General features: G+C 66.1%; 42 protein-coding genes, 1 tRNA gene and 1 other RNA gene. 17 read left to right on the top strand and 27 right to left on the bottom strand.

Going from position 1 to position 53,545, the window contains the following annotated elements; translation table 11 throughout:
• Positions 1-181: 181 nt before the first annotated feature.
• From FM111_RS01505 to FM111_RS01475, 7 genes are all read right to left on the bottom strand, one after another.
• Entirely contained in the window at positions 182-1,381 is a 1,200-nt protein-coding gene (locus tag FM111_RS01505; RefSeq protein WP_256968045.1) for a DNA-packaging protein, read from the bottom strand.
• Positions 1,326-1,778, bottom strand: coding sequence for a hypothetical protein (locus FM111_RS01500; RefSeq protein WP_087138969.1), 453 nt, complete (start codon positions 1,776-1,778; stop codon positions 1,326-1,328). The genes FM111_RS01505 and FM111_RS01500 overlap by 56 nt, the downstream gene beginning before the upstream one ends.
• Before the next feature lie 121 nt (positions 1,779-1,899).
• Positions 1,900-4,311 (bottom strand): PAS domain-containing protein, encoded by a 2,412-nt coding sequence (locus FM111_RS01495; protein WP_143276021.1) that lies wholly within the window; start codon positions 4,309-4,311, stop codon positions 1,900-1,902.
• Positions 4,312-4,343: 32 nt separating this feature from the next.
• The gene (locus FM111_RS01490; protein ID WP_087138967.1) at positions 4,344-4,823 is read right to left on the bottom strand and encodes a YcgN family cysteine cluster protein; all 480 of its coding nucleotides are present in this window, start codon (positions 4,821-4,823) and stop codon (positions 4,344-4,346) included.
• Positions 4,824-4,864: 41 nt separating this feature from the next.
• Complete coding sequence (locus tag FM111_RS01485; protein WP_179204983.1) at positions 4,865-5,197, bottom strand: DMT family transporter; 333 nt, start codon at positions 5,195-5,197, stop codon at positions 4,865-4,867.
• 2 nt (positions 5,198-5,199) lie between these two features.
• A complete protein-coding gene (locus FM111_RS01480) occupies positions 5,200-5,790 on the bottom strand; it encodes a TetR/AcrR family transcriptional regulator (RefSeq protein WP_087138965.1) in 591 nt (196 codons plus the stop codon).
• Between the two features lie 47 nt (positions 5,791-5,837).
• Entirely contained in the window at positions 5,838-6,431 is a 594-nt protein-coding gene (locus FM111_RS01475) for a hypothetical protein (protein ID WP_143276020.1), read from the bottom strand.
• 96 nt (positions 6,432-6,527) lie between these two features.
• On the opposite strand from FM111_RS01475, the gene FM111_RS01470 reads away from it, so the two are divergent.
• From FM111_RS01470 to FM111_RS01450, 6 genes are all read left to right on the top strand, one after another.
• Positions 6,528-8,345, top strand: coding sequence for an ABC-F family ATP-binding cassette domain-containing protein (locus tag FM111_RS01470; RefSeq protein WP_087138963.1), 1,818 nt, complete (start codon positions 6,528-6,530; stop codon positions 8,343-8,345).
• Between the two features lie 187 nt (positions 8,346-8,532).
• Positions 8,533-10,077, top strand: a complete 1,545-nt coding sequence (locus FM111_RS01465) for a S10 family peptidase (RefSeq protein ID WP_087138962.1) — start codon at positions 8,533-8,535, stop codon at positions 10,075-10,077.
• 669 nt (positions 10,078-10,746) lie between these two features.
• Positions 10,747-11,775 (top strand): ABC transporter substrate-binding protein, encoded by a 1,029-nt coding sequence (locus tag FM111_RS01460; RefSeq protein ID WP_256968044.1) that lies wholly within the window; start codon positions 10,747-10,749, stop codon positions 11,773-11,775.
• A 65-nt stretch (positions 11,776-11,840) separates the two neighbouring features.
• A complete protein-coding gene (locus tag FM111_RS01455; RefSeq protein ID WP_087138961.1) occupies positions 11,841-13,091 on the top strand; it encodes a hypothetical protein in 1,251 nt (416 codons plus the stop codon).
• Positions 13,076-13,207 (top strand): hypothetical protein, encoded by a 132-nt coding sequence (locus FM111_RS16480; protein WP_256968043.1) that lies wholly within the window; start codon positions 13,076-13,078, stop codon positions 13,205-13,207. The genes FM111_RS01455 and FM111_RS16480 overlap by 16 nt, the downstream gene beginning before the upstream one ends.
• A complete protein-coding gene (locus FM111_RS01450; protein ID WP_087138960.1) occupies positions 13,204-14,331 on the top strand; it encodes a DUF2336 domain-containing protein in 1,128 nt (375 codons plus the stop codon). The genes FM111_RS16480 and FM111_RS01450 overlap by 4 nt, the downstream gene beginning before the upstream one ends.
• A 1-nt stretch (position 14,332) precedes the next feature.
• Here FM111_RS01450 and FM111_RS01445 read toward each other — a convergent pair whose 3' ends face one another.
• From FM111_RS01445 to FM111_RS01370, 16 genes are all read right to left on the bottom strand, one after another.
• A complete protein-coding gene (locus FM111_RS01445; RefSeq protein ID WP_087138959.1) occupies positions 14,333-15,463 on the bottom strand; it encodes a mechanosensitive ion channel family protein in 1,131 nt (376 codons plus the stop codon).
• Positions 15,464-15,634: 171 nt separating this feature from the next.
• The gene (gene murG, locus FM111_RS01440) at positions 15,635-16,720 is read right to left on the bottom strand and encodes an undecaprenyldiphospho-muramoylpentapeptide beta-N-acetylglucosaminyltransferase (RefSeq protein WP_087138958.1); all 1,086 of its coding nucleotides are present in this window, start codon (positions 16,718-16,720) and stop codon (positions 15,635-15,637) included.
• A 13-nt stretch (positions 16,721-16,733) separates the two neighbouring features.
• The gene (ftsW, locus tag FM111_RS01435) at positions 16,734-17,915 is read right to left on the bottom strand and encodes a putative lipid II flippase FtsW (RefSeq protein WP_087138957.1); all 1,182 of its coding nucleotides are present in this window, start codon (positions 17,913-17,915) and stop codon (positions 16,734-16,736) included.
• Positions 17,912-19,309: a UDP-N-acetylmuramoyl-L-alanine--D-glutamate ligase gene (gene murD / locus FM111_RS01430; RefSeq protein WP_087138956.1), complete on the bottom strand. Its 1,398-nt coding sequence runs from the start codon at positions 19,307-19,309 to the stop codon at positions 17,912-17,914. The genes ftsW and murD overlap by 4 nt, the downstream gene beginning before the upstream one ends.
• A 4-nt stretch (positions 19,310-19,313) precedes the next feature.
• On the bottom strand, positions 19,314-20,423 hold the full coding sequence (gene mraY / locus FM111_RS01425; protein ID WP_087138955.1) for a phospho-N-acetylmuramoyl-pentapeptide-transferase: 1,110 nt from the start codon (positions 20,421-20,423) through the stop codon (positions 19,314-19,316).
• Between the two features lie 12 nt (positions 20,424-20,435).
• Positions 20,436-21,890, bottom strand: coding sequence for a UDP-N-acetylmuramoyl-tripeptide--D-alanyl-D-alanine ligase (locus FM111_RS01420; RefSeq protein ID WP_087138954.1), 1,455 nt, complete (start codon positions 21,888-21,890; stop codon positions 20,436-20,438).
• A complete protein-coding gene (locus FM111_RS01415; protein ID WP_087138953.1) occupies positions 21,883-23,340 on the bottom strand; it encodes a UDP-N-acetylmuramoyl-L-alanyl-D-glutamate--2,6-diaminopimelate ligase in 1,458 nt (485 codons plus the stop codon). Before FM111_RS01415 ends, FM111_RS01420 begins: the two co-directional genes overlap by 8 nt.
• Positions 23,337-25,115 (bottom strand): peptidoglycan D,D-transpeptidase FtsI family protein, encoded by a 1,779-nt coding sequence (locus FM111_RS01410; RefSeq protein ID WP_087138952.1) that lies wholly within the window; start codon positions 25,113-25,115, stop codon positions 23,337-23,339. Before FM111_RS01410 ends, FM111_RS01415 begins: the two co-directional genes overlap by 4 nt.
• Positions 25,112-25,498, bottom strand: a complete 387-nt coding sequence (gene ftsL / locus FM111_RS01405) for a cell division protein FtsL (RefSeq protein WP_087138951.1) — start codon at positions 25,496-25,498, stop codon at positions 25,112-25,114. The genes FM111_RS01410 and ftsL overlap by 4 nt, the downstream gene beginning before the upstream one ends.
• Positions 25,495-26,457 carry a 16S rRNA (cytosine(1402)-N(4))-methyltransferase RsmH gene (gene rsmH / locus FM111_RS01400; protein WP_087138950.1) on the bottom strand — a complete coding sequence of 321 codons (963 nt, stop codon included), beginning with the start codon at positions 26,455-26,457 and terminating at the stop codon, positions 25,495-25,497. The genes ftsL and rsmH overlap by 4 nt, the downstream gene beginning before the upstream one ends.
• The gene (locus FM111_RS01395; protein ID WP_087138949.1) at positions 26,454-26,930 is read right to left on the bottom strand and encodes a division/cell wall cluster transcriptional repressor MraZ; all 477 of its coding nucleotides are present in this window, start codon (positions 26,928-26,930) and stop codon (positions 26,454-26,456) included. The genes rsmH and FM111_RS01395 overlap by 4 nt, the downstream gene beginning before the upstream one ends.
• A gap of 339 nt (positions 26,931-27,269) precedes the next feature.
• Positions 27,270-27,648: RNase P RNA component class A (rnpB, locus tag FM111_RS01390), an RNA gene on the bottom strand.
• Between the two features lie 83 nt (positions 27,649-27,731).
• Positions 27,732-28,493: an N-acetylmuramoyl-L-alanine amidase gene (locus tag FM111_RS01385; RefSeq protein ID WP_087138948.1), complete on the bottom strand. Its 762-nt coding sequence runs from the start codon at positions 28,491-28,493 to the stop codon at positions 27,732-27,734.
• A gap of 25 nt (positions 28,494-28,518) precedes the next feature.
• The gene (locus FM111_RS01380) at positions 28,519-28,842 is read right to left on the bottom strand and encodes a hypothetical protein (protein WP_087138947.1); all 324 of its coding nucleotides are present in this window, start codon (positions 28,840-28,842) and stop codon (positions 28,519-28,521) included.
• A 121-nt stretch (positions 28,843-28,963) separates the two neighbouring features.
• Entirely contained in the window at positions 28,964-30,763 is a 1,800-nt protein-coding gene (gene sppA / locus FM111_RS01375) for a signal peptide peptidase SppA (RefSeq protein WP_087138946.1), read from the bottom strand.
• Between the two features lie 151 nt (positions 30,764-30,914).
• Entirely contained in the window at positions 30,915-31,673 is a 759-nt protein-coding gene (locus FM111_RS01370; protein ID WP_087138945.1) for an SIMPL domain-containing protein, read from the bottom strand.
• A 189-nt stretch (positions 31,674-31,862) separates the two neighbouring features.
• Between FM111_RS01370 and FM111_RS01365 the strand changes: the two genes are divergently transcribed.
• Positions 31,863-31,938: transfer RNA gene (locus FM111_RS01365), tRNA-Ile, on the top strand.
• Between the two features lie 251 nt (positions 31,939-32,189).
• Here the strand turns inward: FM111_RS01365 and FM111_RS01360 are convergent.
• The gene (locus FM111_RS01360) at positions 32,190-34,469 is read right to left on the bottom strand and encodes an AAA family ATPase (RefSeq protein WP_179204982.1); all 2,280 of its coding nucleotides are present in this window, start codon (positions 34,467-34,469) and stop codon (positions 32,190-32,192) included.
• 1,289 nt (positions 34,470-35,758) lie between these two features.
• Between FM111_RS01360 and FM111_RS01355 the strand changes: the two genes are divergently transcribed.
• From FM111_RS01355 to FM111_RS01340, 4 genes are read left to right on the top strand one after another with little or no spacing between them, the layout of a single operon-like run.
• Complete coding sequence (locus FM111_RS01355) at positions 35,759-36,310, top strand: TnsA endonuclease N-terminal domain-containing protein (RefSeq protein ID WP_179204981.1); 552 nt, start codon at positions 35,759-35,761, stop codon at positions 36,308-36,310.
• A gap of 1 nt (position 36,311) precedes the next feature.
• Positions 36,312-38,474, top strand: a complete 2,163-nt coding sequence (locus FM111_RS01350) for a Mu transposase C-terminal domain-containing protein (protein ID WP_179204980.1) — start codon at positions 36,312-36,314, stop codon at positions 38,472-38,474.
• Positions 38,471-39,403 (top strand): ATP-binding protein, encoded by a 933-nt coding sequence (locus tag FM111_RS01345; RefSeq protein ID WP_256968042.1) that lies wholly within the window; start codon positions 38,471-38,473, stop codon positions 39,401-39,403. Before FM111_RS01350 ends, FM111_RS01345 begins: the two co-directional genes overlap by 4 nt.
• The gene (locus FM111_RS01340; RefSeq protein ID WP_087138940.1) at positions 39,396-41,381 is read left to right on the top strand and encodes a helix-turn-helix domain-containing protein; all 1,986 of its coding nucleotides are present in this window, start codon (positions 39,396-39,398) and stop codon (positions 41,379-41,381) included. Before FM111_RS01345 ends, FM111_RS01340 begins: the two co-directional genes overlap by 8 nt.
• Positions 41,382-41,603: 222 nt before the next feature.
• Here FM111_RS01340 and FM111_RS01335 read toward each other — a convergent pair whose 3' ends face one another.
• Complete coding sequence (locus FM111_RS01335) at positions 41,604-42,662, bottom strand: hypothetical protein (RefSeq protein WP_087138939.1); 1,059 nt, start codon at positions 42,660-42,662, stop codon at positions 41,604-41,606.
• A 128-nt stretch (positions 42,663-42,790) separates the two neighbouring features.
• Positions 42,791-43,552, bottom strand: coding sequence for a putative phage abortive infection protein (locus FM111_RS01330; RefSeq protein WP_087138938.1), 762 nt, complete (start codon positions 43,550-43,552; stop codon positions 42,791-42,793).
• Positions 43,553-43,727: 175 nt separating this feature from the next.
• Between FM111_RS01330 and FM111_RS01325 the strand changes: the two genes are divergently transcribed.
• On the top strand, positions 43,728-47,087 hold the full coding sequence (locus tag FM111_RS01325; RefSeq protein ID WP_143276018.1) for a hypothetical protein: 3,360 nt from the start codon (positions 43,728-43,730) through the stop codon (positions 47,085-47,087).
• A gap of 345 nt (positions 47,088-47,432) precedes the next feature.
• Here FM111_RS01325 and FM111_RS01320 read toward each other — a convergent pair whose 3' ends face one another.
• A complete protein-coding gene (locus FM111_RS01320; protein WP_087138936.1) occupies positions 47,433-48,914 on the bottom strand; it encodes a recombinase family protein in 1,482 nt (493 codons plus the stop codon).
• A gap of 713 nt (positions 48,915-49,627) precedes the next feature.
• Between FM111_RS01320 and FM111_RS01315 the strand changes: the two genes are divergently transcribed.
• From FM111_RS01315 to FM111_RS01295, 5 genes are all read left to right on the top strand, one after another.
• Positions 49,628-50,380, top strand: coding sequence for a hypothetical protein (locus FM111_RS01315; protein ID WP_087138935.1), 753 nt, complete (start codon positions 49,628-49,630; stop codon positions 50,378-50,380).
• 20 nt (positions 50,381-50,400) lie between these two features.
• On the top strand, positions 50,401-50,895 hold the full coding sequence (locus FM111_RS01310) for a GAF domain-containing protein (RefSeq protein ID WP_087138934.1): 495 nt from the start codon (positions 50,401-50,403) through the stop codon (positions 50,893-50,895).
• Positions 50,892-51,788 carry an ROK family protein gene (locus FM111_RS01305; protein WP_218779151.1) on the top strand — a complete coding sequence of 299 codons (897 nt, stop codon included), beginning with the start codon at positions 50,892-50,894 and terminating at the stop codon, positions 51,786-51,788. Before FM111_RS01310 ends, FM111_RS01305 begins: the two co-directional genes overlap by 4 nt.
• A 63-nt stretch (positions 51,789-51,851) precedes the next feature.
• On the top strand, positions 51,852-52,529 hold the full coding sequence (locus FM111_RS01300; protein WP_087138932.1) for an SDR family NAD(P)-dependent oxidoreductase: 678 nt from the start codon (positions 51,852-51,854) through the stop codon (positions 52,527-52,529).
• Positions 52,529-53,347, top strand: a complete 819-nt coding sequence (locus FM111_RS01295) for an HpcH/HpaI aldolase/citrate lyase family protein (RefSeq protein ID WP_087138931.1) — start codon at positions 52,529-52,531, stop codon at positions 53,345-53,347. Before FM111_RS01300 ends, FM111_RS01295 begins: the two co-directional genes overlap by 1 nt.
• Positions 53,348-53,545 lie beyond the last annotated feature (198 nt).

The following is a 53,545-nucleotide window of genomic DNA, read 5'->3' as shown; positions in this document are numbered from 1 at the left end:
CAATCCATGTGTTTCTCCATATCCATCTTCCTTCTCCCCTTGAGGGAGAAGGTGGCCCATCAGGGCCGGATGAGGGGTGTCGACGCGAGGCCTGCCTGGAAGCCGTCAACCCGCTTCCCCGCACCCCTCATCCGTCTTGCTCCGCAATCCACCTTCTCCCTCAAGGGGAGAAGGAAACCCGCTAGAGCGCCCGCAACCTCGGCTGCGTCTTCCCGGCCAGCAGCAGATGCGTCAGCGCCCAGACCAGGGCATCCGCCCGGTCGGGGCTCTTGGTCCCCGGCGCCTCGCTCCCCAGCGCCATCATCTCTTCTTCCAGCGCCGGAAACGCGCCGCAGTGGACCACCCGCCCCTGCTCGTAGAGCGCCGCCACCGGCTCGGCCCGCGCCTTCTTCGACCGACTGGCATGCACCAGCCTCACCTGCGCCGGGCAATCCGCCTGCCCCAGCAGGGTCCGCACCATCTCCCCGCCCTGATTGGCCTCGGCCAACACCAGGTCAGCCTCGAACTCCCGCGCCGTCTCGGCTGCGCGCCGCGCCCATCCGGCGGGCGACAGTCCCCGCGCCGAACGATCGGCCAGCACATAGCCCGTCCTGTCCCTGCGCCCCGCCGCCACGATCCCGCAGGCGTCGCCGTGGGCGCTGGCCGGCGGATCGACCGCCACCACCACCCGCTCGAACTTCGCCGGACGCCCGCCCCGCGCCCGCGCCAGATCCTCGGCCCGGAACAGGGCGCCGTCGGCCTCGACCACCAGCCCCTCCATCTCCTGCGCCTCCAGCCGCGTCCCGGCGTAGAGCGCCTGCAGATGCCCCAGAAACCCCGGCGCCAGATTGTCCGCATTGTCCTTGGTCGCCAGCCGCGCCTTCACCACCCCCGGCTCAACCAGCAACCGCCTCAGCGCCGGGATCGGACGTGGCGTCGTCGTGATCGCCAGCTTCGGGTCCGCCCCCAGCCGCAGCCCGAACCTCAGGTTCGACAGCGTCGCCTCGATGTTCCTCCAGGCGCAGAATTCATCCGCCCACGCCGCATGAAACTGCGGCCCGCGCAGACTGTCCGGGTCTTCGGCTGAAAACGCATAGGCCGCCGCGCCCGAGGGCCAGACCAGCCTGCGCCGCCCCGCCTCCCAGCGCGGCCGGTTGTCGCCCGGCGCCTGCGCCTTCAGCCCCGACGGCCCCTCGACCATCACCTCGCGCACATCATGCAGCGCCGGCCCGACCAGGGCGAAGGTCCGATCCTCCGCCTTGGCCAGTTCGTTCATCCAGAACCCGCCCGCAAACGTCTTGCCCGACCCGCGCCCGCCCAGAAGCACCCAGGTGCGCCAGTCCGCGTCAGACGGCCAGACCTGTTCCTCGTTCAGCCTCGGCGTCGCCCTCAGCAGGCGCAACAGCTCCCCGCGCGGCGCCTGCGTCAGCCGCTGTTGCGCCAAATCCCTTGCGCTCTGCGACCCCGAGAAGATGATCGAGACGAGACTGCAGCTCTGCCCGCACGGTCCGTTCTTCGTCGTCGGTGATGTCACGATCGTCTTCGCTCATTCCGTCCTCTTCAGGGTCGCGAGGTTTGCGAGGGGACGCGGCCGCCAGCGCCGCCACCGACCTGGCCGTGCGGGCCAGCACGCCGATGGCGCGCCCCCGCTTCTCGGCCTCGGCCACGTCGGCCGGAGGCTCCGCGGCGGCCACCACGGCGATCGCTTCATCGGTCAGTTGCATCAACCGCCCCAGCGCCCCGTCCAGCCACTGCGCGACCGCCGCCGCCCGCTCCGCCTCGTCCCCTTTTCTCGCCATGACCGAACCATAGCGGACCAGCGTCCTCAGGCTGACAAACAGCCTCCAGAACTTCCCAAAGCCGGGAATTTACAGGGATCGACGCCCTCGGCCGCGATAGCCGGAGCGGAACGGCTGGCGCCTAGACCGCCATCGCGGGCGGTTCGTCGCAGGACAGCCACCGCGTCAGGGCGGCGGCCAGCTCGGCGATCTGGATCGGCTTGGCCAGATGGCCGTCCATCCCCGCCTCGAGGCAGCGCGTCACCTGCTCGGCCTGGACGTTGGCCGTCAGGGCCAGGATCGGCGTCCGCCGCCCGGTCCCCGCTTGCATCCGGCGAATCTCGCGCGTGGCCTTCAACCCATCCATGACCGGCATGTGCACGTCCATCAGCACCAGATCATAAGCGCCCGAATGCACGGCGTGGACCGCCTCGGCGCCGTCGGCCACGGCGTCGATCTCCAGCCCCAGATTCCGCAGGATAGCGCTGACCAGTTCGCGGTTGGCGGCCGCGTCGTCGGCCATCAGCACCCGGCCGCGGATCGCAGAGTTCGCCGTCTGCCCCTGACGTGTCTCGACCGCATCGTCTTCGGCCTCGGCCACGGCCAGCGGCGCCTCGAACCAGAAGGTCGAGCCCTGCCCCGGCGTGCTGTCCACCCCGATCCGCCCGTCCATCAGCTCGACCAGACGGCGTGAAATCGCCAGCCCCAGCCCCGTCCCGCCATAGACCCGCGTCGTCGAGGCGTCGGCCTGGGTGAAGCGGTGGAACAGTTCGTCGATCTTCTCGGCCGGAATGCCGATGCCGGTGTCGCTGACCGCTGCGCGCATCCGCCACAGACCCTTCTCGTCAAACCGCCCGTCCAGCGTCAGCGTCACCTCGCCTCGCGCCGTGAACTTCACCGCATTGGACAGGAAGTTCAGCATCACCTGGCGCAGCCGCCCCTTGTCGCCGGTCAGGCGCGCGGGCGTATCGGCGGCCACCACCACGCGCAGGATCAGACCCTTGAGCGAGCACTGGCTCTCCACGATGGCGGCGGCCCCGTCCACCAGGGCCCGCGTGTCGAACGGCTCGGGGTCCATCTCGATCGCGTCGGCTTCCAGCTTGGAATAGTCGAGGATGTCGTTGATGACGCCCAGCAAGGCCTCCGACGCCGTGGCGATGCGCTCGACATAGATGCGCTCTTCCGGCGGCAGATGCTCCGACCCCTGCAGCAGGCCGGAGAAGCCGATCACGCTGGTCAGCGGCGTCCGCAGCTCATGGCTCATGTTGGCCAGGAATTCGCTCTTGGCCTGCACCGCGGCCTCAGCGGTCTCCTTGGCTTCCAGCACCTCCGCCTCCAGCGCCTTGCGCTGGGTCATGTCGCGGATCACCACCACCACGTCATCGACATGGCCGTGTTCGTCTCTCAGGGCCTTGAAGGTGCATTCGACCCAGACGGTCTCGCCGTTCTTGTGCACCGCCCGGTGCTCCAGGCGGGTCGGCTCTCCGCTCTTGACCGCCTTGCCGATGGCGCCCAGCACCAGGTGGCGGTCCTCGGGGTGGACATAGTCGGTCGACTGCCCCGTCATCTCTTCAAAGGTCCAGCCCAGAAGCTGCTGGATCGCCGGCGAGATGTATTTGCTCGACCCATCCATCTTGACCCGCGTGATGACGTCGCCGGTGTTCTCGGCCAGCAGGCGATAGCGTCGCTCATTGGTCTGGGCCGCCCGCAACAGGCGTTCACGCTCGGTCACGTCCTGCATGACGCCGAACATGGCGATCACCCGGCCGGTGGAGTCCTTCTCCGTCGCGCCCTCGGCCGCCACGACGCGCTCGACGCCGTCGGTCCCGACCAGCCTCAGCTTGAAGGTGTAGCCCTCGCCCGTCTTCAGCGCCCGTTCGACCAGGTGCTGGATCTCGGCGCGGTCATCCTGATGATAGTGGCTGAACACATCCTCCAGCGTAGGCGAGAAGGCGCCCGGCGCGATCGCATGGATGCGATAGATCTCGTCCGACCAGGTCACGGCCCCGGTCATGACCTCATACCGCCAGCGCCCGACCCCGACCATGTCCTCGGCCAGGCGCAGCGTCTCCAGGCGCGCCGCCTCCTGACGCATGGCCTCGGCATGCTCCATCAGTTCGCCCGCCAGCCCGGCCAGCTCGCGGATCAGCCGCAGCTCCGTCTCTGTCGGCGCCGGACGCGGCTTGACGTCCATCACTCCGATGGCGCCCGCCGCGCGGCCGTCGGCCCCGCGCACCGTGGCGCCCAGGAAGAAGCGCACGCGCGGCTCGCCGACCACCATGGGATGATCGCGATAGACCGGATGCTCCAGCGCATCCTCGACCACCACCACGGCGTCGACGCCCATGCCCGCCAGGGCGTGGCTGACGCTGCTCATGCGCGGAATGCTGGTCTCGTCCAGGCCCACGCCGGACAGGAAGACGGCGCGGTCCTCGTCCAGCACGGTGATCATGGCGTGGGGCGCGCGGAACGCCGCGCAGGCGATCGCCGTCAATCGATCGAAGGCGTCACGCCCGCCTGCCGTCGACTTCGATTGTGTTGCGACAATAGCCATCTTGGTCCCCACCCTGGCCCGCTTCCAACGAATTATTCGTTAGCAACGCCCCGTTCGCCCATCCATTCCGGCGCTTCGAAGTCCAGCGCGTCCTCCGGCTCCTTCAGCGCCAGTTCCGAAATCGTCTGACGCCGCACCGACACCCCGGCCGTGTGCACCGTCTCCGGATCGCCAGACACCAGCGGGTGCCACCAGGCCAGCGTCCGCCCCTCATGCAGCCGACGATAGCCGCACGACAGCGGCATCCACTTCAGCCGCTCGATGTTGTCGGGCGTCAGTTGCACGCAGTCCGGCACCTCGGCCTGGCGCTGGGCGTAGTCGGTGCAGGTGCAGCGATCCGGGTCGAACAGCTTGCAATGGACATGCGTCGGAATGATCTGGCCCGAGTCCTCGTCCTCAAACCGGATGACGCAGCACAGGCCGCAGCCGTCGCACAGACTCTCCCACTCGGACGGAGACATCTCCGCCAGGGTCTTGGTTTCCCAGAAAGGCTTGGGCGACGTGGAATTCATGGGCGCGCCCTATACGCCCCAAATCCCCGTCTGTCGCGGCTTCAGTGACTGACGCTCTTGGAGAAGACGTTGATCACCACCACCCCGCCGATGATCAGCGCCAGACCGATGATCGCGGGCGTGTCCAGCTTCTGCTTGAACAGGAACACGCCGATCACCGAGATCAGCACCACCCCCAGCCCGCTCCAGATCGCATAGGCCAGCCCCACCGGCATCTGCTTGAGCGCCAGGGTCAGCAGGTAGAAGGCGATCCCGTAACACACCGCCAGCCCCGCCGTCGGCCAGGGTTTGGTGAACTGCTGCGACTGCTGCAACAGGGTCGTCCCCATCACCTCGAAGCCGATCGCGCCCAGCAGGGCCAGCCAGGTGGTCAGGTTCACGCGCCCGCTCCCCCATACGCATCCGTCAGCAAGCTGCCCGGCGTCAGCAGCGACAGCAGGGCCTTGCGCTGCTCCGGCGACATCTCATGCGTGCCGAACAGATCCGTCATCCACAGGCCGTCGGCGATCAGCCGCAACATCAGGGCGTCGTCCTTGCCCGCCAGGTCTTCGGGATCGTCGGCGGCCAGGGTCCGCATCGCCGCCCGCCAGCGCGGGATCAGGTTCGGCTCGATGGCGCAGGCGGCCAAGGCCGCGCGGCCGATGCTGACGTCCCGTTCGGTCGCCGGTTCGTTGACGACCGCCCGCAGATAGGCCCTGGCGTTGCGGCCATAGGGGTTGGGGTCGCGCGCCGCCTCGGCCAGCACCGCCGCCATCATCTCGGACGCCAGATGGTCGATCACGCCCTCCAGCAGGGCCTGCTTGTTGGGGAAGTGATGCAGCAAGGCGCCCTTGCTGAACGGCAGGCGGCCCACCACAGCATCCAGCGTCACCGCCATCGCCCCCTGGTCGGCGGCGATCTCGATGGCCATTTCTATGATCTGGCGGCGAGTGTCTTCAGGCGTGCGGCGGAAGGTCTGCGTGTCCATGACGCTTTACATACCAACCGGACGGTATGCGTCAAGTCAAGACTCGCTCAAGCGCGACGCGCCCGTCGCCGGGCCAGATACACGCCGATCACCGCCGCCACAGTCAGGGCCATGCCCAGGAAGACGGCGCCCAGCCCCATGAAGACGGTGGCGAACAGCTGCCCCATGAACCCCTGTCCAACGGCGATCACCGTCTGCGGCCCCTCCTGACCGTCATAGTCGGCCGAGATTCTGTAGGCTCCGGCCCGCTCGACGCTGAACACATTGATCGCCTCTCCCTGACGTCCGCCCATTGAATAGGTCGAACTTCCCATGGGCGCGCTTACGGCCACCGGCGCGCCGTCCGCCGCTTCGACACGGACGGTCAGACCCGCCACCTGATCGACCGCATAGACCCGGCCGTCGACGACGCTGCGGTATTCCAGAAAGACCGTGTGCCGGCCGGGCTCCAGCGTCAGTTCGCGCGCGCCCGGCACGACGATCTGCTCCAGCCCGTCGTCCAGCTTCGGCAGTTGCGTGAACAGCACCACGCCCATGGCCGCGAACCCGCAGATCACGGGCAGCACCGCCGCCGCGTACCAGCCCCGACCTGGCCCCTTCTTCCCGGCGCGATCATCTCTGGCTGAAGCGCTCAGATCCATTCCATCCCTCCGTCGTCGTCGCCCGACTACAGCCCGCCGATGAGGAAGCGTCAACGCCGATGGCCGAAGCGCCGGTCAGTCGCTATATGCGCCCCCATGGCTGCCAGACCTCCCCTCGTCGCTCTCAAAGATGTCCGTCTCCAGGACGGTCAACGCCCGCTGTTCGACGGTGTCGACATGGCGATGGAGCCGCGCAGCCGCGCCGCCCTGGTCGGCCGCAACGGGGCGGGCAAGTCCACCCTGATGAAGGTGGTCATGGGCCTGATCGAGCCGGACTCGGGCGACCGCTCGTTCCAGGCCGGCACCCGTTTCGCCTATGTGCCGCAAGAGCCCGTCATCACCGGCGAGACCCTGGCCGACTACGCCGCCTCGGGCGAGGCCGAACGCTGGACCGCCGAAAGCTGGCTGGAGACCTTCGGCCTCAACCCGAACAAGTCCACGCAAGGCCTGTCGGGCGGCGAGATCCGCCGCGCCGCCCTCGCCAAGGCCTTCGCCGAAGAGCCGGACCTGCTGCTGCTGGACGAGCCGACCAACCACCTCGACATCCTGGCCATCGAACTGCTGGAGAACGAGCTGATCCAGGCCCGTTTCGCCCTGCTGGTGGTCAGCCACGACCGCGCCTTCCTGAACCGCGTCACCGACACCGTCCACTGGCTGGAAGGCCGCAAGGTGCGCACCCTCAACAAGGGCTTCGTCGAGTTCGACGACTGGGCCGCCAAGGTCATGGAGGAAGAGGCCGAGTCCCTGCGTCGCCTGACCAAGCGCATCGAGGCCGAGACCTACACCTTCTACCGCTCCATCACCGCCCAGCGCACCCGCAACGAGGGCCGCGCCCGCGCCCTGCAGCAGATGCGTCTGGACCGGGCCGAGCGGGTCAAGGATCTGCCGCGCGAGCTGAACCTGGGCGTCGATTCCGGCGCCGTCTCGGGCAAGCTGGTCGCCGACATCAAGGGCGTCAGCAAGTCGTTCGGCGACCGCACCATCTTCCGCAACCTGACCACCCGCATCATCCGCGGCGACCGTCTGGCCATCGTCGGTCCCAACGGCGCGGGCAAGACCACCCTGGTCAAGGTGCTGCTGGGCGAACTGGCGCCGGACGAGGGAACCGTCCGCATGGGCGCCAACCTGGAACCCCTCTACCTCGACCAGTCGCGCGAGGGGCTGAAGTCGGACATGACCCTGTGGGACGCCCTGACGCCGGGCGGCGGCGACTCCATCCTGGTGCGCGGCCGCTCCATGCACGTCGCCGCCTACGCCAAGGACTTCCTGTTCCAGGAAGCCCAGCTGAAACAGCCCATCTCCACCCTGTCGGGCGGCGAGCGCAACCGCCTGCTGCTGGCGCGCGCACTGGCCCAGCCCGCCAATCTGCTGATCCTCGACGAGCCGACCAACGACCTCGACATGGACACGCTGGAGAAGCTGGAAGAGCTGCTCGAATCCTATGACGGCACGCTGATCCTGGTGTCGCACGACCGCGATTTCGTCGACCGTCTGGCCACCTCCACCATCGCCCTGAACGGTCGCGGCGACGTGGTCGAGACCCCCGGCGGCTGGCAGGACTTCCTGCGCCAGAACCCGGCTTTCCTCGCCCCGCCCCCCACCCACGCCGAAGCCGCCCCCTCCGGGGCGCGTCGGGTCGAGAAGGCGGAGCCTTCCGACCGCGCGCCCAAAAAAACTGTGAAGCTCTCCTACAAGGACGCCCGTCGTCTGGAGGAGGTCGAAAAGCTGATGGAGACCCTGCCGGTCGAGATCGCCCGACAGGACGCCCTCCTGGCCGATCCCAACCTCTATGCGCGCGATCCGGCCGCCTTTGACCGCGCCATGAAGGCCGCCGAAAAGGCCCGCGCCGAGCTGGAGGCCGCCGAGCTGGACTGGCTGGAGCTGGAAGAAAAGAAGGCCGCGCTGGCGGGCTGACGAACGCGCGGCGCCTCGCCGCACATTCTTCGCCAAATCGCTCCGTATCCAGCCAACCCTTCCGCGATAAAGGCGGAACCCGCGGTTTACATTCGCCCCTGCTTGTCGCCTCATTCCAAGCTGGGCGGCGTCGTTCGCGCGCCTGGCTCTCGAGGGGGAGCCGCGTAGACAAACTGGGGGTTTATCCATGAAGAAACTGCTTGTCGTCGCCGCTTCGGCGCTGGCCCTGGCCGGGCCGGCCATGGCGCAAAGCGGGGGCCAGAGCGGGCCTCAGGGCGCGCCGCGCGTCGATGTCGCCGCCGCGAACCGCACCGAAGCCGTCATCCCGCCGCCCGTCATGTCCGAGACGCGCCACACCGGCGTCTTCGGCGGCCAGCGCATCGCCTACCGCGCCATCGCCGGCGAGACCTATCTGAAGGACAAGGAAGGCAAGCCGCTCGCGGCCATGGTCTCCTACAGCTACATCAAGGAAGGTCCGACGGACCCGAACCGTCCCGTGACCTTCCTGTGGAACGGCGGCCCCGGCTCGGGCTCCCTGTGGCTGCACATGGGCGCCTTCGGACCCAAGCGCGTGGTCGTGCCGTCGGACGCCCGCGACGACGGCGCCGCGCCCTTCCCCATCATCGACAACGTCGACTCCCTGCTGGACGTCACGGACATCGTCTTCATCGACCCGATCGGCACCGGCTTCAGCCGCGCCCTGGGCAAGACCGACCCGGCCGACTACTGGGGCGTGACCAAGGACGCCAAGTCGATCGCCGAGTTCATCCGTCTGTGGCTGAACGAGCACGGCCGCTGGAACGCGCCCAAGTTCATCGGCGGCGAAAGCTACGGCACCACCCGTTCGGCGGCGGTCATCAACGAGCTGGAAGGCAGCTATACCGACGTATCGATCAACGGCATCCTGCTGATCTCATCGATCCTGGACTTCAGCCTGGCCGCCGACGCCCAGGGCAATGAGTTGGGCTTCGTAACCACCCTGCCCTCGATGGCCGCCGCCGCCTGGTACCACGACAAGGTGCCGAACAAGCCCGCCACCGTCGAAGAGTTCGTCGCCGAGGCTCGCGCCTGGGCCATCGGCCCCTACGCCTCGGCCCTGCTGAAGGGCAACGCCCTGCCCGCCGACGAGCGGGCGGCCATCCTGCAGCAACTGTCGCGCTACACCGGCATTTCGCAGACCTATCTGAGCAACGCCAACCTGCGCCTGTCGCCCGGCCGCTTCTACAAGGAGCTGCTGCGTGATCGCGGTCTGACCATCGGCCGTCTGGACGCGCGCTACACCGGCGTCGACTACGACAACGCCGGCGACCGCCCGGACAACGACCCCAGCTTCTACGGCATCGACGGCGCCTATACCGCCGCCATGAACGCCTGGGCGCGCGAAGGCCTGAAGTACTCGCCCGACGTGGTCTACTCCTCGATCGGCGGCACCCGGAACTGGGACTGGAACCTGCCGACCGCCGGGCGCGGCGGGGCGGAGTATCTGAACGTGGCCCCCTACATCGGCCGCGCCCTGCGTGAGAACAGCGGCCTGCGCGTCTGGGTGGGTCAGGGCTACTACGACTTCGCCACGCCCTTCTTCGGCGCCGAATACTCGCTGAACCGTCCGGGCTTCCCGACCGACGGCCGCATCGAGTGGCACTACTACCACTCGGGCCACATGATGTACGTGCGCGACGACGATCTGAAGAAGCTGTCGACCGACATCCGCACCTTCATCCGCAATCGCTGATGATCCGCCGCCATCCGCTCCTGCGAGCGGGTGGCGGTCGCTTTCCTGTGGACAACACAAGGCGCTGATCCGCCTTCGCGAATTTCGTCCGCCCACAAATATCCACAGACTTGCCCACCGGGTCCGGGAGTTTTCCGCACAGACGCTCCGATTTGGGCGCTTGCCCAATAACGGATTTCGCGGGAACGTCAACAGGCCGAAGGGACACGGCGGCGCGGAAATCCGGGGAGACCCGGAGATCAAGCGGACCGGTCCGGCTCTCTGACCCAGGGTTCCAAGCCTCCTCGGAGGACGCGGAAACACCGAAGCAGGGCCAAGGCTCCCGGTCCTTTAGCGCCTCGGCGCCGGGATCACGGAGAACCAGGCAGGGATCGACGGACGGCGCGAGGTTCGCCTTGTGGAACGCCGAAGACCAGGGGCCGATGGAATGAAGGTCGAACGACGCCGGGTCCGCCCGCCGACGCTGAGATCGACTTCTGACCCGATAGCGGCCAAGTCCAACCCGGACTTGGCGAGGGGACGCGATCCGCGATCCGACCGGCGACGGTCTGGCTCAAAGGGTTACGTCCCCTCGCTCAATTCCGGCGCATGGTTTCCGGGTCGAAATCCCGCCCGGCGACGCCTCGCCGCCTTTCCAAGCGCCGCCCGCCCCCCTACACCCTAGACGTGATGACTCGCGCCCGCCTGCACCGACGCGGCCTGATGGCCGGCGCCCTCGGCCTGACCGCCCTGGGCGCCCTGTCCGCGTGCGGCCGCACCCCGGTCCAGACCGACGAGTCCGGCCGGGTGCGCCTGCGGGTGGCGGCGGGCGGTCCGACGGGCGCCCTGCACGGCGGCTTCTACCAGGCCGTCGCGACCGGAGCCTATGAGCGGCGCGGCCTCAACGTCGAGATTCTGGCCGGACCGTCGGGCGCCGACATCCCCGCCCTGCTGGCCGCCAGCGCGGTCGAACTGGCCATCGGCCGCGACAGCTTCCTGCCCCTGCGGCTGATCGCCGAGCGCGCGCCGATCAAGGCCGTGGCCGCCTTCCTGCAGAAGGATCCCGTCGTCCTGCTGGCTCATCCGGGTCAGGAACTGGAGGATCTGACGGTCCTGCGCGGCCGTCGCATCCTGATGGAGCCGGGCGACCAGACCGGCTTCTGGACCTGGCTGCGCGCGCGCTTCGACCTGACGCCCGATCAGGCCCAGCCGGGCGCCCCCGAGGACAATCTGAAGGCCTTCCGCGAGGATCGCGAAAGCGTGCTGATCGCCCGTCTGACCGACGGCGCGCCCAGCCTGATCGCGCGCGAGGTCGGCTTCCAGCCCCTGGTCCTGACCCCGGCCGAGGACGGCTATCCCTCCTATTCCGGCCTGGTGCTGGCGCCCAACGCCTTCGCCCGCGACAACGCTCAGGCCCTGCGCGACTTCATCGCCGCCTCGGTCGAGGGCTGGCGCGACTATGTCCACGGCGACGGGGCCAAGGGCGACGCCCTGATCCGCCGCGCCCATCCCGACCTGCCCCAGCGCGTGCTGGACGCCGCCCGCGCCTCGCTGCGCGCCCAGGCCATGGTCGACGGCGGCGACGCGGCCCTCTACGGCCTGGGAGCCATGACGCCCGAACGCTGGCAGGCCTTCGCCGAACAGACCCAGGACGCCTATTCCGCCGTTCCCGACTGGCGCGAAGCCTTCACCAGCCAGTATCTGCCCTCGCGCGGTTAAGCCTGTCCGGCGTTAGGCGCGGATTAAGCCGCACCGCCTAGGCTGCCCGGCTGAACGTCTTCACCTTGCACGAGGCGCCGGTGCCGCGCATCCCGACCATAGCCGTCCTTCTGCCCGCGCTCGGCGCCTCGACGGCCGCCTTGGCGCAGGCCGCGCCGTGGGCGCCGCCGCAGGCGCAGGCGCCCTATCCGCCCGCCGCCTACGAACGCCAGCTGTCCTGGCCGGGCCGCGCCCAGATCCATCCGTCCAGCCAGGCTGCGCCCGCCTATCCGGCCGCCCCCGCCGACGGTTTCGCCCCGCCGCAGGACACGGCCTATTTCGCGACGCCCGCGGCTCAGACCGTCGTCCGCCCGGCCGTCATTCCCCACGGCGGCTATCCCTGGCGCGCCGGAGCGCCGGGCTACAACCGCCAACTGACGCCCGCCCAGGCCTGGGGCGCGCCGTCGCCGATCCCGGCCCCGCCGTCTTCGGCCAACGCCCTGACGCCCGCCCCCGACTTCCGTCCGGTGACCAGCCACCCCGACGCGACCTGGGGCCCCTACGTCTCGCCCCCGGCCGAGCAGCCCGCGCCCGCGTACACGCCCCCGGCGCCGTATCAGCCGACCTATCAGCCCGCGCCCTGGACGCGTCAGCCTCTTTCGGCCCCGCCGCAACCCGTCGCGCCGCCGCCGTCGGACTACGCCCCGGCGCCTTACGTTCCCGAGCGCCAACCTCAGCCGATGGAGCGCGCTCCGGCGCCCAGCCACGTCCCCTGGACGCGCGCGCAGCCCCAGCCGCAGCCTCAACCCGCGCCGCCCGTTCAGCGCACGCCTCTGCCCGAGCCGGCGCCGATGCCGATGCCCGAGCCGCAGCGCCCGATGCCGCAACAGCCCGCGCCGAGGCAGCCAGCGCCGGTCCAGCCCGCCCCGCGCGTCGTCGCGCCCGCGCCCCAACCGGCGCCTGAGCCGGTCCGACCGCCCGCTCCAGTCCCGGCTCCGGCCCCGGCTCCTGTTCCCGAGCGCATTCCTGAGCGCACGCCAGCGCCCGCGGTCCAGCCCTCGGCCCCGCCGCCCGTCCAACCTGCGCCGCAACCGACGCCTGCGCCCGCCCCGGCTCCAGTTCCGGCTCCTGCCGACCCGGCCTTCGATCCCATGGCCCCCCGCCGCGACGCGCCGATCTTCCAGTTGCAGCGGAACACGCCCCAACCGCCCGTCTCGACGCCCCGGCTCAGCAGGGTAGCGCCCGCTACTATTCCGTCCACCGTCAGGCGGGGCGCCAACCGGACGCCACGCCCCTGCCCGCGCCCAACTATCTGGACGCCATGCCGGTCGAGCTGACCGAGACGCCGTCCTCGGACGACCTGGCCCAACCGCCCGAGCCGCCCGCCGTGATGCGCGACGCCCAGGGCCGGCTGCGCGCCGCCCCGCTGGCCGATGACCCGATGCTGCCATGAGCGACGGCTCCTCCTCTCCCTCCGTCGCTCCGCCGGCCGAGACCGGCTCGCGCCTGCCCGACCTGATCGCCCTGGCGCAGGAGGCGTCCAGCCCCAAGCGTCGCGCCCTGCTGCGTGAGCTGACCGACTGCTTCTTCGGCGCCGTCGAGCGCACCGAGGCCGAGACCGCCCTCTACGGCGCCGTCCTGTCCGACCTGACCGACGCCATGGAGACGGCCGTGCGCGCCGAACTGGCCGAACGGTTCGCCCAGTCGCCGGACGCCCCGCACCAACTGATCCGCCGCCTGGCCAATGATGAGGCCGAGACCGTCGCCGCCCCCGTCCTCACCGCCTCGCCGGTGCTGACCGAAGCCGATCTGATCGGCGTCGTGCGCTCGCGCGGTCAGGGCCACCTGCGCGCCGTCAGCCGCCGCGCCGCCGTGTCCGAGGCCGTGTCCGACGCCATCGTCGAGCGCGGCGACGACGAGACCCTCGGCGTGCTGCTCGGCAACGAAGGCGCCAGCCTGTCGCGCGCCGCCTCCGAGACCGCCGTCGAGCGCGCCCGCGCCAACCCGGCCCTGCACGCCGTCACGGTCGAGCGTTCCAGCCTGCCGCCCGACCTGCTGAACGACATGTATTTCACGGTCGAGGCTCGCCTGCGCCAGCGCATCCTGGAGCAGAACGCCCGCATGGACCCGGCCCTGCTGGAAAGCGCCCTGACCGCCGGCCGCACGCGCGTCGCCGCCGAGGACGGCGCCCTGCCGGCCGACTACGCCGAGAGCCTGGCCTATGTCGAAGAGCTGCGCGCCGCCAACCAACTGACGCCCCAGGTGCTGGCCCGCTTCCTGCGCTCGGGCGGCCAGACGGCCTTCCTGATCGCCCTGTCGCAACTGGCCGACGTCGACTTCCACACCGCCCGCCAGATCATCGAGCGGCGCGAGCTGGACGCCCTGGCCGTGATCTGCAAGGCGGCGGACCTGGATCGCGCCCTGTTCCTGACCTACGCCGTGGTGCTTCTGAACACCGACGACAACGCCATGGGCAAGGCCCGCGCCTATGCCGGGATGTACAACGAACTGACGCGCGAGGCGGCCCTGCGCACCCTGCGCTTCTGGCGCGCGCGCAAGGCCATGCAGGCGGCCTGACCTATTCTTCGTAGCCGGTCGGGCGCGGCGCCGGGCGACGGCGCTCACGGTCGAAATCCATCCGGTCGCGCGGCAGGGCCTCGGGGCATTCGTCGCGCATGAAGGCCAGCATCTTCTCGCGCACCTCGGCCCGCAGGTCGAAGGCGACCGAGGCGTTGCGCGCGCTGGTCAGGCAGCGCACCTGGGCCGTCCGCTCGGTGACATCCGTGACCTGCAGCGCCACCACGTCGCCGTCCCAGTGCGGCGAGGCGTGGGCGATCTGCTCCAGCTTGATCCTCAGCCGATCGATCGGCGCTTCATAGTCGACATAGAGGAAGGACACGCCGATCAGCCGCGAATCCTCGCGCGTCCAGTTCTGGAACGGCTTCTGGATGAAGTAAGTCAGCGGCAGGACCATGCGCCGCCAGTCCCACAGCTTGACCACTACATAGGTCGAGGTGATCTCCTCGACCCGGCCCCACTCGCCCTCGACGATGACGGCGTCGTCCAGGCGGATCGGCTGGGCGGTGGCGATCTGGATGCCCGCGATCAGATTGGTCAGGAAGGGCTGCAGCGCCAGACCGGCGACGATGCCGACCACCCCCGCCGAAGCCAGCAGCGACAGCCCCCACTGGCGCACGCCCGGAATGGTCAGCAGCGCCAACCCCAGGGTGATCAGGGCGATCAGGATGGCGGCGACCCGTTGCAGGATGCGCGTCTGGGTGACGTGCTTGCGGGCGTAGAGGTTGTCCTCCGCCTCCATGTTGAACTTCTTCAGGTGGACGATGGCGCCCATGTCCACCGCGCCCGCCAGCATCCAGCCGCACACCAGGATGAAGCCGAACAGCAGGCTGCGCCGGATGAACAGCGACGGCTCCGGGTCCAGCGGCGACACGGTGACGGCCAGGGCCAGGGCGATGATCATCACCGCGATCCGCACCTTCAGCCGGGCGCGCTTCAGCATCCCCTTCCAGAAGTCGTCGCGATTGCGCACCGCCAGCTTCAGCAGGGCGAACACCACCTGATTGGCCGCCCAGCCGATGAAGACGAAAACGACGGTGATGATCGACACCACCGCCCATTCCGGCAGCCAGTGGAACTGACGCCAGAGCGCGAAGATGGTGTTGGTCAGATTGGTGACGAACTGAGGCATGCCTTGACCATAGCCCTTCTCCCCGCCGGGGGAGAAGGTGGCTCGCGCAGCGAGACGGATGAGGGGGACGCCAAATAACGCACACCCACATCAGCCCGTGCGAATGAAGGACGCGTCCCCCTCATCCGAGCGGCTTCGTCGCCCACCTTCTCTCCCAAGAGGAGAAGGGTCTTATCTGGCCGCAGCCTCCACCAGGTCCGCCAACCTTTGCGCCGCATCCGGGATCGCCACGGACCGCGCGCCCGCCGACATGACCGCCAGCCCCGCCGGATCGGACAGGATCGCGCTCAGCGCCGTCGTCAGGCTCTCGACCGTCAGATCGTCCTCGGCGATCACCTTCGCCGCCCCTGCGTCGGACAAGGCGCGCGCATTCAGGGTCTGGTGGTCGTCGGTGGCGATCTTCAGCGGGATCAGCACCGACGGCAGGGCCGCCACCGCCAGCTCCGAACAGGTCGAGGCCCCCGCCCGCCCGATCACCAGATGCGCCTTCGACAACCGGTCGGCCATGTCGCGGAAGAAGGGGGCGACCTCGGCCTCGATCCCGGCGTCGAGGTAGATCTGGCGCGCGCTCTCCAGCGTCTCGGGCCGCGACTGCTGCTGCACCTTCAGCCGGTTGCGGATGGCCTCGGGCAGGGCCGCCAGCGCGCGCGGCGTGGTCTCGGACAGGATGCGGGCGCCCTGACTGCCGCCCGTCACCAGCACATGGATCGGCCCGCCGTCGACCGGCGCGGCGTAGGCCCGATCGAACAGGGCGCGGATATCCGGCCGCACCGGATTGCCGACCAGTTGAACGCGGCCCTTCACCTTGTCCGGCGCCCGGCCCAGCGTCGGAAACGCCGCCGCGATCACGCCCGCGCTGGGCGCCAGATAGCGGTTGGTGCGGCCCAGTACGGCGTTCTGCTCATGGATGACGGTCGGACGACGCGTCGTCACCGCCGCCAGCAAGGCCGGCGCCGACGGATAGCCGCCGAAGCCCACCACCACGTCCGCGCCCGTGCGCTGGAACGCGGCCTTGGCCTGGCCGACGCCCTTCAGGATCGCCAGTCCCGCCTTCAGCAGACCGATGGGGCCGCGCCCCGTCGCCGCGTCCAGCGCCAGACGCTCTTCGGCGGGAAAGGCGTGGGCGTACTGCTCGCCGCGCTTGTCGGTAGCCAGCACCACGCGCCAGCCGCGCGCCGCCATCTCGCGCGCCAGCGCCTCGGCGGGGAACATATGGCCGCCGGTGCCCCCGGCGGCGACGACGCAGACCTTGGTCATGGATGGTGCTCTCTTACGGCAGCAGGCGGCGACGCGGATTGACGTTCGACCCCAGTTCATAGGCGCCCGGACGACGCCGGGTCAGGGCCAGAGCAAAGCCCATCGTCAGCCCCATGGCCATCATGGACGACCCGCCATAGCTGATGAAGGGCAGGGTCATCCCCTTGGTCGGGATCAGGTTCAGGTTCACCGCGATGTTGATGCAGGCCTGCAGCCCGATCAGCATGAACAGGCCCGCCGCCGCCGTCTGTTCGAAGGAGTCGTTCAGCTTCATCGCCTTGCGCATCCCGCGAATGACGATGAAGGCGTAAAGCCCGATCATGATCAGCGACAGCACCAGGCCGAACTCCTCGGCCCCGACGGAATAGATGAAGTCGGTGTGCAGGTCGGGGACGTGGCGCTTCATCACCCCCTCGCCAATGCCGCGCCCGACCAGGCCCCCGGCGCGGATCGCCTCGGATGCGCGGTCGATCTGGTGGGTGTCGGTCGTCTCGGGCGACAGGAAGCGGCTCAGGCGGTCGCGCATGTGGCTGAACATGAAATACAGCGACACCACACCGCCCGCGCCGACCGCCGCCAGCGCCGCCACCCACTTCAGCGGCACCCCGGCCATGAAGAAGACGGCCATGAAGGTCGTGGTGATCAGCAGGGTCTGGCCGATGTCCGGCTGGATCAGCAACAAGCCCACCGTCAACGCCCATAGGCCGAAGGCGATGCTGACGCCGGGCACGCCCTCGCCCTTCTGGGCCTCGGCGAACATCCAGGCGGCGAAGACGATCAGGCCGGGCTTGGCGAACTCGGACGGCTGCAGGCTGAACGGCCCCAGGTTGATCCAACGCGCCGCCCCCTTCACCGTATCGCCGATGAAAGGCAGGGCCGCCATGACCACGATGGCGCAGACCAACGCCAGCACCGCGATCCGCCGCACTCCGCGCGGCGACAGCAGCGAGGCGCTCAGCATCCCGATCAGCCCCATGCTCGAGAAAACCATCATCCGCCACGAATAGTGGAAGGGATCGCTGATCGATTCATCGGCCAGGATCGCCGCCGGGCTGGAGGCGAAGCTCAGCGCCACGCCCAACGCCACCAGCGTCAGCGCCGCGCCCAGCAGGCCGCGATCCACCGTCCAGAACCAGCGCGCGATCAGGCTCTGGTCATTGCGCGAAAAGGGATGGCTGTAGCTGTTGTGGGTCATGCGGCAGGCTCCGGCCGTGCGCCCAGGCTCAGGACGGCGGCGCGAAACGCCTCGCCCCGGACCTCGAAATCGGGGAACTGATCGAAACTGGCGCAGGCGGGCGACAGCAGAACCACCTGCTCGCCCCCGGCCGCGGCCGCGTCGGCGGCGGCCAGTTCGACGGCCCGCTCCATCGTATGGGCGACGATATGCGGGGTGTCGGCCAGGGTCACGGCGAAGGCGTCCGCCGCCTCCCCGATCAGATAGGCCTTGGTCACGCGCGCGAAGAGGTCGCGCAAGCTGTCGATCCCGCCGTCCTTGGCCTTGCCGCCCGCGATCCAGAAGACGCTGGAGTAGGAGGCAAGCGCCTGTCGCGCCGCGTCGGCGTTGGTCGCCTTGGAGTCGTTGATGAAGCGCACGGAGCCCAGCCGCCCGACGGCCTCCATCCGGTGCGACAGGCCGGGGAAGCTCAACAGGCCCTCGACCGCCGCCTCATGCGACACGCCCAACGCCCGTGCCGTGGCGTAGGCGAAGGCCGCGTTCTGGGCGTTGTGGCGGCCGGGTAGAGAGCGAGCGACGGTCAGATCGGCCAACACTTCGCCGCCCGCCATCAACACGCCAGCCGCCGCCGCATATCCTTCTCCCCTCGGGGGAGAAGGAAGACTCAGAACCGCCTCGACCCGCCGCCCCTGCGCCCGCAGATCCGCCGCAGCCGTCCGCCCCCATTCCTCGTCCACGCCGATCAGCGCCAGCGCCTCAGCCCCCTGCGCCTGAAAGATCCGGCGCTTGGCGGCGATATAGCCCTCCATCCCGCCGTGGCGGTCCAGATGGTCCGGCGACACATTGGTCAGGATCGCCACGTCCGGCGCAAAGCCCGTCGTCAGATCCAGCTGATAGGACGACACCTCGATCACATAGACCGCATCCGCCGTCGGCTCGGGCAGCGCTAACACGCCGATGCCGATATTGCCGCCGATGTGGACGCTCAAGCCCGCCTGCTTCAGCACCCAGCCGATCAGGGCCGTGGTCGTCGACTTGCCGTTGGTGCCGGTGATGGCGACCACGCGCGGCCGCTCCCCTTGCGGCAAGGCGGCCAGCGCCCGCGCGAACAGCTCCACATCGCCGATGACCGGCACGCCCGCCTCATGGGCGCGCTCCACGCTCCAGTGCGGCTTGGGATAGGTCAGCGGCGCGCCGGGCGACAGCACCAGGGCGGCGAACCCCGACCACTCGGCGCGCGTCAGATCTTCGACCAGGAAGCCCTCGGCCTCGGCCTGCATCCGACCCGAGACGCCGTCGTCCCACAGCACGGGGATCGCGCCCCCGGCCTGAAGCGCGCGCGCCGCCGTAATCCCCGACCGTCCCAGGCCGAAGACCGCAACACGACGCCCCTCGAAGCCGGGAACGGGGATCATCGGCTCAACGCAGCTTCAGCGTGGCCAGACCGAGCAGCGCCAGCATGGCGGCGACGATCCAGAAACGGATGACGACGGTGGATTCCGGCCAGCCCATCTTCTCGAAATGGTGGTGGATCGGCGCCATCAGGAAGATGCGCTTGCCGGTCAGCTTGAAGTAGCCGACCTGGATCATGACCGAGGCCGCCTCGACCACGAACAGGCCGCCGACGATGCCCAGCACCAGCTCATGCTTGGTCGCCACGGCCATGGAGCCGAGGGCGCCGCCCAGGGCCAGCGAGCCGGTGTCGCCCATGAAGATCTTGGCCGGCGGGGCGTTGTACCAGAGGAAGCCCATGCCCCCGCCGATGATGGCGGCGCAGAAGATGGCCAGCTCGCCCGCGCCCGGCACGTGGTGGACCTGCAGATAATCCGCGAACAGGAAGTTGCCGACCAGGTAGCTGATGATGCCGAAGGCGCCCGCCGCCATCATCACCGGCACGATGGCCAGGCCGTCCAGCCCGTCCGTCAGGTTCACCGCGTTGGAGAAACCGATGATGGTGAAGGCGGCGAACGCCACATAGAACCAGCCGATGTTCAGCAGCACCGCCTTCAGGAAGGGGAAGGCGATCGAGGTCTCAAGCCCCGGCGAGGTCGGGGACTGGGTCATCCACAGCACGGTCAGCACACCGGCGATCACCGCCACGATCGTCTGGGCCAGCAGCTTCTGCTTCGACGTCAGCCCGGCCGAGGTCTGCTTCGTCACCTTGGCGTAGTCGTCGATGAAGCCCAGCACGCCGAAGGCCGCCGTCACGCCCGAGACGATCCAGATATAGGGGTTGGTCAGGTCGCCCCACAGCAGCACGGCCACGCCGATGCCCGCCAGGATCATCAGACCGCCCATGGTGGGGGTGCCGACCTTGGACAGGTGCGAGACCGGACCGTCGTCGCGGATCGGCTGGCCCCGGCCCTGCTTGGCGCGAATCCAGTTGATGAAGCGGCTGCCCATGGCGACCGCCACGATCATGGCCGTGGCCATGGCCAGGGCCACGCGCACCGTCTGATACTGGATCAGGTGCAGCAGCGGATATTCCTGGGCGATGTCCGCGTAATAGAGATAGAGCAGGTAGAACATTCTTGAGGGACCCTATCGCGTCGCGCGCGGCGCGCCGCTGCCTGAGGGGTTGTTGCCTTGTTCGGTCACGCCGAGATTTGCAAGCGCGGCCGCGACCAGCGAGGCCTTCGAGCCGTTCGAGCCCTTGACCATGACCACGTCGCCCGGCTGCGCCAGCAGGGCGGCCTCAGTCGCCAGCTCGGCGGCGGTCTCGCGCCACTCGCCGCGCAGCGCAGGCGGCAGGGCCTCATGCAGCAGGCGCATCTGCGGCCCGGCCGTATGCACCACGTCCAGACCAGCGGCGACGATGGCGGGGGCCAGCCCTTCGTGAAGAGCCCGGCTATGCTCGCCCAACTCCAGCATGTCGGTCAGCACCACGACGCGGCGACCGCCCGGCCCCACCGGCTTGGCGCCCAGGCTGACGAAGCCCGCCTTCATCGACAGCGGGTTGGCGTTGTAGCTCTCGTCGATCAGGGTGAACGTCCCGCCGGGAACGGCGACCGTCTTCATCTGCCCGCGCCCGGCCAGCGGCTGGAACCCCGCCAGCGCCTGCAGCGCCGTATCCAGCGACACGTCCAGCGCCTGCAGCATCAGGATGACGCACAGGCTGTTCAGCCCCCAGTGCACGCCCGACTGCGCCAGCCGGTATTCGATGCGCCGTCCGTCCAGCTCGGCGGTGACGGTCGCGCCCTCGCTGTCCGCAACGAAGTCCAGCAGGCGCGCGTCGCAACCCGCCGCATGGCCGAAGGTCCGCACCACGGCCCCGGCCTTTTCCGCGCCCTGACGCACGATGTCGGCATGGGCGTCGGCGGCGTTGACCACGGCGATCCCGCCCGGCGCCAGCCCCTCGAAGATGGCGGCCTTCTCGCGCGCCACGCCCGCCTCGCCGTCGGCGAAGGCCTCGATATGCACCGGCCCGACCGTGGTCACGCAGGCGGCGTGCGGACGCACAAAGGCCGACAGCGGCCCGATCTCGCCCGGATGGTTCATGCCGATCTCGAACACGGCGCGGTCGGTGCCCTGCGGCATCCGCGCCAGCGTCAGCGGCACGCCGATATGGTTGTTGTAGCTCTTGATCGAAGCGTGGCTTGATCCGGCCAGATCGAGGCCCGCCTTGATCGCCTGGGTCACGCTGGTCTTGCCGACGCTGCCGGTGACGGCGCCGCGCAGGCGGGCCCGATCGCGCGCGGCGACGCCCAACGCCTCCAAGCCTTTCAGGGTATCGGGCACCAGCACATAAGGCCCGCCCTCGACGGGCCGGTCGACCAACGCCACCGTCGCCCCCGCAGCGAAGGCGGCCTCGGCGAACTCATGCCCGTCGCGCGCGCCGTGCAGGGCCAGGAACAGGTCGCCCGGCGCGATCTCGCGGCTGTTGTAGGTCAGGCCCGAGACGCCAATGTCTTGGGGGGCGTCGGGTCCATGAAGCCGTCCTCCGGTCGCCGAGGCGATGGCTTCGGCGGTCCAGAGCGGCGTGTGTGCGTCAGGCATGATCTTTCAGGGCTTCGGTCGCTTCGGCGGCGTCGTCGAAGGGATGCACGACCCCGCCGACGATCTGACCCTGTTCATGCCCTTTTCCGGCGATCACGACCACATCTCCTTCACGCATCAGGGAGACGGCGTGGCGGATGGCCTCGCGGCGGTCGCCGATCTCCAGCGCGTCGGGGCAACCGGCGCGCACCTGGGCGCGGATGACGGCGGGGTCTTCGGAACGCGGATTGTCGTCGGTGACGATGGCTGTATCGGCCAGACGCCCGGCGATCTCGCCCATCAGCGGACGCTTGGCCCGGTCGCGATCGCCGCCCGCGCCGAAGACGACGATCAGACGGCCCGTCGCGTGCGGACGAAGCGCGTTCAGCACCGTCTCCAGCCCATCGGGGGTGTGGGCGTAGTCGACATAGACCTCGCCGCCGCGCGCGCCGCCGGGGATGCGTTGCAGGCGGCCTTGGGCGCCCTGGATCAGCTCCAGCGCCGGGATCACGCGGTCAGGGTCCTCGCCGCCCGCGATGCACAGGCCCGCCGCCACCAGAGCATTCGACGCCTGAAACGCGCCGGCCAGCGGCAGCAGGATATCGTGCACCCGGCCGCGCACGTCGAGGGTCAGGCGCTGGCCTTCCGGCGTCGCCCGGCGCGCCAGCAAGGTCAGGTCGCGCCCGCGCTCGCCCACGCCCATCACGCCCAGACCGGCCATGATCGAGGCCGAGGCGAAGGCCGAATAGGCGTCGGAATCCGCGTTCAAAACCGCTGTGCGGCCGCGCGGCAGCAGGGCCTCGAACAGGCGCATCTTGGCGGCGCGGTATTCGTCCATCGTGCCGTGATAATCGAGGTGGTCCTGCGTCAGATTGGTGAAGCCCGCCGCCTTGATCGCCACCCCGTCCAGACGCCGCTGGTCAATACCGTGTGACGAGGCCTCCAGCGCCAGGTGCGTGACCTCCTTGCGGGCCAGTTCGGCCAGCAGGCGCGCGGCCTCGGCGGCGTCGGGGCTGGTCAGGCCGGGGCCGGTCAGGGCGTAGGTCTTGTCGCCCTTCTGGCCGACGACGCCCAGGGTGCCCATGCTGGCCGACTTCAGGCCGAGCCCCGCCCAGATCTGGCGGCAGAAGTTGGCGACCGAGGTCTTGCCGTTGGTGCCGGTCACCGCGACGCAGGTGCGCGGCTGGGCGCCGTAGAAGGCGCGCGCGGCGATGGCGTAGGCCCGGTGCACGTCGCCCGATCCGACCAGGAGCGGCGCCGCGCCCGCAGGCGTGTCGGACGGCGCCAGCACGGCGGCGGCCCCTTTCGCGAGGGCCTGCGGAATGAAGGCGCGGCCGTCGGCCTGCGTCCCCGGCAGGGCGACGAACAGGGCGCCGGGCACGACCTGACGGCTGTCGGCGGTGACGGCGGTGATCTCAGGGTCCGAGGCCACGTCGCGGCGCAGCAGTTCGGAGAGGCGCAGCTGGCTCATCGGCCGTCGCCCTCCACGTCCTGGAACTCGGGGATCTTTTCGCCCAGCGCGGTGGACCAGCGGTCGGCCTTGCGCTCGACGCCCAGGAAGCCGGCGATGCGGGCGGCGATGCGGCCCACGGCGGGCGCGGCGACATAGCCGCCGGTGCGCGGATAGACGCCCGGCTCGTCCATCAGGACGAAGACAGTGTAGCGCTTGGCGTCCACCGGCCCGTCAGCGGGGAAGACCCCGGCGAAGGAGCCGACGGCGACCGCCGGATTATAGCGGCCGTTGACCAGCTTGTTGGCCGAGCCCGTCTTGCCGCCCATCCGCAGGCCCGGCGCATCGGCGAATCGGCCCGAACCGCGCGTGACGTTGCGGCGCATCAGATCGATCATGTTGGCCGAGGTTTCCGGCGAAATGACCTGATGCGTCTGGGCGTTCGGACGACCGCCCTTGCGCAGCGTCGGCGGCACATAGCGTCCGCCGTTCACCAGCGCGCCATAGGCCGACACATACTGGATCGGCGTGACCATGATGCCGTAGCCGAAGGACAGCGACGCCAGGGTGCTGTCGTCCCATTTCCTGACCTTGGGCGGGGCGGCCGATTCCTTCAGCTCGATCGGAGCGGCGTCCAGCAGGCCCAGACGGCGGAAATAGTCGCGCATCACATCGCCGCCCATCTCGACCGCCAGGCGCGAGGTGCCGATGTTGGACGAGTGCAGATAAACCTCCTCCAGCGTCAGCACCTTGTTGGTGGCGTGGAAGTCGGTGATGCGGCGCTTGCCGATCTGCAGCGCCTGAGAGGCGTCGAACAAGGTGTTCATGTCGGCCCGGCCGGTGTCGATCCCGGCGGCGACGGTGAAGCTCTTGAACACCGAACCCATCTCATAGTGGGCCGAGACGACGCGGTTCAGCGTGGCCTCTTCCGGCGCGGCGTTGCGGCGGTTTGCGTCATAGGTCGGCCACGAGGCCATGGCCAGAATCTCGCCGGTCTGCACGTCGGCGACGACGGCGACGGCGCCCTTGGCCTTATGCTCCTCGGCGGCGATGGCCAGTTCGTTCTCGACCACGCCCTGGACCCGCAGGTCGATGGACAGGGGGAAGTCCTCGCTGGCGGCGCCCGCCGCGCGGATTTCCTGGTCGAAGGCCAGCTCGGCGCCCGCGACGCCCTCGCCGCCCGTGTCCGAACGACCGATCAGGTGCACGGCCGAGCTTCCCAGCGGATAGACGCGGCGGTCTTCCGGCTCGAACGTCACTCCGCCCAGAGCCAGGGCGTGGACCGCCCGGCGCTCGGCCGGCGTCAGGCCGTTCAGGGCGATCAGACGACGCTCGCCGCTCAGCACCCGATCCAGACGCGCGGCGGAAATGCGCGGCAGGGCGCGGCGCAGCTGGGCCTTGGCGGCCGGAATGTCCCAGACCTCGCGCGGGTCGATGTAGAGGCCGTAGTGGGTGATGTTGGTCGCCAGCAGCTGACCGTTGCGATCCACCAGATCGGCGCGCGTCAGGGCGCCGGGATGGAAGCCCGCCCCGGCTCCGCCGCGCGGCGTCAGCAGGGCGGCGTGCGCGGCGCCCAGGGCCAGGCAGGCGAAGACGACGCAGAAGGCCGCCATGATCAGGAAGATGCGGACGCGGGTGTCTTCTTCCGGGCGGGCGTCGGCGCGGGCGCGCTCGAACGAATGCTCCAGGTTCCACACCAGGGAGGCGACCCACCGCCCCCAAGCCGAGACCGCGCCGCCGAAGGTCGCCTGCGGGCGGCCGCGATAGCCCATGCCGTGATGGTCATGCACGCTCATTGCACGGCCTCCGCGGCGGGAGCAGCAGGGGCAGCGACGGGTTTCTCAACCGGCGGCGGCGCAATCGCGGGCAAAGCCGCCTCGCCCGCCTGCTTCTTCACATCGACCGGACCCAGGCCGATCTCGCGCGACAGGGCCTCCAGCCGCGCGGGCTGCTCCAGCCGCGTGACCTCAGCGCGCAGCAGGCGGACCCGCTCGCGGTTCTCACGGATATCGCGCTCCAGGCTGCTGATCTCGGCGCTTTCGCGGGCGGCGGCCGCCTTGGCGATATAGACCGAGAAGACCAGCGCCAGCACGCAGGCCACGCCGATGATCTCGACGCAGCGCACGCCGCGCACCTTCCACTCGAACAGGCGCTTGATGGGCTCAGGCACAGTCATCATGCGCCCCTCCCCTTCACCGCGCCCCAGGCCGGGGCGCTGGTGCGAACGCCTGCGCGCAGCTTGGCCGAGCGGGCGCGGGGGTTGGCGGCCAGTTCGGCCTCGCCCGCCTCGCGCGCGCCCTTGAACATCAGGTCGAAGCTGGGCTTGCGCATCTCGACCGCGACCGGCGCATGGCGCGAACCGCCCGGCGCATTGCCGGTGCGCTCGGTCATGAAGGCTTTGACGATGCGGTCTTCCAGCGAATGGAAGGTGACGACGACCAGCCGACCGCCGGGAGCCAGCGTCGCCTCCGCCGCCTCCAGCCCGCGTTCCAGCTCGCCCAGCTCGTCGTTGACGGCGATGCGCAGGGCCTGAAACACGCGGGTGGCCGGATGGATGGCGGCGCCGCGACGCCCGCCCAGAGCCTTCTCCACCACCTCGGCCAGATCGAGGGTGCGGCTGAACGGCTGCTCGACACGGCGGCGCAGGATGGCGGTCGCGACCCGGCCCGACTGACGCTCATCGCCATACAGCTTGAAGATATGGGCCAGCGGCCCGTGATCCCAGGTGTTGACGATGTCAGCGGCGGTGACGCCCTCATCGCTCATCCGCATGTCCAGCGGCCCGTCGCGCATGAAGGAGAAGCCGCGCTCGGCCTGATCCAGTTGCATGGACGAGACGCCGATGTCGAAGACGGCGCCGTCCAGCTTCGCCTTGCCGCTCTCCTCGAACGCCTCGACCAGACCGGAGAAAGGCGTGCGGATCAGTTGGAAGCGATCGGGGAAGTCGCGCGCCACGGTCTCGGCGAACGGCTGCACCGTCGGATCGCGATCCAGCGCCACAACCTCGGCTCCGTGCTCCAGAATGGCGCGCGTATAGCCGCCCGCGCCGAAGGTGGCGTCGATGATCACATTGCCCGCCTTGGGCGCCAGCGCCTCGATCACCTCGGCTAGCAGGACGGGCGCGTGCGGAGAGGTCATGCCGCCCCTCCCGTCTTCGCCGCAGCGGCCTGACGGCGCATCTCGCCGAACTGCTTCAGGCCCTCGCGCGCCATGCGGCGCTGCTCGGCGCGGTGCGCGGCCCACTTGTCCTTGTTCCAGATCTGGAAGCGCTCGCCGACGCCGTAGATGACGACCGTGTCGGACAGGTCGACCTCGGCGCACAGATGTTCCGGCAGGGTGATGCGCCCGCCCGAGTCATAGGCCAGCGGCTTCTGTTCGCCGAAGATCGAGGCCTCCAGCGCCGAGCGGTAGGGGTCGCCGAACGGCAGGCTTTCGATCACCGCGCGATATTCGGCGAACAGCTTGTCGCCGCCCGCTTCCAGGCAATCGGCTTCGATGGAGGGAAAGCAGAAGACGCCGTGCTCGGCGCCGTTTTCAGCCGTGCGGAATTCCTGGGGGATCAGGAGACGGCGCTTGCCGTCCAGCTGCTTCTCGTAGGTCGAGAGAAACACGCCCTGCCCTATCGAACCCTGCGGCCCGCCCCTGAAATCCGATGAAAAACCCACGCGTCGGGCCGTAGCCCCTACTCATGAGCCACTGGGATAGCATGGGACAGAATGGGCCTCAATGGGATTAGTTGACGCCCTTTAACCTAATTTGCGGTTCGATCAGCGCCTCAAGGACTGTAAAATCAGAACATACACAGAACAAAATGAGTATTCACAGCCTGTGGACGGGTTCTAACGCCTTGATTTCAACGGAATGGTTAACGAGGACGCCCCCTCCCGATGGGAGAGGGCCCGCCTCAAAACCCTCAAGCAGCACGAAGCGCGTTGGGGCCTCTAAAAATAAACACCAGACGGCCTGTAAGCCGGGTTCTGTTCCGCCCAAAAGCGGCGACGATCATTCCTCTGGGCCGCCCATTGCTGGACGGCTCTCGCGACCTACCCGGACGCCTGGGGCGGTGAGCCCTGCGGAGCGAGCCCCGCGCGACGTCCCTATTTGGTCTTGCTCCAGGCGGGGCTTGCCATGCCGTCGACGTTGCCGCCGACGCGGTGGGCTCTTACCCCACCCTTTCACCCTTCCCTGAGCCGAAGCCCAGGCGGTTTGCTTTCTGTGGCGCTATCCCTCGGGTCACCCCGGGCGGGCGTTACCCGCCGCCTTTTCACCGTGGAGCCCGGACTTTCCTCGACAGGAGCAAGCCCCCGCCGCGACCGCCCGGCCGTCTGGCGAGCGCTAGATGCGCGCGAATGGGCGGAAGGTCAATCCAACTGACGCTCCCCCTCTCCCGATGGGAGAGGGTCATGGCTTTTCTAATCCAGCACGCCCGTCACGCTCTCGACCGAGGCCAGTTGCAGCAAACCGACCAGCCGCGCGCGCGTCTCGCCGTCGGCGACGCCGTCGACGCGATCGGGCCGCCAGTGGCGCTGGAAAGCCTCGACCGTCAGGCGGGTCTCGTCGTCATAGGCCCCGCCCGGCTGCGCCCCATAGCCCAGCCGGTGCAGGCCCGAGCGCAGGACGATGACGCCCAGCCCCTCGTCGCCCGGCGACAGAGGCGCGCCCAGAGCGCCGATACGCTCGGGCGCCGGGTCGAACCACAGGCCGTGCCCGGCCTCGGCCAGACGCTTCCACGGGAAGAGCTCGCCGGGGTCCTGCTTGCGCTCGGGCGCCATGTCGGAGTGGCCGATGATGCGGGCGTCGGGAATGGACCAGCGGGTGCGGATGTCGCTGATCAGGGCGATCACCGCCTCGATCTGCGGCTCGGTGAAGAGACGATAGCCGAACTCATGGCCCGGGTTGACGATCTCGATGCCGATGGAGGCGGCGTTGACGTCGGTCTCGCCCTGCCAGGCGCCGCGCCCGGCGTGCCAGGCCCGGCGCTCTTCCCGCACCAGCCGCAGAACGGAGCCGTCCTCATCGACGACATAGTGGGCCGAGACCTTGGCCTCCGGGTCGCGCAGGCGGGCGATCGCCGCCTCGGCCGTCTCCATGCCGGTGTAGTGCAGCACCAGCATGTCCGGCGGGCCGCGCCGGGCGTCGAAGTTCGGAGAGGGCGCGTCCGGATAGACGGTCATGGCCAGAGGTTCATGAGGCGGGCGATCAACGCCCGTCCTTTTCCCAGCCGTAGGTCACCCAGGTGTCGCCCACCTTCTTGGCGTCAATGACGCCGTCGTCGCGACGACGACGCGCCGTCATGGCGCGACGGGCGCGCAGGGCGAAACCGGCGAAGAAGACCAGCACCCCGGCCACCAGGGCGATCATGGCCACGGCGGCGGCGGTGAAGACGGCCAGCAGGGCGCCGACCGTTACGGCCAGGGCGGTGGCGATCAGGCCCGCGACCCAGACGAAGGGCGCCAGCAGGCCGGAACCGGGCCGACGGCGCGCATTGAAACCCAGCTGGCCCATCGGGTCGGAGTTGATCATGAACTCAAAGCCTCTCTCAGCGTCCTGATGAACGCCTCAGGCGCAATGTCGGTCCATCGACCTGAACGGTCAATGCACTGCGACATCACGCACCAGTCACATTTGTTGTCCCGGCGAAGCCTCAGAAGGCCGGCTGATCCGCCAGGACCACAGAGCCGCGGCTGCGCATCCGGTCGGTCTCGACGCGGTTCAGCATGGCCTGGGCGGCGGGATCGCCCATCACCTGGCCGACCTTGACCATGGCTTCAGCGGCCTGGCCCGAGGCGCCGAAAGCCGTCGCCAGCGCCTCCCACGGGGTCTGCGGTTGCGGGAAGCGCTTGAACCGGACGGTCTCGGACGACGGGATCTTGGCCAGCTGGCGCGCCTTGGCGACGGCCTCTTCCAGACCGCCCAGCTGATCGACCAGACCCAGGCCGTGCGCCTGAGCGCCGGTCCAGACGCGCCCCTTGGCGATCTCGCGCACGCGCTCGACCGGCAGCTTGCGGCCCTTGGCCACACGGGCGACGAACTCTTCGTAGATGCGGTCCATCGAGGCGGCGAAGGCCGCGCGCTGGCCCTGGTCGAAGCTCTGCGTCGGCGAGAAGGCGTCGGCGTAGTCGCCGCCGACCGACAGGCCGCGCATGTCGACGCCGAAACGTCCCAGCGCATCAGCCAGCACGAACTTGCCGCCGAACACGCCGATCGAGCCGGTCAGGGTCGAGGGCTGAGCCACGATCCAGTCGGCTTCCGAACTGATCCAGTAACCGCCGGACGCCGCATAGGCGCCCATCGACACCACCACCGGCTTGCCCGCCGCCTTGGCCGCACGCACGGCGGCCAGCACCTGTTCAGACGCTTCCGGAGAACCGCCCGGCGAAGAGACGCGGAAGACGATGGCCTTCACGTCCTTGTCCTCGATGGCCTCATAGATGGCCTTGGCCGTGTCGTCCGAGCGGATGCTGGTCCCGCCGCCGAAGGGCGAGTCGTTGGCGCCGCGGCCGGTCATGATCGCGCCCTCGCCGCCGACGATGGCGATGGCCGACTTGGCCGAACCCGAACCCGAGGTCGTGCGCGCGCCCTTCAGCGAGGCGTATTCGCCGAATTTCACGATCTTGGCGTTCTTGCCGGCCTTGGTCTTGGCGGCGGCCTCGGCTTCCTCGACCTGGCCGATCTTGTCGACCAACTTCAGCGACAGGGCCTGATCGGCCGTATAGGGACCGGCCTCGACAATGGCCTTCAGGGCCTCGGGCGTAGTCTTGCGGTCGCGGGCGATGCTGGCGACCGCGCTGTCGTAGATGGAGCCCATCCAGGCCAGCATGGCCTCGCGGTGCGGAGCGGTGAAGTCGCTCTGCGTATATTCGTTGACGGCGTTCTTGTACTCGTAGCGCTGCTCGAAGTCGGCCTTGACGCCGTACTTCTCGAAGGCGCGGCCCAGGAACACGCTGTCCGCCGCCAGGCCCACCGCCTGGAATCCGGCGGTGTTCTGCAGCCACAGCTGATCAGCGCTGGAGGCGACCATATAGCTGGACATCACCGCGCCCACCGGCATGAAGCCTTGGCTGTGCGCGATCACCGTCTTGCCCGAGGCGCGGAAGCGGGCGATCGCCTGGCGCACTTCATCGGCCGAGGCGGGCGTCATGCCGGCTTCCGGCGCGCGCACCAGCAGAACCTTGACGTTGTCGTCCGCCGCCGCCTGGGCCAGGACGTCCACGACCTGAACCACCGACAGGCTGGGGCCGCTGAAGGCCGCGAAAGGATTGACCGGCGTTTGGTCCGTCAGGCCGCTGCGCAGATCCAGCTCCAGCACCGTCTGGGCGGGCGCCGTCGGCTTGGAGGCCCCGGCCGCCATGGCGAAGAAGATCAGCGCCACCACCGGCAGTACGACGAAGAAGGCCACAAGCCCGGCGAAAACGCCCAGCATGGTGAGGAAGAACTGCTTCATGGAAAGGCGGACGTCCAGGATCGCGGCCAGAGGCGGCCAAGCGTGAGGATAGAGGCCGCGCCCGGCGCGTCAAATGAACGGACGGTAATAAACCCATGAAAAAGGGCCCGCCGTCGCCGGCGAGCCCTTCTCCTTCACGGCAAGGTCGCGATCAGCGCCCGATGTCGTAGGTTCCGCTGATATCGATGCGGACCGTCAGTTCGCCTGCGGAAACCGGGGTCGAGGCGCCGCCGGCGTCCATGGCGACGCGGGCGTACATAGCCTGCGGGCGCACCTCGGGCGCATAGCCGCCGCCCTCGGTCAGGGAGCGCACCGGCCCCAGGTCGACGCCCAGGGTCTGGGCGTACAGCCGCGCCTTGTCCTGCAGGGCGCGCACGGCCAGCACGCGGGCCTGATCTTCGGCCGCCTTCGGGTCCTTCAGACCGAAGCTGATGCCGTCGATCTGGTTGACGCCCGCCGCGACCACGGCGTCGGCGGTCGTGCCGACCTTCGTCAGATCCTGGATCGTCACCGTTACGCGGTTCGAGGCCTGATAGCCGCGCAGCTTGGGCGGTTCGTTCTGCTGATAGTCATATTGGGCCGACAGGTTCAGCCCCGAGGTCTGGATGTCGCGCTCGGCGATCCCGGCGCGGCGCAGGGCGGCGACCACGCGGGTCATCTGCTGGGCGTTCTGGGCCATGGCCTCCTGGGCCGTCGGGGCCTCGGTCACCACGCCGAAGTTGATCGTCGCCTGATCCGGCGCGACCTTGACCTCGCCGTAGGCCGACAGGTTCAGGGCGGGTTGTTGAGCCATGGCGTGCACCTGCATCGGGGAAGAGCCGCCGGGCTGGGATTGAGCAGACGCGACGGCCGGCGCCGCCAAGGTCATCAGGGCCGTGCCCAGCATCAGGGCGCGTGCGGTGCGGGTCATTACGAGGTCTCCGTCGAAATCGAACGGGCAGGCGTGTTCGCCAGCCACGGCCTAACTTAGCCGTTTCAAACTGAACGAACGCAAAAGACCCCTGTGCAGGTTCCGTTCATCAGGGTGAAAAGCGTGACAGGTCCAAGGCGGCTTTGCAGCCGCCGCCTCGCCTGCTAGGCACCGCTTGCTGTGCTTCGGGGGCCCGTAGCTCAATGGTTAGAGCCGACCGCTCATAACGGTCTGGTTGGGGGTTCGAGTCCCTCCGGGCCTACCAACCGTGTGTCGAAACCACTTAGAACTGGCTCAAAACCAGTTAAGGGTGGCTCAAGCGCAGATTACCCCCAATCACGCTCGCCTTGAAGTGCCGGACTTTGACTCAACTCAGACGTGGGCAGCGCCCGCTTACCGCACCAGATTACTAACCTGATTGCGGAAAGCCTTCCAGGAACGCCACATCGGCTCACGCAGCCAAGCTGGGCGGGACAGGGAAAGTCCAATGTGTCGGTTCCTTGATCACAAGGCCGCTTAGCTGGCTAGCTGCTCGGCTTTGGGCACGAGGCGGATAACGTTCACTAGCTGCAGGCAGGTTTCAACGATGGCGTGGAGACCGTCCGGGTCGATCGGCTCGCTCGACATAATGTCGGGGTTGTCCCCATGATGCTCACCCATCGTGCCAGCATTGCAGCTCTCGAGATCTTTGAGGTCGCCCCAGCAGGGATGGTTTGCGCCTGAAGTCTTGATGGCTGTGATGATAGGGCCGAGATTATCGGATGGTTTGAAGTACGCACTGAACGATCGGCGGTAATGGGTCTCAAGAACTTTCCGCACCGCTGGAGACACGTTCGACGGTTCGCCCTCGCGACGAAGGTAGTACGCGTTAAGCTGATTTAACTGGCGGGTATGATCACTCTGACAGAGTTGATCGAGATCCGCGACCACTGCCTTCGACCAGTTCTCCGCGCCGTCATAGACGATCTCGTAGCTGGTCTGGTCGATCGTTGAACACCGCTTGCTCACCTTCCTCAGAAAGTGCTGGTCGTGAGACAGAACGATAAGCTGAGTGGTACGAGGGCAAAGACCGTCGAGAATGTCGATCGTTTTGCCCTGACGGTGCGTGTCATGGCTGCTCAACGGGTCATCGAAAACGACGACCTTGTCTGCAAGACTCGTTTGTCGATCCAACCCTGCGAGGAAAAACGCGAAGGCGAGGGTCGTCTTATCTCCGGTCGATAGAGTGTTTTTGAAGCTAGCCTCATCCGCGCCGGCCGCTCGGCGACCACGCTCAACCGGGTGTCCACGAACGACGAGCCCGTAGGCAACCGAGCCAACATTCCCCGCCATGCTGTTCGAGATTTTCGAGATCCGGAACGTCGCTCCGAACTTCTGGAGATAGTCGTTCACTTGAGCATGATAGTGCGTAGCAGACGTTTCGCTCGCGGCTTTGAGCCGCGCTTGAACCTCTGTCCGCACCTTTTTAGCCCGCGCATCCTGCCGCTTCGCCTTCAGCGATGCGTCGATCCTCTTTTGAACGCCGGCATCTACTCGGCGCTTCCGCTTGTTCAGATTTTCCAGACGGAGTTTCGCCTGCGCTTCGGTCTGTGTCGTACCCGCCCTCCGCCCGTCGATCAGCTTACTTATCTGGGAGATCGCGTCGTTGTAGCTGCGCAGGCTTTGCTCAGCCGCGTCGATTTGAGATTGAGTGTCCCCAATGCCCGGGGCATCCTCAACCGCGACGAGGGGCGTTTGACGCTTGAGATCGAACAAAGCCTTGAGTGATCTATGCGCAGCATCAAGAGCGGTTAGCGAGCTCTCGGTGTCAGGGACAACGACTGACGAGAGATCGCAGAACTCGGACCAGCCCCTGATAGCCTCGGCATTCGCCGTGACCTTGGTCGCCAGGGCCGCGCGGGCATCCGCGCCAACAGTGCGATCCAACGTGTCTGCGCCGGCCTTTATCGCTTCGAAATGCGCCTGATAGGCCTCACCAAAAATCTGGCCGTAAACTGTCGTGAGGCCACGCTCATCGACGCCCTCCTTGCCGCAGAAGGGACATTCGTCATCGTGGATGTGCTCCACGCCGAAGCGTATCCACGCCTCGCCCTGCTTACCCAGGCGGAACTTGGAAAAGTGGGCGGCCAACCGCTCACGCGCTGACGACTCGATGTCAGCGATCGTCCGAGCAAGCAGCTCAGTGGGATCGACTAATGAAGGGACATCGACCGCCTCAAGCTTCTGCAGTCGCGCAAGACGATCAGATTGCTGGATCGCTTTGAGATCCATCGCTGCTTGCGCGACCTGCGCATCGAGCGCCGGTGTCGGCGAGGACGCAAAAAACTCTTCTCTGCTCTGGTCGCTCGGAACATCATCCCTGAGCGCCGTATCCGCATCTTTCAAAGCGGCTGCCGCTCGCCTGGCGACGCTGTTGAAATACTCTTGATGTTTGGCAAGCTTCACACCAGCCTCGCCAAGAATGATGGTGAACAGGCCACGATCGTGTTCGAGATCGATCGCTTCACCGGCGTAAAGATTGTCGGCGATGAAAGCAGCGTCGAACACTTCAATCGGTGAGTTTTTTACCGCCCACCGTCCGCCCTTGAACTGGATTGTCCCGTTGTCCATAACCAACGAAACCTGCGGATCATCCTTACCAGAGCCAAGTGTTCGCCTGCCCTGAAGCGGCGCAGCGTCCCCAGTGGCCGCAGATCGTAGGATCGTGGAGAGCGTCGTCTTTCCTCGCCCATTGCGAGCGTAAATGGTCGTAAGTTTCGACAGGCGCGGAGAGGCGGGCGTGTCAAAGGCCTTCAAGACCCCCACGTTCCTCACCACGATCTTTCTTATAATTGGCGGCATCGGCGTTCCCCTCACCGCCAAGCTAGCACCGGCCTAAATTGTCGAAAAGCTTTGTTCCGCCCGCAGTGGAACTAACCCGCCAGATGCGAAGCTCAGCCGCAGTGAGTTTGATGTCCACTTTTTCACGGGATGCGACTGTCCAGTTCTGGCGCCAAGCGGACTGCTGACAAGCCTTGGTCGAAGCGATCAGCGCCGGACCGTCAAGCGTGATGAAAGCGCCCCACCTCCGCCGCTTTCTCTGCACCAGCACCATTGGCCGATCAGGAACTCCAATCCCAGACCAACTCTATGTGAAGCGAACTGACGTAGTCGTGATGCGCGGACCCAGCTGCACCCATCAAGCTCGGTCTTTCCGACGCGATGTAGAGTCATGCTGTCAGATTTTGCCAGCTTCGCCGGTGTCACGCCCATCGATTTACGGATCTCCCGCAAAGTAGATCAGCCAGTCAGATCGCCTTCTACCGGTGCGCCAGCCCCCTCTGATCGGGATCACCTGATACTCCAGGGCCAGCTGTCATCGGCATGCTTCCATGAGGAAGATTTACGTATTTGCAACGACAACTAGAAACTTACATACACCCAGAAACACCATAGTATATATCCGATACTTTATAGGACCTGCTTTACACCATCTGTGATGGATAATTCCGCAAATTAATTCTGTGACTCCTATGGCGAGTCTTGCGACATTCCTCATGTCCAAATCGCGACATCATGTCGTGCCGCGGACGCTCTCAGACCGGTAATCCGGCCGCACAGAAGAGGATCACGCCCGATGGACCCGCCGTAAACACAAGCATTTTCAGAGTTGTACCCCAGACACAACTCGAGCCCCAGGCTGTGCCAAGGGCTCGGTCGGGAAGCCTTCCGGCTCCATTCGTTGTCGAGACGATGGACTGATCCTCTCCTTGATCGAGCAGTAAGTCAACACGCTTCCGTAGAGAAGCGTGATGATCCCAGCTGGCCTGAACCCAACACATCGTTGATCAAGGAGAAACCGGATGGGCTACGTCCGTCATCGATCCCTGCTGCCTATAGGGCAGCCCCTCACCGTAGAAGCCGCCGTCCGTTCCTCAGGCGTTAAGGACGCAGGTCCTTTGTCATGGGAGAGCCTTTCCGCGTCGGCCACCCTGGTGACCACCCTATGCGGAGCCCCTATCCGTACCATTGTCACAGGGCGCAGAGTCATCACGACGGGCGTTTACGCGAGCCGCAAGGCTGGTCGGCCGTTGCCCTATGAGAGCATGAACGAGCTTGCCTTCTTCATGCACTGCGAGGTCGACACCGAAGTAGCTGACTATCGCGCTCAGCCGTTCCGGCTGGAGTTCGTGATCGAGGGGCGCAAACGCACCTACATTGTGGACTGTGTGCGACTGATGGCCGACGGCGGCATCGAAGTGGTCGAGGTCAAATCCGACCCTCGGGCGCTTCAGGACCCCGACTATGCGGAGAAACTCCAGGCGGTGCGAACGATCTGTGAGCAGGTCGGTTGGCGTTTTCGCCTGGTTTTCATGAAGGCGTTGATGGAGCGAGCCGTATTCCATCGCAACGTCACGGACATCCAGTCTCGACGGATGACAGACTACACGAGCGCAGACGTATTCCGGGTCGTGGAGTCCGTGAGGCACCCAGGTGAAGTTGCTCTCGGTGAACTCGCCCAGTTCCTTGGAGCGCGCGCACTGGGGTTCGCCAAACTGAAGGCCATGATGGTCGGACGTATCGTGCGCATCGACCTGGCTCAGCCGATTGGCGATGCGAGTCGCGTCGTTCTCGTCCCCGACCGAAGGGGGGCCTGATATGGGCCTCATGCAACTTAGATCGGGCGACATCTGGGAGATTGATGGCGAGCGCCACTATCTGGATCACATTCTGGATGGTGGATTTCTCGTCTTGCGAAACGTCCAGACCGGTCAGCCTTATCAGTGCCTGACGGATGCGGGCGAGTTCGCCTCCCCCACAAGGCAATGGCTTGGGGATAAGTTCGCCGCCGGCGCGATATGGAGAGTTGAGGTCACTCCAACCTCAAAGGCGCATTCTCTGCGAGAGGCGGACGCCGAGCTTATCCAGGACAAGGACCCGCGCGCGATTGTCAGGCAAGTCGTGCTGAGATCCCTGGATCGAATGGGTGATTTTTCTCGAAGCGACATCAGCCTCCAAAGGGCGTTAGCGCTCATTTGGGAGAACAAGCCACGACAGTTGGCGCACCATCAACCACCATCTCCGTCTACCGTCCGCCGCTGGCTAAAGCAGCGAGGCACGGTCAGCGATCGCCCGCTCAGAGCGATGATTTCTGCATCCGGGCGTGTCTCGCGCCGCAAACGACTCCCAGCCTCGGTTCGACGGCGAATGCACGAAGCCGCCGCCGCGTACTGGTCCAATCTGAGGCTGAGCGTGGGTGATGCCTACGACGACCTGGCGTTCCGCCTTCAACGGATCAATCAGGAGCTTGAAAGTCGAGAGGGCAACATTGTCGTTCCGGTGCCTTCAAAGGAGACATTTCGAAAGCACCTCCGCAGCCTGGAGTGCTTCGAGACGGTCGCGGCGCGCTACGGCAAGAAGGAAGCAAACAAGCGCTTCAAGGCCACTGGCAGGGGCCTTGAAGCCCACCGCCCGCTACTGCTTGCCACCATCGATCACACACCTGCAGACGTTCACATCGTGATGGAGGTTGATGAATGGCGATACGTTGGACGCCCCTTTTTGACGCTCATCGTGGACGTTCATTCTCGATGCATTCTGGGGTGGGTTCTGAGCTTCGAACCGCCGTCGCTGTACTCAGTGATCGAGTGCTTCAAGCGGGCCAACCGGCCGAAACCGCGGATGCGAACCCTCTTTCCAGACTGCCCAGAACTCGCTGACATCTACGGCAAGTGCGACGAAATCGTTGTCGACAACGGGCTGGAGTTCATCGGCACGTCGTTTGAAAGCGGGATGGTGGATCTGGGCATCAGCATTCGTTGGGCGCCAATCAAGGACCCTACCCACAAGGCGGTCGTGGAACGGTTCTTTTCCACGTTGAATTCCATGCTTCACAAGAAGCTTCCGGGTGGAACCTTTCCCCTTCAGAAGCTCAGGGCGTGGGATCTGAACCCTCAGGACTTCGCGGTCCTAACACTTGAGCAGACCGAGGCGCTCCTGGACCTGGCGATCGGGACGTACCACCAGTCCATCCACCGATCCCTCAAAGATACGCCGGTCCGCACCTGGCTCCGAGGCGTGAACGCGGAAACCGGCATCACTATCCTCGGCGACGACCGGCAACTCGACAAGCTGCTTGGGGTGCAAGAGGAACGTCTGGTCACCCGAAGCGGCGTGAACCTCTTTAATCTTAAGTACCATGACCCCGCCGTCACCGGTCCGCTGCTCGAAGATTTGGCGCGGCGCGAGTCTGTGCGCGGCCGCCGGGAGGGCTCGGCATCCGCTAAGGTGAAGGTGAAATACAATCCCGCAAACCTGGGCGAAATCCATGTCTGGAACGGTCCTCGCGGGATCTACGTCACGCTGCCCTGCACCGATCGGGACTATGCCGAAGGGCTCTCCAAATGGCAGCATGATCGCCTTCAGGAGTGGCAGCGCGAGAGCCATGCCAGGACCGAAGACGAGCGCCGCGAACTGCGACTGAATCTAAGGTCGGCGATCAGCGCGCTGGAGAGCCCGAAGACCATCAAACGCCAGAAGCGGGCGCAGGCCCGATTGCTGACTTCTCCCAAGATCGAGGTCCTGGGCGGAGGCGGACTTCGCATCGCTCACGCAGAGCCCCGACCTGACGGCATGGCGCCGGTGATCCCCACCATCGCCCTGGCGCCAGAGCGGACGGACGACGGTGCGAAGCCTATCCGCCCTCAGCGCGGCGGGAAGCGTAAACCCAAGCGGCCGCCAAAGACTGAGACCCCGAAAAGCCTGCCGGAATGGAACGTCGCCGATATCGCCGACGAACACGATTGGAAGGACGTCCTGTGACTATCCCCCCCAAAGCGACCCAAACCGAACTCAACGTCGAGATCGCTGAGAAAATCGCTTTCTTCAAACGGGCGTTCATCCCCTACCCGATGCACATGAAGTTCCATGTGGAGCTGGACTACCTCCAGAAGCTCGGGCGAAAGACGATCGGGCTGCCCCAGATGGGTCTCCGTGGCTTGGGCCCTTCGGGCTCAGGCAAGACCGCGGCCGCGCTGGCTTACATCGCGGCCGTGGAGCGCATCCGACCCAGAACAGACACCTTCGTGCCCGTCGTGAAGGTGGATCTGGAGCGAGGGTCCACGCCCAAAAAGCTGATGATGTCGATCCTGCTGGCCTTCGGCGATCTGCACGCCGGCTACGGCAATGAACTTGCCCTGAAGAGCCGGGTGTTCGCCTGCTTCGAGCGGTTCGGGACGGAGCTTCTCATCGTCGATGAATTCCAGCACCTGAATTACCGCAGCGGCGTCAAGAACGACGTTACCGACACGCTCAAGGGGATGCTGGACGTTGGCATCGTCCCGATGGCCTTTCTCGGGACCGAGGAAGCCATGCCGATGTTCGTCAGAAATCTACAGTTGAACGGACGCATGCTGCCGCCCTGCGACTTTCATCCCCTGAGCGCGCGCAGACCGGAGGATCAGCGGCTGTTTGCGACATTCGTCGCCAAGCTCGAACAGATCGTCGTGGAAAGGGACGTCCTGCCAAAGTTGTCGACCCTCGCCGCCGACGACTTGCTTCCCGGAGTGTTCGAGGTGTCGGGCGGAGTCATAGGACGGGTCTGCCGCCTCTTCGAAGCCGCCTTGGTACATGCTCTCAGGCGGGGAGCGGACAAACTTGAGCGCATCGACATCTACTGGGCCACGGAGCACTGGGCGATGGAACAGGCGTTCATCGACCGCAACCCATTTGCGAGAAAACCTCATGGCTGACGGGGCTTATCTAACGACGACAATCGCAAACGTCCCGATTCCGCGGCTGCTGTTCCCCGTCGAGCCGCAGCCCCACGAAACCCTGCTGGGATTTGTCGTCCGCTGCGTTGAACGAAATCGGTTGGGCACCCCTGTCACCTTCATGCGGGCGGTCGGTCTCGAGTTGAAGGGAAAGGGCGACTTTCTGAACCGACTTCAGGCCGAACTGCCTACGCTGGCGCAAGCCCTCAGCATGTCAGTCGAGTCCCTCGAAGGACTATGGGGCTCTCAGCCCTTCACCAAGGACCGCGAGCGTCGTCTCGGCGGCGTCTGGTTGCGCCCTGCCCTCATTATGCAATCGACGCGACGCGTACCGCCCAGCATCAATCCAGGTGAGCCTGATGACGCTAGATGGATGATCCGACCTATCGCGTTTTGCTCTACGCGCTGGGAGGTGCTGATTGATCGGTGCCCCAGTAGATGGTGCGGCAAGGTTCTGACCTGGCCGGGAGCTGACAGTCTTCACCTCTGTCGACACTGCGGCACGCCGCTGAGCACCGCCCCTCGACGGACTATCCCTCGCCAATATCGCGGGTGGCTGCAGTGGATCATGTCCTTGTTCGACGACGACGAGAGACTGCAACAAGCTGCAGTGCGCCGCGTACCGACGTCCTTCCAGGTCGAGACCGCAACCGAAGTTTTCGAACTCCTTTTGGCGTTCCAACATGCGTTCAAGGTGTCGAAAGCTAAGCCAAGTGAAGAGATCATTGATGATCCCGAGGATGCCATCGATCAAGGCGATTGGCTCCACTGGGTGGCTGCGGCCCGGTTCATGCTGGAGTATCCACGCTCCCACTGGGACCTTCTGCAAAAGCGTGATCCAGACGAGCGCGCAGCGTTTCATCACGCGTTCAAGCGCATTGCTCACAACTCGAATGTACCGCTCGTGCGTTCGGAGCTAACGCGCATCAATCTGGGCGCAGGTCATCTGCCGAGAGAGGCCTCCTGTCGAGCGTGGCAGGCCACGTCAGAAATGACTTCGCACACGGCCGCAAAGGAGCTGGGCGTCACGCCTGGCGCCCTCAAGCAGTTGGTGGAAGCGAAGATGCTGATGCCTCTGCGATCGAGAGGCGCGAGGCGCACTATCAATTTTTATGCAGCGGCAGATATCGACGCATTGAAGGTCGCCCGCAGTGAAGGCATGTCATGTAGCTGGTTCAGGGCAGTTGCCGCCCTTCCCGAGACGGCTATCGAGCAACTTGCCGCTCTAGGATATTTAGAATTCTGCCGAAATCCGGCGGCGGGTCTGCTCTATGGAGACAGACAACTCAGGGTCGACATGGCCGACCCTATCCTTGAAAGATTCGCCAATCTGCCCCCGCCCCCAACCACTAGCAGTTGGACCAGCTTGAGCGAAGCATTCATGGGGGTCGGCGCCCGAGAGAAACCTTGGGGACCCGTCTTGGCGGCATGGCTCAACGGGAGTCTTCCCGGAGGGCTAGCCAACGACGCGGTCAGTGGACCTCCGTCCCTGACCATATCGACTGCTGTAGCGCGAAGCCTTGTGATGGGCGGCCCGACGGCCGTTCCCTGGTTCGGCTTTCAGCCCGAGCACTATGGCGATTTACGGCGGGACTGGCTCTCGCCTGGCGAGACCGCCGCATATTTGAACTGTTCGGCTGTTGAGATCAGCTTCCTGCTCGACAAGGGCCATCTGCATCCCCTGGTCGGTCAAAACCGGACGCGGTTCGCTCGCAGCGAAGTCGAGAACTTCGCGCGGAACTGGATGAACACCAGAGAGGCAGCAGCCCGTCTGGGCGTCTCGCCCCGCCATGTGTGGCGAGAACTTGAGGCGTACTGCATCCGACGATCACTGGGTCGGGGGTTCCACAAGCGTGATGAGTTGGAGCCCATTGTGGAGCTCGAGGTCGAAGCCTACCGGCTGAAGGCCATGCGGCCTGAGCGGTCGGTTATGAACGACAAGCAAGTCCGATGCTGACTCTTAGCTGACCTTCGCGGCGTCCGGTCCCGGTCAACTTAGAGACAAGTCATGTCGACCAAACCAGGGAAGCGGCGCTACTCGCGAAATACGAGGGCGGCAAGACTAGGAGAGCCAAGGGGCCGTCCATCTGAATCCGCTCCATCGCATGGGGCCGGCTAGGCCCCCGCGGGGCGGCAGCTTTCCTGTCAGATCACATTGAGCGTTCTGATCTCCGGGTGGTCACGGATCGGACCTGCGCGGTGTCGCCGAGCGTGATTTCGCGAGTTCCGCTTCGATGCGCGTCAACAGCGCTAGCCGCTGTTCGAGAGCCGCACGCAGAAGAAGGTTCTCACGACCGATGTGGCGCGGCTGAAACAGCTCCCTGTCGCCAACGAGCCGGTCGTGATCGGCGAGCGACTGACGCGCGGTTGTCAAAGCCTGGGTCCAAGCTTGGAAACCGCCCCGTGACCGCGCCTCTATGTCCTGCGAAATCCGGCGTTCCAGCTCGTCGATCGAAGCCGCGAGCTGGGCACCCGCATCCACGGGCCGCCCTTGTTCTGTGAGGAGGTTGGGGAAATCGGCAGGCGCATGCTCGGTGAGCGCGCGCTCAAGGGCCGACATGGCGGAGACAACCGTATGGCCCATCCAGATGATCTGGTCTGCGCTCCAGGTTTCACAAAGCGTACGCCCCGCTCCTGCGTCGTGGCCGAGCTCGTGCACCAGCACGTGACGGGACGTGAACAGCGCCTCGAGTTGCTCCCAGGTCGACGGCTCGCGGATGGGATCGCCGAAGAGTCCAATTTGGACGGCGCCCCGGGACGTGATGACGTCCGCCGGCTTCCGGTTGATGTCCAAGGTTTTGAACAGCTCGTCGAAAACGGCCAGATAGTCACCGGTCGAACCAATCGTGATGCTGGCTCCTAGAAACTGGGGCACTGACACATTGGCCCGGATCATTTGCGAGAGGATGCGCCCCGGGACCTTTCGTTCGAGGACCTTCGAGTCGATCGAGTCGGGTCTGTACGAGTAAAGGTCCGTTATACGGGATCGCGCGTGCCATTCCAGACAGGTGACGTAGCCCACGAGGGTGTAGGGCACCACTTCGAGACCGTGCCGCGACCACATGGCGGGGTCTTCCCTCTTCTCCTCGAGTTCGAAGATTTCCGCGATCTGGCGGGCCTCACGAAGCAGGAGGCGGGCGCGCTTCAACGCCGCGAAGGCGTTGAAGTCGCTGAATGATCCGCTCGCGAACCGCTCCGCGAAGGCGACATGGCGACTGGGGGGCTTTTCCTCCGACATTGTCTCCGGGTTATCCCTCTTCTTCAAACATTGGTCGCGGCCCCTCCAGTCCGGCGAGGGCTCCCCTAGCCCGCTGTTCCCGGACCTCAGTCGTGGGGGCCTGACTGCTACCCCACAACTAGCACGGCCTACCCTGGCAGACCGAACTCGTCGCCAGTGAATGCTTTGTCGAAGCCGAACATCGTCCGGTCGTCCACGCGCATGTTGTCCAGCAGGCCGTAGCGATCCAGCAGGACCTTGAACTCGGCCCCGTCGGGATCGTGAAGGGCGTTGAGCGCGATCAGCAGGAGGTCGTCGTCGCTGAGCTGGGCGCGCAGGAGCCGGACATAGAGGTATGCGCCGTTTTTGCGCTTGTCCGCGCCCATCGCCTTGGGATCGAAGCCGAACAGACCCTCCGCGAAGCGGATGATGTGGTAGGTGTAGCGGAACAGGTTGCGCAGGCCCCGTGCGTCGCGCGTGTAATCCTTAAACATCTTTTGCTGGCTGTCGCCGTGCTGGACGCCCTGCCGGATGCCGCTGCAGATGTTAGCGACGGCCGCCACGCCCGTGAGTTTTCCCTTGGCGACATGTTCGATCAGGGTGAAGCGGCGCTCGAGCAGGTTCAGAAAGGTGGGCTCGCCTGACCGCTTCCTGGAATCGGCCAACTCGGCCTGGGAGGACCGGTAGGTGCGGTAGGCGAAGTAGCCTGCCACGGAGGCCATGAGGGCGCTAAGCACCCCGAAGGAGTCGCCGAACGTGCCGGTGTTTCCGAAGTCTAGCGGCGCAGCCGCGAACCGCCAGCTTTGGGGCAGGAGAAGGTCGGCGGTCGTCAGGGCCACCACGACTAGCGTCCATCCCACAAAGATCGCGCCGATGATCCAGATGGCACCGTCCAGTTTCAGCTTGCGCATAGCTCTTCCCCCGGTTGAATCCCCGCTCACGAATAGCCCAGCTTCGCGCCGGGGCGAACAGGGAGATTCATGGTCCTGAAGCCGGCAGAGACGTTCGGCATTCTCGCTTGGCAGCGCGCGATTGCGCTGACCCGGCTATCCGTGTCTCCAGATAAGCTAGTTTCTTGGGGATAGTTTGACTTCCAAAGCCTCGCGCTCATCCATGCTAGGAGCGCTGAGCTATATTGATCGGGTGACTGAAAAACCTGACAAGCCTCACCAACGATTTGCTCGTCCTCGCAGCGTTATGCAGGAGCGACACCCTGACTTATTCTCCGATAGCAGGGCGGATCAGGAAATCGCTCTTGCGAAGCCTGTGTTCGAGCATCACCTCGAAACGCTGACGACACGCAACGAGGAAGCCGCCTTCGAATACTTCTGCCGCGCCTTGGCCGAGAAGACGATTGCTCCCAACCTGCGAGCTCAATCGGGTCCGATGGGCGGTGGCGATGGGAAGGTGGACGGCGACACCTATCCGGTCGCGGAGGCCATTTCTGAGCGATGGTGGGTAGGGGGCCCCAAAGAAGGGGAAGAATGGGCTTTCGCTTTCAGCGCCAAAAAGAAGTGGGCTGAGAAAGTCCGTGGTGACGTCGAAAAGATCGCGAAGACTGGCCGGCCCTACACGCGGATCTATTTCATCACGAACCAGCCGGCGAAGGCCAGCACGCGGGCCGACATCGAGAAGGAGCTTCGCGAGGCGCACGGCATTCCCGTCACGATCCTAGATCGGGCCTGGATCGTCCAGCAGGTCTACGATCATGGCCATCTCGCGCTCGCAGTCGAGAAGTTGAACATCGCCGGGGTCAAGGTAGATGTTAAAGTCGATGGCCCGCTTGATGCTGCTCGCATCCAAGAGCTAGCCCAGCTGGACAAGCGAGTGGTTGATCCCGCCAGCTATGGCGGCGCCCGGTATCAGCTGGTCGAAGATATCATCGAGGGCGCTTCGATCGCGCGAGGGCTCGAGCGTCCCGAGTTCGAGATTAAGGCGCGCTTCCTTCAGGCCAAGTCCATCGCGGAAAAGGTGGGTGACCCGTTTCAGATCATGAGGGTCGCCTACAATCGCGCCTGGACCGCGTATTGGTGGTTTGAGGATTTCGGGGAGTTCTGTGACCTTTACCCCGAGGTGGAGCGGTACGCACTCACAACGGACGAGGCGGGGCATGTGGAGAAGCTGTTCAATCTTTGGCAGCTTCTCTTCGCGACCCACCGCTATGAGACGGTAACACCGGAGCGGCTGGACCTCGCCGGTCGCACTCAGCGCCTGGAAGAAGCTCTGACCGCTCTCTCCGCCAACGCCGCTCGTCCGAACAATGCCCTGCAAGCTGAAACAACGCTGGTGTTGCTCAGGTTAGCAAAGGCTCAGGCGGCGATGGATCAAGCGAAGATAGAGGCTACCTGGCCTGCCTTTGAGAGCATCCTAGATCGGTGCGAGCACTTGGGTAGCTATCCTGTCGAGCGGCTGTTCGACATGAGCCGGGAGCTGGGGAAGATTTTCGACAGCGACGGGTTCGATCGCTTCTTTGAGCGATTGGTCGATGTCATGCGGACTCGCCGTAGCGAGGGTGACGCGGGCCAAGCCTATATCGAGCGCGGCGGGCAGAAGCTTCAGCATGGCAAGCCGTACGACGCGATCCGCATGTTCGGTCGCGCAGAGGCGCTTCTCGTCAAGGAAGAGTACAAAGCCGAGCTAGTCGTGGCACTGGCTGGCGGCAGCACGGCCTACGACGAGGCCGGGCTTCATTGGGCCGCCCGGAACAAGATATTGGCGGCGGCCGAGCGGAGCTTTTCCATTCTGAAAACGGAGGGGCAGGTCATTCTGCCGGCCTTCGCGTGCCTTCGACGCCTAGCATGGATCGAACTAAGGCTGGGCCGCATCCCTCATACCATTCTGGCAATGGTTATGGGGGCGACGGTTCGTGCCCATCTCAATCTTGAAGGCGATCCTGATCTCGATGAAGAGGTAACGATCCAGGATGCGATCCTTGGCATATTGCTCATGCGCGTGCCGCTGGAAGACTTGCCCGAATTGGCAAGGCTCCCGGCCACCTTGGACCGCTACGGTCTTCCGATGGCGGAGATCGCGATCCTCCATGCGCTCGGCTATGATGAGAAACTTCGGAGCGACGGCTATATTCCTTCCGACGAAACCCCTGAAGGCTTTGAGGCCTTCTTCGAAGCTTGGCGCACGCAACCTGCGGCAGCGCAGGTCGCGAAGACCCCGATTTTGGTGGGCCAGAAATCCAACGCGCTAAGGTCTACGATCCTCGGATGCGAGCTTACGATCAGTGCGCCGAGTGATCCTCTGGCGCTGTCGGTCGCCGAGTCACTCTTGGGCGGTCTTGAAGCGTTCCTCGCCACGAGCGACGAGGGAGACGTTTTTCCCTACCGCGAGCATTTCGAGATCACTATGCGCGCTGGCGGCACCGACATGCTGACCCCGGCGCTGGAGTTTGCCGACACGCAAAGCGAAGCGGCTATCCTGACCTATCCGCTGGACATGACCTTCGACGAACCGGCTCAGACGACGGCCTATTCCGACTGGCTTCAATCGGCGATCATCGAGGTGCTCGTACGGATGGTCCAGGTGAGGGATGTTAAATCCTGGTTCGACAAGATCGCGGGCGAGGAAAAGGGGTTCGGGCGCGCAGTGACGTTCGGCAACATAACGACCATCAATCGGAACGTGTTCGGCGATCCACCCAAGATCTTGCTGAGCGATTGGATAGACGCGGCTAGTGAAGAGTTTCCGCCGAAGCGCACGGAGACGCTCGCAGGCCCCGAGCCCGTCAAGCCGCGAGGCGGACCTCCGAAATTCGGAGAAGGTCCACCGCCAGACGGATTCCCCGACTACGACAAGCTCAAGCATTCCGACCGGAAGGTGTTATCGCCCATCGACATGCCACTCTGGGACAAGGCCAAGTGGCTCGGCATCGGGTACGCCGACTATGGCCCTGATTATCCTCCCGTGATGGCGTTGCTCTTCAAGAACCCCGAGGCTGGCCGTGCGATTTTTGACGGCTGGCTCAGCCGCTACGGGTACGATACTGCGGACCAGTCATTGCGCATCGCGTTGATCACAGGCCTGAACAAGTCCGAGCCGGCGACCTACGGCGCTTCGATAGGACCGAATTTCGAGAGCATTTCAGAGTCCGATGATCGCATCTTCTCGACGGTCGCCCGCATGCATCGCATGCATCCGCCAACTACTCAAAACCTCGACCGGTTTTTGAAGCAGTACCGGAAAATAGGCGCATTCTTTATCGCGCCGGCTGGTGTCGATGAGGCCATGACGACGCCCGACATCCTTATGAAGCAGGCTCTCGTGATGAGAAGCTTGGCGGTTCGCGAAGCTTGGCAGATCGGTACCAATGATCCTGATGCTTCAATCTTGGACGATGAGGACGACGATCCAATCGTTCCGTCGGACGTGACAGACCCGCCTGTGCGAGCCGCGCTTGAGTTCATTAGAGAGCTTCGAAAGGGTCGGCGCGAGTAGCGAGTTAGCGGAACCACGGAGGTCCGCAATGGGTCGAGGCCGTGTAAAAACGCATCGGACCCGATTTTCGGCGCAATAATTTGCCGTCAGTCGACCGGCGCCTGGCGGTCGCGCGCAAAGAACAGTGCATCTGTCAGCTTTTAAAGGCGGGAAAATGCGCAAAATTTTCTGCGTGTCGGGTTTTTACACAGCCTCGGTCGAGAGCTGCCAAAGCTCTAGGATCGAAAACCGGACGTTCCCACGCTCAGACCGCATGACTGAATGTCGTGTTTTCGGCGCTTAGTAAATGACCGTTTCTGGCGCATCGTGGACCTCAGGTAGCGCGTCTTATTTCCGGTTGCGCAGTCAGCCGTTGCGGTTCCACCACTCAATGGGGACCAGCTCGCCGCCAATGACGCGCAACCGCAACGCCTCAGCTTCCTGCTGAGTGAGGGTTTCATCCCAACTCCGATTAAACTTCGAGTTCTGAACCTTAGTGGCCTTATGGCCCGCTAGCGCATAGAGACGCCGACCACCCCCAAACCGCGACGTCACCAGCTGATAGGCAGCGCGACCCAAGTCGTCATTGATTAGCGTCATGGACAACCGCCCATGTCTAGCAAGCAAAGCTCGAAGGCGCATCACCACGCCTTCAGCACCGAGCGCCTCGACATTATGAGATGCCGATTTCTGCTTACGGTTTTCCTGAAGGTTTCGCGAAGAGGCTGTCTGACGGGCGCTAGGTTCATAGCCGACAAGCTCATAGGCACGGTTGATAGATCCGAACCTCCTCGCGAACCGGTGGGCGTTCGGGATTTCGCGCGCGGAGTTGATGATGTCGGCATTGAGCCTTCCGTAGCGCTTAAGGACACGAGCTAAGCCATCAAGCATCTGTCGGTCTGTGAGCGGCGTCCTGTTACGCTCGAGGCGAGCCTGGGCAGCGTCGAATGTTCGCTGATCAATGAGAGCATCGAAAGCTCCAAGCACGCAGACCCACTCGGACCTTGGCAGGTATTCGGCGTTCGTCGCTTTCATACGGCGCCGGGATTTTCGCACCACGTTAGTGCCCGCGTATCGGGGGCTCGTGAGCACATGATGCACATAGTGGGCGTTCCAAGGACGACGGCCAACCCGACAGTGGCCTGACTCGTTCAAGCGGCGTGCAATCGTGTTGATGCCCAGCTTCTTGTCCACGAACATACGGAATATGTCGCGAATAACCGCGACTTCATCAGGAGGGCCGAGCACAAGCCGCGTACGCCCATTTTGCGGACCCTTTCGCTCACCGCTCTCCATAACCCGGCCCAGGCTGCCGTCTGGCATAATGTGCTGTCGGCGAAGGCCATATCCGGGTGGGCCGCCCTGCCAGAAGCCGGCCGCTCCAAGTTGATCCTTGGCTTGGACCACCTTCGCAGAGAGCTCCCTGCTATACTCGGCTGCCATCATCCGCTTGAGATTCTTCAGCAGAGTCGCGGTGAAACTGCCGTCATTTTCGAACTGCTCCGCGCAGTATTCGACTGCGACCCCAGCCTCGACACAGACGAACTCGTAGTGGGCTGCCTGATCCGGGTTCTGAAACCGGCCCCAGCGACTGACGTCATAGACGAGGATTACCTCGAATCCCGGAGCTCCATTGAGCACGTCTGCCAGCATGGCTTTAAGGCCGGTGCGCTGATCGATGAGCAAGCCGCTCACGCCCTCATCCGCATAGGTGCGCACGACCTGGTACCCGCGGGAACTTGCATATGCGGCGATCGCCGCCTTTTGCTGCAGGATCGAGTTGTCTTGCCCCTCGGTCGACATCCGAACGTACTGAGCGGCGCGCTTTGGAGAAGCTTCTGATTGCATCGAGCACTCCTTCGAGGGTTCGATGCGACACTAGATGCAGAATGCCGCCTCAAGCGATATTGTTGTGCAACAGAGGTCCACTCACCGCAGCTTCCACCTCGCCCAGGAAGACAAGGTGCGAGTGAGGCACCCTTAAGTGGTACGCTAAGTGGTGGCCGGAAAATTATTGTGGCGGTTCAGGCGCGGGTTGAGCCACTCTTAAGTGGTCCCGACACCGTGAAACCACGTACAGAGTATTGGAAACGGCGGCCCCGATAGGGCCGCCGAGCCCGGTTCAAGGGGCGCCGTATAGCGCAGCGCAACGCTGTTCGACGTCAGCCAAGCACATATCGAAAGCTATACCTTCAGGACTATCCGGATTGGGCAGATAGACCATCCCCCCAGGAGTGCGCGGCAGACAGCGATCGTACCCCTCAAAATAGCACTGGGTGTATTCCGGATTGAGAGATGGTTGAGCAACAGCCAGTGTCGGCGATTGAAAAGATGCGACAGCCGCTACCGCAACAACACCCAATGCGGCCAACATAACTTTGCTTCTTGAAAATTTCATTTCACTCCCTCCAAGCGGTTTGTTCCGCCCAAAGAGAGAACATCTAAAATTCAATTCGCGCAACAACGGTATTTGAAATACATCGCCTCACCACCCCCGTTTGAAGCCCCGAAGCAAACTACGCTAGGATCGCCCACCTCAACCTGATGCTCAGAAAAACCTGATGATCCTCTTGCTCAGCGTCGCCCTGGCCTCCGCTTCCCCGGAGCCCGCCTTCGAGGCCCTAGAGCCGATTCCGGCAGCCGCTCAGGGCGAGGCCATCCCTGCCTGCACCGTCGACCGCCGCTGGTGCGCCCTGATCGAGACGGACGAGACCCAGGAGCGTCAGGTGCTGCGCCTCTATGACGGCCTGCCCGGTGAGCGGTCGCCCGTCGCCTCCCACCTCATCGAAAGCGAGAACTCGGAAGGTTTCTGGACGGCGGGCGCCATCCTGCGCCGGACTGGAAGCGACGACGTCATCCTCGGCGCCGACATGGGGCTGCAGGCCATGTATTCGGGCGGCGGCGGCATGTCGTCCTATCGGACGCTGGTGCGGTTCACGCCGGGCGCAGCGCCGCAGGAGATCCTGACGGTCCCCCTGTCTGGCTCGCTGATGATCCGCGCCTGCTTCGGCGAAGAGGATATGAAGCAGCGCGCCGGGGCCTGTCATGACGAATATGAGTTCGCCGCCGAGTTGAAGGCCGAAGGCGACGCCTTCCCGCCGCGCCTGACCTATGTCTCGACCGCCACCACCTTCCCCGGCCAGGTGTCGCGCAATGAGGACTCCCTCGCCAAGCCGCCGTTAGCGCCCAAGGATCTGGTCAAGGCCGTCGACGCCGAATGCACGGTGCGCCGCGTCTTCACTTTCGATCCGGCGTTGAGCGCCTATGTTCCCGACGCGCCCCTGCCCGAGTGCGGCGACTATACCGTTCCCTAGATTGCGTTGAGCCTCGCCTGATGTCCTATGTCGCCCGTGACGATCGCCCCGCCGACAAGGCCGAACGCTACGCCGAGGTCGAGGCCGAGATTCTGGCCGTGCTGGACGGCGAACCGAACCTGACGGCGCGCATGGCCACCGTGGCGTCGATGCTGGCGGACGCCTTCCCCGTCTTTTTCTGGACCGGCTTCTACGTCGTGGACGCGGCCAAGGCCGAGGAACTGGTGGTCGGTCCCTATCAGGGCACGCTGGGCTGCCTGCGGATTCCGTTCGGGCGCGGCGTCTGCGGCGCGGCGGCGAAGACCCGCCAGACCCAGGTGGTCGAGGACGTCCACGCCTTCCCCGGCCACATCGCCTGCGACAGCCGCTCGGCCAGCGAGATCGTGGTCCCGGTGCTGGACGCGGCGGGCGATCTGATCGCCGTGCTGGACGTGGACGCGACGGAGACGGCCGCCTTCGACGCCGTGGATGCGGCGGCGCTGGAACGGCTGATGGCCAAGGTGTTCGGCGCCTGATGCGGATCGGCGTCGACTTCGGCGGCACCAAGATCGAGGCGGCGGCGCTGGATGAGGCGGGCGCCTTCGCCGCGCGCATCCGCGAACCGAATCCCGGAACCTATGACGCCGCCCTTCGCCTCGTCGCCGAACTGATCGCGCGGGTCGAGGCCGAGGTCGGCCCCGCACAGTCGGTCGGTCTGGCCATTCCCGGATCGCCCTCGCCGCGCACCGGCCTGATCCGCAACGCCAACTCCACCTATCTGAACGACCGCCCTCTGGCCAAAGATATGCAGGCCGCGCTGGGCCGCCCGGTGCGGCTGGCCAACGACGCCAACTGTCTGGCTCTGTCCGAAGCCGCCGACGGCGCTGGCGCGGGCGCGGCCAGCCTGTTCGGCGTCATCCTGGGCACAGGCTGCGGCGGCGGTCTGGTCATCGACGGTCGGTTGGTCGAGGGGGCGCACGCCGTCGCCGCCGAGATCGGCCACATATCCCTGCCCTGGCCCTCGGCGGACGAGGCGCCCGGCCCCGCCTGCTGGTGCGGCCTGCACGGCTGTCTCGAGACTTGGATTTCCGGCGTCGGGTTCCAGCGCGATCATGAGGCCGTAACCGGCCGGACATGGACGGCGCAGGCCATCGTGGACGCTGCGCGCGCAGGCGATGCGGGCGCCGCCGCCGCCCTCGACCGCTACATCGACAGACTGGGTCGCGGACTGGCGATGGTGGTCAATTTCGCCGATCCGGTGGTCTTCGTGCTGGGCGGCGGCATGTCGAACGTGGCCGAGCTTTACGACCGCCTGCCCGACATCGTGGCGCGCCACGCCTTCTCCGACCACTGGGACGGGCGGATCGTTCCGGCGAAGTGGGGCGATTCCTCGGGCGTGCGCGGCGCCGCACGGCTTTGGGGCGATTGATCCCTGATTGATTGGGCCGCGCGCCCCGCTATGGTCCGCGCCGAACCATTCAGGAGCGAGACCATGGGCGAACGGGTTGCAGCAATCACCGGCGGGCACGGCGCCCTAGGCCGGGCCGTGGTCGAGGCCGCACTGGCCGCCGGCTGGACCGTCGCCGTCATCGACCACGCCGGCGGCCACGCCGTCCCCGAAGGCGTGCTGGAGATCGGCGGCGTCGACCTGACCGACGCGGCGCAGGCCAAGGCAGCGATCGAGGCCGTGGTCGCCCATTTCGGCCGTCTGGACGCCCTGCTCAACATCGCCGGCGGCTTCGTCTGGAGCCCGGTCGAGGGCGACGGCGAGGAGTGGGACCGGATGCACGCCCTCAACGTCAAGACGACGCTGAACGCCAGCCGCGCCGCCCTGCCCCATCTGAAGGCCTCGCCTGAGGGCCGCATCGTCAACGTCGGCGCCAACGGCGCGATCAAGGCCGGGCACGGCATGGGCGCCTACGCCGCCTCCAAGGCCGGGGTCCATCGCCTGACCGAGGCCCTGGCCGAAGAGCTGAAGTCGACCTCAGTGACGGTCAACGCGGTCCTGCCCTCCATCATCGACACGGTGGCCAACCGGGCGGACATGCCGGACGCCGATCCGGCCAAGTGGGTCGCGCCCGCCGATCTGGCGGCGGTCATCCTGTTCCTCGCCTCTCCCGAGGCGCGGGCGGTGACGGGCGCCCTGATCCCCGTGACGGGCAAGGTCTGATGCGCGCGCGCAGCGTCCTCTACCTGCCCGCCTCGAATGCGCGAGCAGTGGAGAAGGCCCGCACCCTGCCCTGCGACGTGGCGGTGCTGGATCTGGAGGACGCCGTCGCGCCCGAAATGAAGCTTGATGCCCGCGCGGCGGCCGTCGCGGCGGCGCGCAAAGGCGGCTTCGGCCCGCGCCTCGGCGTGCGGATCAACGGGCCGGACACGCCGTGGGGCGCCGACGACCTGAAGGCCCTGCGTGACGCGCCCGTCGATCTGATCGTCGCGCCCAAGGTCGAGAGCGCGGCCATGGTTCACGCCCTGTCGGCGGCGCTGCGCCCCGGCGTCGATCTGTGGGCCATGATCGAGACCCCGCGCGCCCTGGCGGACCTGCGCGACATTGCCGGGGCGGACGGGGCGCTGAGCGGCCTGATGCTGGGCGTCAACGATCTGGCCAAGGATCTGAAGACCGGCCCCTCGCCCGACCGGGAACCGCTGAAGCCCTGGCTGGCGGCCGTCGTGGCCCACGCCCGCGCCAACGGCCTGGGCGTCATCGACGGCGTGTTCAACCGCATCAAGGACGAGGCCGGGTTCGCCGCCGAGTGCGCGCAGGGGCGGTTGTACGGCTTCGACGGCAAGAGTCTGATCCATCCCGCTCAGATCGAGGGAGCCAACGCCGCCTTCGGCCCCTCAGCCGATGAAGTCGAATGGGCGCGCACAATCGTCGCCGCCTTCGCCGCGCCCGAAGCCGCCGGGCTGGGCGTCCTCCGCGTCGAGGGCGAGATGGTGGAGCGGCTGCACCTGCAACAGGCGCAGGATTTGCTAGCCGACTTCTAATTTCCTTCTCCCCTTGAGGGAGAAGGTGGCAGGCGGAGCCTGACGGATGAGGGGTGTGAGCGCGCCCTATCCGAAAGCCCCTCTACACGAAGCCCCACCGTCCACCGCCGCGCCGACACCCCTCATCCGAGCGCCTCCGGCGCCCACCTTCTCCCTCAAGGGGAGAAGGAAATTAGAAGTCGGCTAGCAAATCCTGCG

The sequence above is a fragment of the Brevundimonas diminuta 3F5N genome, from assembly GCF_900163625.1.
Lineage (GTDB): Bacteria > Pseudomonadota > Alphaproteobacteria > Caulobacterales > Caulobacteraceae > Brevundimonas > Brevundimonas diminuta_A.
The sequence above is the reverse complement of the archived record's forward strand: the minus strand, read 5'-3'. Positions and strand labels throughout refer to the sequence as shown.

What these genes read in the sequence shown, in the direction of transcription:
- FM111_RS01500 (WP_087138969.1), bottom strand. Translation starts at nt 1,778, where the DNA reads ATGGCGAGAAAAGGGGACGAGGCGGAGCGGGCGGCGGCGGTCGCGCAG.
- FM111_RS01495 (WP_143276021.1), bottom strand. Translation starts at nt 4,311, where the DNA reads ATGGCTATTGTCGCAACACAATCGAAGTCGACGGCAGGCGGGCGTGAC.
- FM111_RS01490 (WP_087138967.1), bottom strand. Translation starts at nt 4,823, where the DNA reads ATGAATTCCACGTCGCCCAAGCCTTTCTGGGAAACCAAGACCCTGGCG.
- FM111_RS01480 (WP_087138965.1), bottom strand. Translation starts at nt 5,790, where the DNA reads ATGGACACGCAGACCTTCCGCCGCACGCCTGAAGACACTCGCCGCCAG.
- FM111_RS01475 (WP_143276020.1), bottom strand. Translation starts at nt 6,431, where the DNA reads ATGGATCTGAGCGCTTCAGCCAGAGATGATCGCGCCGGGAAGAAGGGG.
- FM111_RS01470 (WP_087138963.1), top strand. Translation starts at nt 6,528, where the DNA reads ATGGCTGCCAGACCTCCCCTCGTCGCTCTCAAAGATGTCCGTCTCCAG.
- FM111_RS01465 (WP_087138962.1), top strand. Translation starts at nt 8,533, where the DNA reads ATGAAGAAACTGCTTGTCGTCGCCGCTTCGGCGCTGGCCCTGGCCGGG.
- FM111_RS01460 (WP_256968044.1), top strand. Translation starts at nt 10,747, where the DNA reads ATGACTCGCGCCCGCCTGCACCGACGCGGCCTGATGGCCGGCGCCCTC.
- FM111_RS16480 (WP_256968043.1), top strand. Translation starts at nt 13,076, where the DNA reads ATGCCGGTCGAGCTGACCGAGACGCCGTCCTCGGACGACCTGGCCCAA.
- FM111_RS01450 (WP_087138960.1), top strand. Translation starts at nt 13,204, where the DNA reads ATGAGCGACGGCTCCTCCTCTCCCTCCGTCGCTCCGCCGGCCGAGACC.
- FM111_RS01445 (WP_087138959.1), bottom strand. Translation starts at nt 15,463, where the DNA reads ATGCCTCAGTTCGTCACCAATCTGACCAACACCATCTTCGCGCTCTGG.
- murG (WP_087138958.1), bottom strand. Translation starts at nt 16,720, where the DNA reads ATGACCAAGGTCTGCGTCGTCGCCGCCGGGGGCACCGGCGGCCATATG.
- ftsW (WP_087138957.1), bottom strand. Translation starts at nt 17,915, where the DNA reads ATGACCCACAACAGCTACAGCCATCCCTTTTCGCGCAATGACCAGAGC.
- murD (WP_087138956.1), bottom strand. Translation starts at nt 19,309, where the DNA reads ATGATCCCCGTTCCCGGCTTCGAGGGGCGTCGTGTTGCGGTCTTCGGC.
- mraY (WP_087138955.1), bottom strand. Translation starts at nt 20,423, where the DNA reads ATGTTCTACCTGCTCTATCTCTATTACGCGGACATCGCCCAGGAATAT.
- FM111_RS01420 (WP_087138954.1), bottom strand. Translation starts at nt 21,890, where the DNA reads ATGCCTGACGCACACACGCCGCTCTGGACCGCCGAAGCCATCGCCTCG.
- FM111_RS01415 (WP_087138953.1), bottom strand. Translation starts at nt 23,340, where the DNA reads ATGAGCCAGCTGCGCCTCTCCGAACTGCTGCGCCGCGACGTGGCCTCG.
- FM111_RS01410 (WP_087138952.1), bottom strand. Translation starts at nt 25,115, where the DNA reads ATGAGCGTGCATGACCATCACGGCATGGGCTATCGCGGCCGCCCGCAG.
- ftsL (WP_087138951.1), bottom strand. Translation starts at nt 25,498, where the DNA reads ATGATGACTGTGCCTGAGCCCATCAAGCGCCTGTTCGAGTGGAAGGTG.
- rsmH (WP_087138950.1), bottom strand. Translation starts at nt 26,457, where the DNA reads ATGACCTCTCCGCACGCGCCCGTCCTGCTAGCCGAGGTGATCGAGGCG.
- FM111_RS01385 (WP_087138948.1), bottom strand. Translation starts at nt 28,493, where the DNA reads ATGACCGTCTATCCGGACGCGCCCTCTCCGAACTTCGACGCCCGGCGC.
- FM111_RS01380 (WP_087138947.1), bottom strand. Translation starts at nt 28,842, where the DNA reads ATGATCAACTCCGACCCGATGGGCCAGCTGGGTTTCAATGCGCGCCGT.
- sppA (WP_087138946.1), bottom strand. Translation starts at nt 30,763, where the DNA reads ATGAAGCAGTTCTTCCTCACCATGCTGGGCGTTTTCGCCGGGCTTGTG.
- FM111_RS01370 (WP_087138945.1), bottom strand. Translation starts at nt 31,673, where the DNA reads ATGACCCGCACCGCACGCGCCCTGATGCTGGGCACGGCCCTGATGACC.
- FM111_RS01355 (WP_179204981.1), top strand. Translation starts at nt 35,759, where the DNA reads ATGAACGAGCTTGCCTTCTTCATGCACTGCGAGGTCGACACCGAAGTA.
- FM111_RS01350 (WP_179204980.1), top strand. Translation starts at nt 36,312, where the DNA reads ATGGGCCTCATGCAACTTAGATCGGGCGACATCTGGGAGATTGATGGC.
- FM111_RS01340 (WP_087138940.1), top strand. Translation starts at nt 39,396, where the DNA reads ATGGCTGACGGGGCTTATCTAACGACGACAATCGCAAACGTCCCGATT.
- FM111_RS01335 (WP_087138939.1), bottom strand. Translation starts at nt 42,662, where the DNA reads ATGTCGGAGGAAAAGCCCCCCAGTCGCCATGTCGCCTTCGCGGAGCGG.
- FM111_RS01330 (WP_087138938.1), bottom strand. Translation starts at nt 43,552, where the DNA reads ATGCGCAAGCTGAAACTGGACGGTGCCATCTGGATCATCGGCGCGATC.
- FM111_RS01320 (WP_087138936.1), bottom strand. Translation starts at nt 48,914, where the DNA reads ATGCAATCAGAAGCTTCTCCAAAGCGCGCCGCTCAGTACGTTCGGATG.
- FM111_RS01315 (WP_087138935.1), top strand. Translation starts at nt 49,628, where the DNA reads ATGATCCTCTTGCTCAGCGTCGCCCTGGCCTCCGCTTCCCCGGAGCCC.
- FM111_RS01310 (WP_087138934.1), top strand. Translation starts at nt 50,401, where the DNA reads ATGTCCTATGTCGCCCGTGACGATCGCCCCGCCGACAAGGCCGAACGC.
- FM111_RS01300 (WP_087138932.1), top strand. Translation starts at nt 51,852, where the DNA reads ATGGGCGAACGGGTTGCAGCAATCACCGGCGGGCACGGCGCCCTAGGC.
- FM111_RS01295 (WP_087138931.1), top strand. Translation starts at nt 52,529, where the DNA reads ATGCGCGCGCGCAGCGTCCTCTACCTGCCCGCCTCGAATGCGCGAGCA.